The following is a 57,671-nucleotide window of genomic DNA, read 5'->3' on the forward strand; positions in this document are numbered from 1 at the left end:
ACGGATTTGGACGAATCGGAAGACTTGCGTTCAGAGCATTATTGAAAAAGGAAAATGTGGAAGTCGTTGCAATCAACGACCTGACTGATACTAAGACGTTAGCACACTTATTAAAGTATGATTCTACTCAGGGTAAATTCGACGGAACTGTTGAGGCTGCTGAAGACGGAATCATTGTAAACGGAACTAAAATCGGGATCACTGCTGAAAGAGTTCCTTCTGACTTGCCTTGGGGCAAATTGGGTGTAGATGTAGTTTTAGAATCTACTGGTAGATTCGTAAACGAAGAAGGCGCTAGCCAACACTTGACTGCCGGAGCGAAGAAAGTTGTGATTTCTGCTCCTGCCAAAGGAAACATCCCTACTGTAGTATTGGGTGTAAATGAAGAAATTTTGACTGGTGAAGAAAAAATCATGTCGAACGCTTCTTGTACGACTAACTGTCTAGCACCTATCGCTAAGGTATTGCACGACAACTTCGGACTAGAGCAAGGATATATCACTACGATCCACGCTTATACTGCTGATCAGAACTTGCAAGACGGACCTCACGGTGACTTGAGAAGATCTAGAGCTGCTGCTGTGAATATGGTACCTACTTCTACTGGAGCTGCAAAGGCTGTTGGATTGGTATTGCCTGCATTAAATGGCAAATTGGACGGTAACTCAATGAGAGTTCCTACGCCTACTGGTTCGATCACTGACTTGGTCGCTACTTTGTCTAAAGAAGTAACTGTAGAAGAAGTAAACGCTGCGATGAAAGCTGCTGCTGAAGGACCAATGAAAGGTATCTTGAAATACACTGAAGATCCTATCGTTTCTTCTGATATCGTTGGTGATCCTCACTCTTCTATCTTCGATGCTGGTATCACTTCTACCAACGGTAAAATGGTGAAAGTAGCGTCTTGGTACGACAACGAAGCTGGATACTCTAACAGAGCGGCTGACTTGATTGCTAAGATTGGATAAGTTGATTTGTTGGTGATAACACCAACAAGGAAATTAATGAAATTGAAACCTCGGTCTCGATAACAATCGGGATCGAGGTTTTTTTATTACTTTACAATCTTCATATTTTTATGATCGATTTATTATGATTAACAAGCCAATTTTTCTACTCTGTTCTCTATGTTTCATTTTGTTCTTTTGTTCTTGCGAAAGCGGCAGAGACTGTCCGGATGGCATGGAGGAATGTGAGTTGCAGGATGGCACTGTCATTTGTGCTCCCAAAGGATCTTGTTGATACCACACATAGGGCAGTACTTAGACCGCTAAACCTTGTTTATCAATTTTTCCATAAAGACAAAATCGAATTGGATTTTCTTAGCAATCGCATTATGTCTTTCTTCAGCATTGTTTTTTTGGGCTAATCAATGCGAGCTTGGATTTACCTTCGACTCATTTCTATATATCAATATTACAGATGAGATAAATGTCAAAGGTTTCTGGAAAACTGAGGGGTTTAACTTTAGACCACCTGCTTTTCCGCTTCTAATTAGGCTACTGGGAGCCGAAAACATGATCTGGGCAAATCTAGCTTGTCTGTGGGTTTCGCTGATTTTGATTTTTCATTTGGGTAAAGAAATATCCACCCTAAGGCTGAGGTATTTTTTCTATGCACTAATAGTACTAGCCACTCCCTTATATCTCACTCATTCCTTTTTCTGGACGGAGCCATTTTTCACTGCGGTATTGCTTGTTGCTTTTTTTGCCCTACAGCAGTTTTTAAAGACTAATCAAATCCTTTGGTTGGCATCGTCTCTTCTGGCATTTCTACTGCTTCCCACTATTCGACTGGCAGGTACTTTTATTTCGTTTCCCATTTTTTTCTGGCTGCTTATATTTCCTTCGGGAAAGGGTAGATGGATGGCGGCAGCATCCTGCATATTACTAGTGGGACTTTTCCTTCTATGGATATTCAATTTTAGTGCAATACTTAGTCAAGGAAGTTCACTACTTTGCATAGATCAATTTCTAGGTCAATTGGTTCAGAACCTAGCCAGCTTCCTCGAAGGATTTAGCATTTGGTTTATTCCACATCCGATGCCCCTGCTATTCCGATTGGTTGCAGGAGCTCTTGTTATAGGCTTTCTAGGTTTCACCGCTATGTTGAGCTTACGAGAGAACCCATTAGATATCTATGGCATTATAGCGACTTCATTCATTCTATATTACTTCGCCTTGCACCCATATTTTCAAGTTACTTTTTACACTGCAGAGAGGTATTTAGCGCCTATGTTTGCTTTAGTGTTTTTGACGCTCTTTAAATGGATAGATGATCACCATGCAGGTCTTAATCCCTGGGCAAAGAAGATCCTTCTTATCGTACTAATCCTGCAATCTATATATAGTGGCTTAAGAGTCTCCAACAACCTTTCACTTTGGAGTGAAGTACGTTGTGCAGAAAATTACTCTCAACTGATTGAATCAGAAAAGGTCAGCTTTGAAAAGAAGTATGGGAAAATTAAAAAGGAGACTTTAGACATTCCATATTAACCCAACAACTCTTCCTGACCTTCCCCCACTTCCAGATTATGCCAAACCTGCTGCACATCATCGTTGTCTTCCAAGGTGTCGACGAGTTTCATGATTTTTTTAAAACCTTCATCATCAACGGCCTTTGTATTATTTGGAATGCGCTGCAGTTCAGCATTTTCAGGTTCTAGGCTTAGCTCCTCAAATTTTTTATTGAGGTTGCCGAAATCTTCCAACGCACACATCACAGTTAAGTAATCATCTTCAATTATAAAGTCATCCGCTCCACCATCGATCAACTCTAACTCCAATTCTTCGATATTCATTTCTTCTGTAACGGGAAGGGCAAATACTCCCTTCCGATCAAAAATGAACTCCAAGGAGCCATTGGTTCCTAAGCTGCCATCATTCTTGGTGAAGGCCGCTCGAACTTCCTGCACGGTTCGGTTTTGGTTGTCCGTAAGGCAGTCCACAAATACCGCTACGCCAAACGGAGCATACCCTTCAAAAGTCTGCTCTATATATGAACTCGCGTCGCCCCCGAGCCCTTTTTTGATAGCTCTCTCAATGTTGTCCTTGGGCATATTGGCACCCTTGGCATTTTGGATAGCCATTCTTAATCTGGGATTACCTTCGGGATCACCTCCTCCCCCTTCTTTTACAGCTACAGTTATCTCCTTACTCAGCCGAGTAAATATTTTCCCTCTCTTGGCATCGGCAGCACCTTTCTTGCGCTTGATAGTAGACCACTTACTATGTCCAGACATATGAAATTTTAGATGTTAGAGTCAAGATTTAAGAATCAAGACTGTCTCATTTTCAAAATTACTAATTCAGAGAAAAGGATCAAGCTTTCTTGTATCTGAGGTTGAGAATAATTCCAACTATAACTAACAACATACCCAGATAACTCAATAATTCGTAGGTTTCACCAAAGATGATGAAGCCAAACGCCAAGGAATAAATGATACCCATATAGTTGATTATCGAGACTTTCGAGAGTTCCTCTGATTGGTAAGACCTAGTCATAAAGTACTGTGCGATTTGAGTAAACACCCCAACTAGAATTAAATACAACCAATCCCACCCCACAGGGTTTACCCAGTTGAACAGTGAAATGAGTCCTGCCAAGGGTAAGGAAACCAATGGGAAATAGAAGATAATGACCAAAGGGTGCTCTGAAGTTTTGAGGATACGAATGCAATTGTATGCGAGGCCGGTAAAAACCGCTCCACCAACCCCGATCACCAAATGGATCAATGATATTCTAGCATCAAATCCTTGAATGACTAGAATCCCCAAAAAGGAAAGAAAGAAAAACAGATACTGCTTTGCGCTCACTTTTTCCTTCACGATAAAAACACCAAGAATAGCGGTGAATATAGGTGCCATGTATTGCATACTGGCAGCTGCGGCTAATGGTATCTGCTGGAGTATATAAAAATATGAGGCTAGAGCGATGGAACCAACTACTCCTCTGAGGATCAAAATCTTCCTGTTAGAACCCCAAGGCTTAATTTTATCCTTCCAAAAGAAAAAAGAACACAAAACAATGGAGATTATAGAGCGAAAGAAAATGATCTCAATAGCTGGAATGTGTGAGATCATTTTCACACATACTTTCATCAAAGCAAAGGTGAAGGTAGAGATGATCATAAACTGCACCCCCTTTGATAAATTCATAGTTGAAAAGTTTAACTTGAGATTCGTCCGTCTTGAATGATGATCTTGCGATCAGTCATTTCGGCTAAGTCTTGATTGTGTGTGACGATGATAAAAGTTTGGTTGAGTTCTTTCTGCAGCTGAAAAAACAAGTGGTGCAGTTCTTCAGCATTTACCGAATCTAGGTTTCCACTAGGCTCATCTGCAAAAATCAATGATGGCTTATTGATCAGGGCACGGGCTACCGCCCCTCTTTGCAATTCTCCTCCAGACAACTCAGAAGGCTTGTGATCTCGGCGGTGCTCAATGTGCAGCAGCTCCATCAACTGACCAGCATAATCTGCTAGTCCTTTGCCATTTTTACCATTAATGTAGGCAGGAATACAGATATTTTCGAAAAGGGTAAACTCAGGAAGTAGATTATGAAACTGAAAAACAAAACCGATCTCCTGATTACGAAAGGAAGCCAACGATTTTGAGTTGAGTTTAAAAACATTTTGGCCATTGATTTCTACAGATCCTCCGTCCGGCTGATCTAACGTTCCTAAGATTTGCAACAAGGTACTCTTGCCTGCTCCAGAAGCACCAACCACTGAAACTACTTCACCCGTCTCTACTCTCAGGTCAATGCCCTTAAGTACTTGCAACTCCCCATAAGATTTAACAATATTTTTTGCCTGCAGCATGAGTCATCTGTTGTGCAGCAAATATAAGAATCTAGTCATGAGAACCAAGAGCCAAGAATCAAGATTAAATTGTATATGAAGTGGAATAGTAAAATTTGGGCATAAAAAAAGGCTGCTACTAGAGCAACCCTTTTAATCCACCTGTATTATCCCATTATCTTTAAGTCATTAAGCTGACTGTTTTTCTTCTCCAAGAACTTTGATCTCTGGTATCTCCATGAAGTTGAATTCCATATCGAAGAAACTGCACAAATCCTCTCCTGCTTCTTTCATATCTTCGTCTCCATCTTCGAAGTACCAATTAACTATTACCTTTTTTCCCATTTCATCAATCTTGGACAATTTCTTCATAAAAATGTAAAGACATTTAGAAGAACTTGTATTGAAATATTCAAATGCCAAGTTGGCTGTCATGGAAGCCGTGCCACTTTCGGCATAGCTGTCTAAGCTTTCGAGCACATAATTATAAAATGCCAGCGGGTTTTCTGGACTCGACTTCCCTCTCATGTCAAATATCCCTTTGCCAGGGTTGAAGTAAATGGAGGGTGTCACACGTGACGATCTTATAAAATATCCTTTCATAGCTTTATCGTTTAGATTGAAAACTGGTCAAATAAACGGTAGCTAAAAGCCTTAACGATTAACTACAATTCAAAAGTAGATGAGATCCTATTCAGAAAAAATAGAGGTTTTTCTTAATTAGATTTTTAGGAGTATTAAACATTTAAAAACGCATTAGAGGCTGTTTTTCAATTTTACAATTGAACTATTTCAAGATTGCGTTGAAAAATAATCGACCAAATATTTTTAACCCGAAGCGCCCCAAAGTAAAAATCCCCTAGTGGGGATTTAAGTATTTTTTGTATCAATAGGAAGATTACCTATTCTCTCTAAGAGTTTTTCTCAGCTTTAGTCCAATTCGATGATCTTTTCTCGGATGGCGTACTTCACTAATTGTGCCGTACTCTTCAATCCTAACTTCTGCATGATGTGATTTCTATGTGCATCCACCGTACGAATACTGATAAATAGTTTGTCAGCAATTTCTCTATTGGAAAGGCCTGAAGCAATTTGCCTTAACACTTCTACTTCACGCTTACTAAGATCCTTGTTTTCATTGGCCACACGCTCACCTTTACTCTGGTTGTAGAACCCCTTGAATATGACCTGAGAAATTTTCTGTCCAAAATATTGCTCTCCCTGCATTACTTTTCGGATGGCCTCCGCCAAAATATCCTTTTTAGTATCCTTTGCCAGATAACCTGCAACACCGGCTTTGATAGCTTCTGAAATGTGATCTTGTGTCACTTCCATGGAAAGAATAATGATTTTTACGCCTTCGTGATCCGATCCGATTTTTTTAGCCGTCTCAATACCATTCATTCCTGGCATGTTGATATCCAACAATACAACATCTGGTGCCTGCTCAGATATTTTCTGGAGTGCTTCGTCTCCGCTTTCTGCTTCACCTATGATTGTGAAATCATCATAAATAGAAAGCATGGTAATAACGCCTTCTCTAACTAGAGAGTGATCATCGACTACAAGTATTGATATTTTTGACATGGCGGTTTAATTATTTATTGGGAACCAAGATTTTACTACCGTTCCTTTTTTGGGAACAGAAGTTATCTCAAAATGCCCGTTTTGCAAAGATGTTCTTTCTTTCATATTTTTTATACCATTCCATTTAATTTCTGTATCGAAGCCTATTCCATCGTCCTTTATTTCGAGTACAATGTTTTTATCTACCGCTTCGATGCGAACAGAAACTTGTTCGGCTTTGGCATATTTTACAATATTGTTTATTGCCTCCTGGGCAATTCTATAAATAGTGTTAGATAATTCCATATCATAGCCATCCGGAATATCTATCACATAATCTACCTCAAACTCACCCATGTTTTCGATCTCCTCCATTAGATAGTGCATAGTCTTGCTCAAACCGAATTCCTCGAGATGACGGTTAGATAAATTTCTTGATACCCTACGAACTTCCTCAATAGTAGTTGCCAACAAATCCTCTACATCATCTTTTTTCCGAGTAAGCTCCTCCTCAGAGTTTGCCTCTAGTGAAGATAACTTAAATTTTGCAGCTACCAGCATTTGGCCTATGCCGTCATGAATATCACGTGCCATACGGCTCCGTTCGAATTGTTGAGCGTTATAAATGGATTTACTGATCTCGCGCTGCTCAGTGATATCCTGAACCACTCCTAGTACAGAGGTGATTTTGCCATCACTACCAACAGAGATATTTCCGGTATTTCTCACGATTTTTGTCAAGTCTTCGCCCAAAACAATTCGATGCTCAATATCGAAGAAGTTTTTTCTTCCGGCCAGCATTTCTTTAAAATAGGGTTTATCCTGTTCGTGCATCGTTTCTCTAATCAGCCTAAAAACAGATAGTTCCTCATCATCCGTGAGTTCGAAGATGCGACGAAACTCTGCAGAAACCACAAATGAATTGCCTTTAGCATTCCATTCATAACTACCAACATGAGCTACAGACTCTGCATTTTCTAGAATAGATTGATTTTTCCGAAGTTGCTCTTCGTATACTTTTTTCTCGGTAATATCCAGCAAAGTTCCTGATGCCCGTAGAGGTTCTCCTTTCAGAGATCGACGGATTATTTTTCCTCTGGCTAATACCCACTTGACTGCACCAGTTTTATTTCTCACGTAAAATTCCTGATCAAAGAATGGAGCCTTGCCAGCAATATGTTCATTCATTGCATCAACCACATATTGCTGCTCGTCTGTATCATACTTCTGAAAATATTTAAAATCCTGAATGGCATCCTCGGCATCAAATCCTAAAATTTCTAGGCTCTTATTATTATATACAATGGCATTGGACATAAAATCAAGATCCCAAATTCCTAGATCTGTTCCTTCTAGTGCCAGTTCTAATCGCTCCTTATTCAAAATCAGCTCATGCTCCGCAGATTTTTTTTCACGCGTTACTTTTTGCTCGTTGAGTGCACGCTCTACTACAATGGGCAATCGCGACAAACTATCCTTGGAAACCAAATCAGTAACTCCAAGCTTCAGAGCCTCGACAGCATTCTCTTCACCTATTATTCCAGAGACAATTATGAATGGTAAATTGATTTCCTTGACAAGGTCAAAAGCATCAATGGCGCTGCATGATGGAAGATTGTAGTCTGAAAGAACCACATGGGGCAGAAAGTCAAACAACTTGAATTTGAAATCTTTTAGATTATCCACCCGATGATATTCAAATTGAAAACCTGCACGTTTGAGTTCGTAAAGAGCCAATTCGGCATCTTCAGCTACATCCTCGAGTATGAGTATATTTAATTTAGTGTCTTTCAAGTTTATAATTAACTATTAGGTGTGGTATTTGTAATAAGCCAATAGAAACCAACCTCGGCAATAGCCTTAGCAAAGTTTTCGAACTCTACAGGCTTTACGATATAGCTGTTGACTCCCAAATCATAGGTTTTCATCACATCTTGTTCTTCCTTAGAGGAGGTTAATACGACTACAGGTATTTTTTTTGTGATCTCATTTTTTCGGATTTCTTCCAACACTTCTGTACCATCTACTTTTGGAAGTTTCAAGTCTAAAAAAATGACCCGTGGGAGATTGTTGACGTTTCTGTCGGCGTATTGATTTCGGCCAAACAAATAGTCTAATGCCTCAACGCCATCCTTCAACCATAACAATTTGTTAGCCAAATGATGCTTCTTTAGTGAGCGTATAGTGATTTCAGCGTCGTTAGGGTTATCCTCGACTAAAACAATGTCGGCTTCCATTTGATCAGGCATTTGGTTTTTGCTTTCGATAAGATCATGAATATAAACAACCCACTATTAATCTACAATTTTTGAATTCTATTTGGGTAGGCTGAAATAGAATGTAGTTCCCACACCTTCTTCACTTTCTGCCCAAACCTTTCCGTTATGTTTCATCATTACCTTTTGAACGATGGCCAGACCAACACCGGTTCCCTTAAACTCTTCATCCGTATGTAGTCGCTGAAACACACCGAACACCTTGTCATAGTAGGCCATGTTGAAACCTACCCCATTATCTTTTACAAAAAATTCGAAGAATTGACCTTTCTCTTCTACCCCAATTTCAATTATGGGATGAGATTCATTACTACTGAATTTAACAGCATTCCCAATTAGATTTGAAAACACCTGCTTCATTAATGTAGGTTCCCCCTTTGCTTGTGGTAACCGACTAATTTCAAACATAGAACTATCTAAAGCCTGTTCTTCAATAATACCTTTTACAAGTTCATCAAAGTCAATAGGCTTAAACTCTGTAACCTTTCGGGAAATTCTAGAAAATGCAAGCAAATCGTCTATGAGCATAGCCATTTTTCCACTATTCTTTATGATCACATTAAGAAGCCTTTTGCTTTCCTCGCTAAACTCATCCTCGTGGTCTTCGAGAATTATTTTGGAAAAACCATCAATAGCTCGCAACGGTGCTCGTAAATCATGGGACACAGAATAGCTAAAGGCCTCTAATTCCTTATTGGTTATCTCCATTTTATCAACTTGCACTTCTAATTGCTGGTTAAGGCTTTGAATTTTATTTTCATTCAATTTCCTGCTGGTGACATCGTCAACAATCATCACAGTAAATCTAACTTTATCCTCCTCGTCACGGACTGTAGATACGGTCTTGTTAATAAATATCTCCCGACCGCTTTTTGTTGTATTCTTTTTTTCTATTGTATAGTGATCAATTTGTCCAAGAATGATTTGCTCATATTGCTTAATATCCATATCCATTTCCGTCAAATCATCTGTTCCAGAAATAGAATAAAAAGTCTCCCCCAATAATTCTGCTTCAGAATACTCCAGTAAATCCTGAAGTGCCTGATTGGCCATAAGTACCATACCTTTTCTATCGCATACACAGATGCCGACGTTGGCATAATCATAGATCGTCTTGAATCTCTTTTCACTAAGGTGAAGCTCTAAGTCTGTCTTTTTCTGATGCTCACTCCAAGCCTGCATATCCAATAAATGACTAATATTGATAGCCATCAATTCCATAATTTCAATATCATATTCCTCAAAACGTTTTTGCTTAGCCTCTTGTGCGGAGAAAAGTAATACTCCGTACTTTTCATTATTTACAAGAATCGGAGAGGCTATAAAATAGTTAGAAGAAGTTCCTGTAGGTTTTGCTAGGTTCGAGTTGTTTTTAGCTCCGTATATGGTTTTTTCTTTTTCAAAAACCTCCAAGAGAATCCCCTCGTTAAGAGACAGTAACTCGACTGAAAACCGCGCAGAGTCGGGTGATTCATTTATGCTTCTAATTGTCAGTGTACCATTATTAACTTCTACAATCATTCCTGCTTGCATTCCTAATAGATCTGTACCTGAATTGAGGTAATCAGTTAATATTTCATCCAAGTTCGAATCATGTCTTAGATTTAACCTATGCAATTCCCTAAGGCCTTGACTAAACAACTCTATTTTCTCTTCTTTTTGGTCATGATTGTATTTGAGCATCCACACCAATGTCAAATTAACCAATACTCCCATGGCATACATGGCGGTAACATTTGGGCTCTCCCCCCAAATAGGTAAATCTTGCAAATAAATATCCGCCCAGATCAAGAGAGATTGTATGACCAGGACCACACCAAGCATTAATTTGCTATACTTTTTGGGAGAAACAATTGTGGCTATTAGGATAAATGTGAAAAATATCAATCCGCTACCACTCGTCCCTCCATCTTTGAACCAAAAAAAAGCGCCAAAAACCAATGATAGAAGCAGGGAAGGCATTACAATAAAATTGAGATGCTTTCCTTTTTTTAACAACCTATAGACATAACCTCCTATTCCCATACCCAGCACATAGACTATAAGTACCAAGTATTCTTCATTATATAGACGGTAAAGTGAGAATATGAATAGGGTACCTATGAAGTACAAAATGGACGCACTAAATATTCTATATGAGAGGGAATTTTGTTTCAATCTATGATTGCTTGAAATGAGTGTCACCCCAAATTAAAGATTTTATTGAATAAATATGATACTAAGACGCACCGACCTTGGATTCGACTTGAAAATGCCATGGTATTGCTGTAGCTTCGCGCCAAAGGCATCCCGACGGGACACAAAAACATTTAGGATATGAACATTCACGAATATCAAGCGAAGGAAATACTCAAAGGATACGGAGTAACAATACAAGAAGGTATTGTAGCTGAAACTCCTGAAGAAGCACAAGCTGCTGCAAAGAAATTGAATGCGGAGACTGGCACAGAATGGTATGTGGTAAAGGCACAAATCCATGCCGGAGGAAGAGGAAAAGGAAAAGTTAACGAAACCGGATCTAACGGTGTAGTGTTAGCGAAAAGCCTTGACGAGGTTCCGCAAAAAGCTGGAGATATTTTAAAGGGCACATTGGTAACGCACCAAACTGGACCAGAAGGTAAAGTAGTGAACAAAGTTTTAATTGCTCAGGATGTTTATTATCCAGGAGAGTCTGAGCCAAGTGAATTCTATTTAGGAATATTACTTGACAGAGCCAAAGGCTGCAATGTGATCATGGCTTCTACCGAAGGCGGAATGGACATTGAAACTGTGGCGGAAGAAACTCCAGAGAAAATCATCAAAGAATGGATCGACCCTACGGTTGGCTTACAGGCTTTTCAAGCTAGAAAAGTAGCTTTCGCGCTTGGGCTTGAAGGTGATGCTTTCAAAGGCATGGTGAAATTCATCTTCTCGCTATACAAAGCTTACGAAGCGACGGATTCATCTATGTTTGAGATCAACCCTGTGTTGAAAACTTCTGACAATAAAATATTGGCGGTAGATGCTAAAGTTGATATCGACGACAATGCCTTGTACAGACATAAGGACATCGCTGCACTAAGAGACTATACAGAAGAAGATCCTGCGGAAGTAGAAGCTGCTAAGTCTGGCTTAAACTACGTGAAGCTTGAAGGTAATGTAGGCTGTATGGTAAATGGTGCCGGATTGGCCATGGCGACTATGGACATCATCAAATTGTCTGGTGGAGAGCCTGCTAACTTCCTAGATGTTGGCGGGTCTGCTAATGCACAAACGGTAGAAGCTGGATTCAGAATCATCATGCAAGACCCGAATGTGAAGGCTATCTTAATTAACATCTTCGGTGGTATTGTAAGATGTGACAGAGTAGCTAGCGGTGTGGTAGAAGCTTACAAAAACATTGGAGAGATCAATATTCCAATAATCGTAAGACTTCAAGGTACTAATGCTGAAGAAGGTGCTAAGATCATCGAAGAATCAGGATTGAAAGTTTACTCAGCAATTGTATTGAAAGATGCAGCTGCTAAAGTGAAGGAATTGATATAATAAGTAGTGAGATACTAGTATTTAGTATTGAGACTTTGTTCTTTCTACTAAATACTAGCTACTCAATACTATTTGCACACGTAGTTCAACTGGATAGAATATCGGATTTCGGCTCCGAGGGTTGAGGGTTCGAATCCTTCCGTGTGCACAAAAAGGCTGCTAGAAATGGCGGTCTTTTTTGTTAATAGCTATCCGCACACCCTCAAGAGGATTCGCCGTATGACGGACCGATCCTTCAGAGTGCACACAAAGCCTGCTAGTCCCGATAGTTATCGAGAAGCGATCTCTTTGGTTTTCCCCAGCGTCAATTTACACTCACATATCTCATTCATCAATTGAAACTGGGCATCCATCAATTGACCACTTCTTATTAATCAAAATCCATTGATCATTGTTCAGAACTAACAAATAAGACAATGAAGACAAATAATTTTTGGATTTCTATTTTGGCACTTACAATAGTATTTGGATGCAACGACGAAGAGGATACTGATATTAATCCAACTTCGGACCCAAATGTGTCACACTACAAAGGGACTCAAGCACCTGGAGATATTTGGGATTGGGTATTAGACTATAACCACATGACCTTTTCAACCACATGGGACCATGGCACTTTCGACGATACTTCAGATGATATCGCCGTAGAAGGAACTTTTATCACGTTGCCGTCTGGCTATCTAAAGTGTACAATCAACAAATCAACGCCTTCAAACGGAGACATTCCAGAAGATGGTTCGGCATATTTCTTTGCCATGAACCTGCCTAATATGACGATGATCATTAAACCTGAAGGAAGCATCAAAGGCGATTTGATTGCTGCCGTTGCAACAGGTGAATGTAATGATGTACCTGGAGATTACAACTACATCATGGTAGCCCCAGGCAATATGGAAGCATATGATCCTGTAACCGAAGAGGCTTATGGTGTAGCTAGCTTTGTTGACAATGGCAATGGGTTTGCCATTAGCGGTGAGGGCTACTCTCTAGATTGCGCCAACGAAGGTGTCTGTACATCAACTTCTACTATTCAAGGGCTGCCTGTGGCAGAATGCCAGGACAACGGCGCAATTAAGATCATGAGCGACGGAGCCACTGCTATAGAGGGTCAATTTACTGGAGCAGGTGTGATGATGATAGACAGAGGAGAAGGCAATGGCGGGGTCCTAGCCGTACAACAGTCTGGAGCTTATGAATTTAATGACTTGGTGGATGCCGACATGGTAGGGTTTGCTTATATGCCCGCCAACGAAGAGGAAACCATCGTACCAGTTCATTTGGTGTTCAAGGATGAGGGCAATGTCATCTTAGGTAAAGCGAGCAAAATTAACGATATCGTTACGGGTGAATTAGAAGCAAAGGAACCAGTTTCTATTAGAGTAGACGCTATCAACAACGGCCTACTCGATGGCGACATCACACATTCCGATGGCCTAGGCACCAATTTTGTAGCGGCCATGCTAGAAAGTGAAGGCGAGAAAATGCTGATCTTGAGCTCCACTTCAACCAATGGAGACCCCTTCATCCTAATTACAGTCACCAAAAGAGATTAAACAGTGTGTGAAAAGAGCCATTTGTCCATATGATAAATGGCTCTTTGATTTAATAGTTACCCAATGAGCAGCGTAAGAAAACTTCAAGAAGTTTATAGTAAGGATCAGATTCAGGACATCTTTATCAACTTCTCTCTTTTACTACTAAACAAACGAACAGAAGAAGAGGTCATTTGGAGTTTGACTAAAAACTGCATATCCTATCTAGGCTTTGAAGATTGTGTGGTGTACCTCCTCGACACCGGCAATCAATTGCTCGTACAAAAAGCAGCCCACGGGCCCAAATGCAACGACGAAGATCAAATAAACACTCCACTCAATATTCCAGTGGGAAATGGCATCACAGGACATGTGGCAAAATTCGGTAAGCCTCTTCTCGTTAAGGATACAAGCCAGGACGATAGATACATCATAGATGATAAGCAGAGATTATCTGAAATATGTGTTCCTATCAAATTGAATGACCGAGTGATAGGCGTGATTGATTGCGAGCATTCAGAAAAAAACTACTTCAATTTTCAGCACCAGGAAGTACTCTCAGCTGTCGCAAGCATATGTGCCATCAAGATCAGTCAGCTTCGAGCCGATAAAATTCTCCTCGAAAAAGAAAAGGAAGCATTGAGAATAAGCGAACAAATGGCTCAGTTAAAGCTGCAAGCACTGCAAGCACAGCTAAACCCTCATTTCATTTTTAATGCCCTAAATGCCATTCAATATTTTCTATCTATAGAAAATCACAGAGCAGCGTTGGATTACCTAAGCTTATTTGGCAAGGTATTGAGATACATTACCAATCAAATCAACAAAAATGAAGTGGTACTTGATCATGAGATACATGCTCTGACAAACTATTTAAACCTTCAAAAACTTAGGTATGATGATCGGTTCGAATATGTAATAGCCCCCAAAGACTGTATTGATAGCAAGAAGACCTCTGTTCCTTCCTTTCTACTTTTAAATTTGATAGAAGAGATAATTGAATCTCATATCGGGGGTGAACAACATAGAATGAAAATACAACTTCATTTTGAATTCAAAAAAAACCATTTGATCTTTTCAACCCAAATCAGCTACCATTCATCCTCTGGTACATCATCTGGATACCGTACCAACTATGCATCCTGGGAAAAACTTGTGAAACAATGCAATGAATACCATGACAGCAACATTGAATACGCCTACGAGAAGCCCTCAAAACTTACGAAAGGGCAAGTAAATTCATGCATCAAGGTTGAAATTCCATTAAATTAGAATTTATGAAGTTTCTTATCCGCTGGCTTTTCATTACTCTACTACTCTCAACTTTGACTTGTGTCAACCTCCCGGGCCAAAACGTGACAATAGACAGTTTGAAACTATCCATTGCCAACGCCCCGAATGATTCGGTAAAGGTGGAGACACTGCGAGAACTCTCCAGAATATTCAGGTCGTATAATAAGGATTCTTCCATATTATATGCGAACCAAGGCATCACATTAGCCGAAAAATCTGGGTTTAGACAAGGTGAGATAAAAGGCCTATATAACCTAGGGCTTACTTATGGTATGGCTGGGGATTATCTAGAGGCTATCCAAGTACTCAATCGCTGCAAGAGCAAGGCCGTAGAATTGGAAGATTATAATAGAGTACGCCATGTGTACAACGCCATGGGAATCATCCACAAACGGATAGGTGATTACCCCACATCGCTCAGCTATTATCAAAAATGCCTAATACTGGTGGACTCACTCGATCTCAAAGGTGGACCGTCTTCTACTTACAGCAACCTGGGCGTTCTCTATGACCTGATGGGTGATCAGAACAAAGCTGTAGAAAGTTATAATAATGCATTGAACACTTATCAAGGAGACGATAAAACCTCAGTAGAGCAAACGGTCCTTGCTAACCTCGCAGTGATTGATTTCAACAAAAAAGATTATCAAGCCGCACTGAACAAATTCCTAAAATCACTTAGTCTACAAGACAAAGACGAAAAGATTGAACTTTGCAACACTTATTCCAATGTTGGCAACTGCTACGTCTTACTGGGTAAATATGACGATGGAGAAGAATACCTACAGAAAGCCCTGACACTAGCTACAAACTTATCGCTGCAGCGTGACGAGGCTATTGTCTACCACAATTTGGCCAAATTGGAACAAAAGAGAGGTAACCTTAATCAGGCCATCCGTTACTCTAAAAAAAATATAGCCACCCTGAAAAACAGCCGCAACCTCAAGCAGGTTAAAGAAGCACATTTGCAGGCCTTCGAAGTTTATAAAGGTGCAGGAATGTTAAGAGATGCCATGAATCACTTGATTGCAGCCATGTCTTATAAAGACAGCATATTGAATGAAACCAAGGTACGAGAATTACAAAACCTTCAAATCAAACATGAGGTGTATGTGAAGGATCAAGAAATATCTACCCAGGAGCTGGAACTGAAATTACTCAATGCCAACTTACGTTTAGGAGAGAAGCGACAACTGTACTTGCTAGCCATCGCTTTGATGCTCTTGTTTAGTGCCAGCACACTTTACTTTAGATATTCAACAAAAAGAAAGTCGAATCAGCTACTTGCAGAAAAAAACGAATTGATTTCAAAACAGAACGAAGAAATTGAAATCATGAATAGTGAGTTAGAGAAACGAATGCTTAGGGCTCAAATGAATCCTCATTTTATTTTCAATTCGCTCAATTCCATTCAACATTTTATTACCAACAAAGACGAGCAGTCAGCACTCACTTACCTATCAAAATTTTCTAAACTATTACGTCAGGTACTGGAAAGTTCAATCAATGCCAATTTGATACTCCATGAAGAAATAGAATTGTTGAAAATATATGTAGAATTAGAATCACTCAGGTTTGACGACAGCTTCGAATATCAATTTGAAATTGACAGTTCGCTCGACCTCTATCAACACGAGGTTCCCATGTTATTGGTGCAACCGTATATAGAAAATGCCATCCTTCATGGCCTGATGCCCAAATCAGGTAAAAAGCAGTTGGCAATCAGATTTGATGACCTTGAAGAATACGTCAGGATCACTATTGAGGACAATGGTGTCGGGTATTCTACACCCAAAGAAGAGTCCAGGCCAAGCAGGGGCAGCGCAGTTACCGCGCAGCGGATTGACGCTCTAAAACGGTTTACTGATCAAAAACTGCTTACCATAGACTCGTCAGGTAGCGGAACCCTCGTGACAATTTTAATCCACAAAGAAGAATGACAAAGCTTAGAACCATCATCATAGAAGACGAGAAGCATAGCAGAGAGGCATTAAAAAATTTGATTCAAAACTACTGCACGGACGTAGAGATCATTGGTGAAGCAGCGAGCGTCAACGAAAGTGTAAAGCTCATCCGGAGCACAAAACCTGACGTTGTATTCTCTGACATAGAATTACAACCCGGAACTGGTTTTGAAGTATTAGATCAAGTAAAGGATCTGGACTTCGATGTGGTTTTCACCACGGCCTTTGACCAATATGCCATCAAAGCCATAAAACTCAGTTCGATCGATTACTTGCTCAAGCCTATTGGCATTGAAGAATTGCAAGCAGCAGTAGGAAAATGCAGGCAAAAAAAAGGCGAATTAATCAGACAGCAACAAAAAGACATTTTACTAGATCACGTACAAAACCAAGGGCACGCTCGCAAAATTTGCTTGGCAACAAACGACGGATTGGAGTTTATCCAAGAGGAAAATATCGTTTCCTGTGATGCCAATGGCTCCTATACCAAGTTCAATTTTAAGGATGGTACTTCTATACTGGTTAGTAAACATCTCAAGGAATATGAAGAACTCCTCGCATCTGAACAATTTATGAGAGTACATAATAGTCATTTGATTAATCTGAAAGAAGTGAAAAAGTACGTTAAATCGGAAGGAGGGTATATACTTATGACTGATGAAAGTATGATCAACTTGTCGCCCAAAAGAAAAGATGAATTTTTAAAGAGGATGACTACATAAATAATTTAGCACTGAGGCTCAAACAAAAAACTTGGCAGGATATTAAATAAAGTTGACAAGATTCAAAATGCAGTCTTTGCTAACCTTGTTATATAAATTATTTAATAGCTATGGTAATTTCTATTCTTATTCTCTCGTTTCTTATGAGCCTTTATCTGGGTGTAATGAAGTATCAATTTGAGCATGGTTCTCAAAGAGATCTTGAAGACACTACACGATACAGGTAATTTGTATTAAGACCAACTAGCGTCTAAGTATTAATTATTGTCATTATCCCCAATGGCTTTGTTTTTAGTAAGCCGTAATCTCTGAATTCTTTTTTTGAGAATTATTTTTTATCTTCCATAACCAGTCTATCCTCGAATCACTCAATTAGCTAGCAGTTTCTGATTTCAGGTCGTTGATCACAACGCACTTGGAAAGAGTAATTTTCAATATGAGCAAAATTCTAAAGGCTGGTTTATTATTTCTTATCCAAATTGGGTGTTTAGATCTGAGCTATTCACAGCAGATTCGTATAGATAGCTTGAAGAACATTATACAAACCTCCACATCTTTAGAAAAAAAAGCCGATGCATATAACCTAATGGGCTTGAAGTATTATAGGTCTGATCCAGATAGTGCCACCTATTTTACGGAACAGGCTCTCGTAATTAGCCAGGATATTAAACATGTTGCTGGTCAGGCAGAATATTTTCGGATTGATGGACTGATCAAACACAATAAAGGACTTTATACAGAATCTCTAAGACAGTTTGGAAGTTCTTTAGAATTGTTTCGAGCCTTGTCAGACTCAAGCAAAGTGGGGATGGTGTACAAAAACATCGGCTGGGTATATCTGGAGTTAGGAGATTTTCCTGAAGCCCTGAATTATTTCGCTAAAGCTAACCGCATAGCTGACGACCAAGAAGATTTGCTTCTGAAAGGACAAGTACTCAATAATCTGGGAGTTTTTATGGCACTGATTGGAGAATATGATAGTGCTATGGTTCATCTATTAAAATCTATCGAGCTAACAAAACAAAATGGTGACCCGCTTATTGGACTCACTCATACCAACATTGGCTTGGTAAAATCTAACTTGAAGGATTACGAATCTGCTGAATCGTATTTTCTAAAGGGGCTAGAGTTGGATCTCTTGAATGAGCAACAATGGGGAGTAGCTAATGCATTTGAAAATATTGGAGAACTCAAATTGACGCTCGGCCTGATGAATGAAGCACAAGAGCATTTTCAAAAGGCGAGAGATCAATTTGTCAAGCTAAAAGATATTAAAGGTGTAGCCGTGAATGACAATTTTCTTGGAGTCATTCTTTACAAAAAAGGGCAATACAAACCTGCTCTTGCCAAACTGGACAATGCCTATAAACTTTATATGGAAATTGATTATCAACGTGGTATGGCCAAGGTACTGCGAGATATGGCTAACTGTAATATTCTGATGGGCCATTCTGAAATTGCCATAAGACTTGCTAACAAATCACTTGAAATTGCTACAGAGATTGGTCAAATTCCAGAGGCGGTCCAGACAGCCGAAACCCTTCATAAAATCTATGCTGACGCAGGTGACACTAAAAATGCATACAAGCAAGCTGTCACCTACATGGCATATAAGGACAGTTTGTATAATCGTCAAAAAATCGAGTATGTGACTCAACTAGAAGCGAAACACAGACTCACTCAAATTGAGCAGGAAAATCAGTTACTCCTAAAAGAAAACCAACTTAGAGCCAACGAACTGCAAGCCTCTAACCTTAAGATTGCGCGACAAAATGCCATTCAATTTGCACTGGTTGTTTGTTTGATCTTTGCCTTATTGACTGCCTTTTTCTGGTATCGATTTAACCTTAAGAAGCAGAAAACAATCAAGTTGCTTAGAAAAATGAACGACGAGATTACCAGTCAAAAAGAACAAATTGCCAGACAGGCCAAAGAACTAGAGCAGGTAAATGGGGAAATGAAAAACATGAACGAATCCCTTGAAGTGTTAGTTAGAGAACGCACAAAAAAAATAGAATCCCAGAACAAAAAGCTCAGAGATTACGCTTTTTCTAATTCGCATGAGGTACGTGCTCCCTTATCTAATCTATTGGGCCTAATTAATGTCTCCAAAATCCAGGGAATGACTCCAGAAGAACAAGAGGAGATTATAGAAAAAATCTACATTTCCGCCCTTGACTTGGACAGCGTGATTACTAAGGTTAACAAAATTTTAGAGGATGAAGAATTATAATCACCAACAAACTAATTGCATGACCATTGACATTTTTTTTATATCAAGGTCTGATATTTTAGCCTCTTGTTTAGTTTGAGTTGTGTTGCTTTTTTCAGCCTTTTGTTCTGAATTTATTTTTTGTTTTTGATTCATCTTGATAGTATTTACCATACTAAGAGAATCAACTCTTTCATCTCTACAAACCTCTAGCCGACGAACCCGGAAATTCAAGGAGTGAAACAGGAAATAAGTAGGTGAAATTTATTTATTCAACCAGGTCTTGAAAGCAGAAGCTCGTTCTATACTCACAATTGCATCCTTTTTAGCAGGCGGGTTTAGGTTAATTTTAAGTCTTCCTTTGGTATAGGTAGTCATCTCTTGGATGGCCTGAATATGGATAACAAACTGGCGATTGATTCTGAAAAAGAGCTTCGGGTCCAAACACGTTTTCAACTTATCTAACGTGTAGTCTACAAGAAATTCTTGTCCATTTTTATCCACTAAGTATACATACTTTCCCTCAGCAAAGAAATAAGCTATCGTATCCACTTCAATACTTTTTACCTTATCTCCTTTGTATACCAAAAACCTACTTTGATAAGATTCTACTGCTCTTGATCGAAGAGTTTGAATCAATGACTGATAATCAACTGACGGCTGTTGGAGCTTCCTTTGCTCATAAAACTTGGTTATTGCCTGTTTGAGGTCAGTCTTATTTACAGGTTTGAGCAAATAGTCTATACTGTTTACCTTGAATGCTTTGATTGCATACTGATCGTAGGCAGTGGTAAATATGACAGGAGCCGAAACTTGCATCTTTTCAAAAATGCTAAAGCTCAAATCATCCCCGAGATGAATGTCCAAAAAGATAAGGTCTACTGCACGTGAAGATAGGAATTCTACCGTTGTCGATACAGAACCCAGCGTAGCTAGAATTTCAATTTCTGTATCAATATTTTTGAGCTGCCTGCTGAGCTTCTGAGCTGCTAGGGGTTCGTCTTCGACTATGATTACCTGTGTCATACTATTCCTCTTTGATCAATGGGAGCTTTGCCACATACTCTTTTCCAGTCTCAAGAAAAACGGGCTTTAGACTTGCCAGCATTTCATACCTGGCGTTTAGGTTATTTAGCCCAATACCAGTGGATTTGAGACTTTCTGATCTGGGTTGCAAGGTATTTTTCACGACAATCATATCGTCTTCGTCTTTGATTATTATGCTCAACGGTTTTTCAGCAGTCACTTGATTGTGTTTAATAGCATTTTCAACTAACAGTTGCAATGAAAGGGTAGGTATCAAATGTTTTAGTTTGTATTCCTCCACTTCTATTGTCGATCGTAAGTTTTTTCCAAATCTGATCTCTTGAAGAGACAAAAATGAACGAACAAAAGTCAACTCATCCTTTAATAAATGAAGATTTTTGCCTTGATGTTCTAATAAAAAGCGATAGATTTTTGAAAACTCATCAATAAACTCTTCTGCCCGATTTGGATCTTCATGAATCAACGCCGAAGCTGTATTCAAACTATTAAACAGGAAATGTGGGTTGATCTGATTTTTGAGTGCCTCGTATCTAGCAGTCATATTCTCTTTCTCCAATTGCTCATTTCTAATTAGAGATTTTCTCCAAAGCGTAAAAAAGAAATACCCTTCATAAATTCCTACCAAAATCAAATCCACTACCAGAGCGGTCATCAACTCATTGGTGATGTGTTTTTTTAAATCGGGATATACATAATCCAAACCGATATAATAGGTCAAATAAGCCAAAGGTAGCATCGTAAGCATAGCTACCAGTGGCGTAATTATAACATCCGCACAAAATCTTGCTACGGCATTTTTTCTCCATGGAAAAACACGATTGATTTTAATCAAAGTATGCATGACTACAACCGACACAAGCACTGTGAGAACGTAAGCAGACAAAGCATTGAGTAAAAAATTACCACAGATAGTGAAGAAGTCAAAAGCAAAATCAGACTCAATCATTCGAAGAAGTGTGAGCACAACAGAAGCCACAACACCTGCAAAACCAAAGTACAATATGAGTCGCCAACGGAATTTCATCAACTGTAAAGATGTTTGATTTTAGAATATATCTGTCATAAAAGAGAATGAACCTGAAAATAACAAGATTGAGCCTGTGCTTTAGCAGATAGTAAGCACCCAAATCAGTCCTCTACAGACCGATAGATAGTATATAAAGAAACATCTCTCAATTGCCTTCCGGTGCAGGCTATCACAATGTTTCTATTAACTACTATACACTCCAGAAAATCGAGAAAGAGTGAATTTTAAAAAGGAGCGAGTAATCAAAAAAGTCATCTATTGGACAGATTTTTCGATTAATAGTATCTGATCTCTACACGTCTGTTTTTTGCATCTGCTTCTGCAGAATTGGTTTTGTCTATAAGTTTGGTCTCTCCGTAACCTACTACTTTCGCGCGATTGGCGTCGTATCCATGATCAAACATATAATCAGCTACTACCTTGGCTCTTCGCTCTGATAATTTCTGATTGTAAGCCATCGGCCCTTTAGGGTCTGTGTGTCCACTGACTTCTATCTTATATCGTCCCGTCTTGAGTAGGTCTTTATATAATTCATCCAATACTTCTTTGACCGACGAACTGAGTTCTGAACTGTTAAATTCTAAGTAGACAGTTACAGTGCCTGGGCCTGGAGGTGCATGCTCTATTCTTACTTTTTCATAATGATTTTTCAAACTATCCGACCAGTCTGAAATTTGATCCTTAGCCACAGACTTGATATATGGTTTTTTCTCAAAATCATTCTTCATTTCTACATGAATAAGTTGAGGCCCGGCAGCTGCTGATGCTACCGCTCCATCACTTGGAATTTCCAGATCGAATCCTAAATTGTCTTCCTCTCTAAAAAATACATCTAGGAAATATTCGCCTTGAGACAATTGTCTATCACCATCAACAACAGTGATTTTCATATTCTTATTTACTGGTGCATAAATTTCATATTTACCATTTTCATCAGTGTATGTCCTGAAATACAACGAATCATAAGCGATTTCGACAGCTGCATTTGGCACCGGTTCTTTGGTCTTTTCATCTGTGATAGTTCCGCCGATCAGTATTTCGTTGAATAACAATATTCTATACAAATCCAGAGACCCATAGCCTCCGTTTCTAGTTGAGCTAATGAAGCCCACTTTCCCATAGGTTGAAAAATAAATATCTTCCGCTACGGTGTTTATTGGGTAATCCAAATTGATCGGTTTAGACCATTTTTTTGCCTTTTTATCGTAAGTGGTCTTGAAAACATCGTATCCTCCCAAAGAACCATGTCCTCTCGAGCTAAAATACAAGGTACTGTCGTCTGCCAAGAAAGGAGAGTCTTCGTCAAAGTCAGTATTCAGTTCGGCAATTGGCTCTGGTTCACTCCAGCTGCCATCTTCTAGTTTATAAGCCGTAAACAAGTCAAGGTTGTGCCCGTAGGTATGAAAATCTGAAGCGAATATAATGCTGCTTTCATCATCTGCTATGTGGCAGTGAGTATCAGTAGCTACTTCATCTGCATGTAACTCTAACGCACCATCTTCCTCCCAAACATTACCAACCCTATGAGATTTGAACAATTGACCATCGTGAAAAGTGATCAGTTTGTTATGATTTTGGTAAACTTGAACGGTAGCATCATGTCTTTGCTCATGATTGGTATGAAATTCGAATGGATCGGCTACGTGCCATTTATTCAAACTATCAATTCTAGTATCGTGAATCGCTTCGAAAGCTAGTCCATCGTGTGCAGTATACTCACTCGAATCATTACGGCTAGTAAAAAGCAACTCACTAAACCCATCGTACATAACGGGTGCATATTCTCTAAATTTAGTATTCACCTCTGGTCCAAAATTCTGCACCACATAACCCTGAGCGTCATGATAGTGATGCATCACATCTTCTATCCTATCATGCATTTCTTTCACATGGTAAGTAGCCGTGTCAGTTACAAATGAAAGTTCTACAAATGCTTCTTCAAATTCTTCCAAATAGTAATGCGAAATAGCCAATAAGTAATCAAGGTCTTGAGTTCTATCCTCGGCCAACAAAAGCACATCTTTGGCAGCGTGTGGTTCATGCAACTCAAGATGTACCTGCGCTTGATAAGCAATCAAATCATGGTCGCGATAGCCAGAGTCCAATAAAATCTGAAACTGTTCTTCAGCCTTGACATAATTTCCATTTTTGAAAAGACGAGCACCTTTTTTAAAAGCCTTATGATCGGTTGCAGGATCCTCTGGATTCTGAGCACTAATACCAAAGGTTGGTGTCAAAAAAAATAGAAGAAGTATAAGGTGAGCGAGCTGTTTCATTACAGTGATGAGGGATAGATGTAAAGATTAATCCGCTAATTTAACTTCATTCAGTGAATCCTAAAACTCTTACGCGGTAAATCGGTTAAATAAATTGATTTATTTTAAGAAATAATTGCATGATAATGCGAAATTCTTTTTTGAGAATACGGGAGATAGGTTGAGTGACCTTATTATAGCAGAGAGAGGGTTCCCGAGTTTCTGAATTGAATTGAAAGTAACATTCAATTAATCACCTTAGAATATAAAGTGGCAGTTTCGTGTTAATTTTGCCCTACGAAAAATTTTATTTGACATGAGACTAGTCACACTTGCCATTCTTCTAAGTTTAACTTTTACCCAGACCTATGCACAGGACGGAGATAAGATATATTCTCTAGCCGATGAACAGCCAACCTACCCGGGTGGTATGTCCGCTTTTTTCAAATACATCCAATCTGAGATGCAATATCCCGATGCGGCAAAAGCAGCCGGCGTAGAAGGCCGAGTGTTTGTTGAATATGTGATTGAAAAAGATGGCAGTATTTCAAGCGCAAAAATACTTAAGAGTTTGAACGGAGATTGCGACAAGGAAGCTCTTCGATTAATTGCCAACTCTACAAAGTGGAACCCTGGTAAAATAGATGGCAAAGCAGTCAGGGTTAAAATGGCCTTGCCCCTGAATTTCAGACTTCCAAGATAAAATTAGCCCTTTCCCTTCAAGATTGTTTTAATCTCATTCAGCTTGAGTAATGCTTCTACCGGTGAGATTGTGTTGACATCCAGTTTGTTCAAAAGTCCTAGCACCTCTTCAAAATGCGGGTCACTTTCGAACATGCTTAACTGAAAATTGTTTTTCGGTAAAGACTCGATCTTCTCCTCATGCTGCTCCTTAATTTTGTCCTTCTCCAAATGTTGAAGGATTTCATTAGAGCGAATAACTACCTCGTTAGGCATACCAGCCATTTGAGCTACATGAATACCAAAACTATGCTCGCTACCTCCTTCTTTTAGCTTACGCATAAAAATGACCCTATTGTCCAGCTCTTTCACAGAAACATTAAAGTTTTTGACCCTAGGAAAGTCCTCTGCAATCTGATTCAACTCATGATAGTGTGTAGCAAACATCGTCTTGGCATGGCACTTAGGATGATTATGCAAATGCTCCACAATCGACCAGGCAATAGACACCCCATCATAAGTACTTGTACCTCGCCCAATTTCGTCCATGAGCACCAGACTATTTTCGCTCAGGTTGTTGAGAATACTCGCCGTTTCGGTCATTTCGACCATGAAGGTCGATTCACCTTTTGATAAATTATCTGAAGCGCCAACTCTTGTGAAAACTTTATCAATAATTCCGATTTTGGCATAGGCTGCAGGCACATAAGCTCCCATCTGAGCCATCAACACAATCAAGGCTGTCTGACGAAGTAAAGCCGATTTACCCGCCATATTTGGGCCAGTGATGATCATGATCTGCTGAGATATATCATCCAAAAAAACAGAATTGGAAATGTATTCTTCTCCAGCTGGTAATTGCGTTTCAATGACTGGGTGACGACCTTCTTTGATATCAATAGCCCTTTCATCGTTCACCGATGGCCGACAATAATTTTGTTTGATTGCTACTTTCGCAAAAGATACCAAGCAATCGATCTGCGCTATATTACGAGCATTGTTTTGAATCTCCGAAACGTAGTCAGATGTATAAGCCACCAATTCGTTGAATAGCCGAAGTTCTATGCTACTCAATTTTTCTTCTGCATTAAGAATTTTCTCCTCGTAAGTTTTGAGCTCTTCAGTGATGTATCTTTCAGCATTGACTAAGGTCTGTTTTCTAATCCACTCTTCAGGCACCTTGTCCTTGTGTGCATTGGAAACTTCCAGGTAATAGCCAAACACCTTATTATAAGCAATTTTCAATGACGAAATGCCTGTGCGTTCCTTTTCTCTTTCTTGAATCTGGAGTAAAAAGTCTTTACCAGAAAAGGCAATCTTTCGTAATTCGTCCAACTCCGGGTCAATTCCATCCTGGATAATATTGCCTTGCGTAGCATTGAGTGGCAATTCTTCCTTCAGATTCAGGTCAATTTTTTCAATCAATTGAGCACACGGATTTAGCTTGTCGCCAAATTTCTTGAGATGTTCATCTGAGGTGCTTTCAAGAATTTCCTTAATTGGTGCAATATTTTTCAGAGCCTTCTTTAGATGAAGCAATTCTCGTGGATTGATACGCAAGGCCGCCACTTTGGACACCAATCTCTCCACATCTCCTATTTGCTGCAAATGACTCAGCACCTCATCTGTAGTTTCCGAATCGGTAATCAACGCCTCCACCACATTAAGCCGGGCTTCTATCTCTGCTTTTTCTTTTAGTGGTAGCACCATCCAGTTCTTGAGTAGCCGTGCACCCATTGGGGTATGGGTATCATCGAGCACATGGAGTAGAGGCACGCCATCAGCCTGCTGAGCATACACCAATTCAAGATTTCTAATCGTGAATTTATCCAGCCACACATACTTATCGGTATCTATTCTGGATACTGATGAAATGTGACTGATTTCCTTATGTTCAGTTTCTTCTAAATAAAACAGAATGGCACCTGCAGCACAGATACCTTCCTTAGAATCTTCTATACCAAATCCTTTTAAGTTTTTAGTACTAAAATGTGAATTCAACTTTTCGTAACCAAAGTCAAATCCATAGATCCACTCCTCCAAACAAAACGTATTGAAGTCTTCTCCAAACTGCGCGGCAAACTGCTCTTTGTTCTTTTTGCAGTAAATAACCTCTGAAGGATTGAATCCCTGAATGACCTTATCTATGTAAGACAAATCACCAGCCGACACCATAAATTCTCCAGTACTTAGGTCAAGAAAAGCTATGCCGTGTGTATCCTTACCAAAAGCAATAGACGCCAGGTAGTTGTTTTTCTTTTGATCAAGTACATTGTCATTGAGCGTTAAACCTGGTGTTACCAATTCGGTAACCCCTCTTTTCACAATGCCTTTGACAGATTTTGGGTCTTCTAGCTGATCGCAGATCGCTACCCGATTACCTGCTCTTACCAACTTAGGCAAATAAGTGTCCAGCGAATGATGCGGGAATCCAGCCAACTCAATATGAGATGCGGATCCATTCGCTCGTTTGGTGAGCACAATATCCAAGATTTTGCTGGCCTTCACCGCATCCTCTCCAAAGGTCTCATAGAAATCTCCTACTCGAAATAACAATAGCGCATCAGGGTGTTTCGCCTTGATAGCATTGTACTGTTTCATTAAAGGAGTTTCTTTCTTTGCGGTAGCCATTTTACTTTCAGATCAAACCACGAATTTAATAAGTCGTGGAAAGTATTGGCAGTTCACCAAGCAGAAATTCTACGAATCATTTTTATTTGCAACCAGAAGAACAAAATGCTCTTAGTTCCATGCGAAAATTAAAGAATGAAGAATTAAATCGTCACTCCATTGAGGAATACAAAGACATAAAGAAAAATGATGTCATTCTAATCCTCGATAATATTCGCAGTTTGAATAATGTGGGCTCGGCATTCCGGACTTCTGATGCTTTTAATATCAAAAAAATATACCTATGTGGCATTACAGGACAACCTCCACATCGAGATATTAATAAAACGGCACTAGGAGCCACAGAAACGGTAGAATGGGAGCATGTGGGAAATACCCTCGAAGCTATCCAAGAACTAAAAGGTGAAAACTGGGAAATATTAGCAGTAGAACAAGCAGAAGGAAGTTTGATGCTCAATGAATTTCATCCAAGCAAAGAAGGCAAGTATGCATTTATTTTCGGAAATGAAGTTTTTGGCGTCGAACAAGAAGTAGTATCAGCTTCGGATAAATGCCTTGAAATTCCTCAGTTTGGTACTAAGCATTCATTAAATATATCGGTCACTATCGGCGTAGTACTTTGGCACTACATTTCCAAAATTACTAACTAAAGAAACCTATTAAAGACTCACAAAGCGTACTATCTTTGTTTGAGCATTGCAAATCATATATTATGGAATATAGAATCGAAAAAGATACCATGGGGGAAGTAAAAGTCCCTGCTGAAAAATACTGGGGTGCACAAACCCAACGTTCACTGATGAACTTTAAGATTGGTGGCGAACACATGAAAATGCCAATGGAAATTATCCGAGCATTTGCCATCTTAAAAAAATCTGCCGCCGAGACCAACACAGCGTTGGGAGTGATGGATAAAAGTAAGTCTGACTTGATTGGTCAGGTTTGTGATGAAATTTTAGCTGGTAAACTCGACGACCAATTTCCTTTGGTGGTTTGGCAAACTGGCTCAGGCACTCAGTCCAACATGAATTCTAATGAAGTCATTGCCAACCGAGCACATGTAATCAATGGAGGAACTTTAACTGACGACAAAAAAGCCATTCACCCCAACGATGACGTGAACAAATCGCAATCATCGAACGATACCTTCCCAACTGCCATGCACATTGCAGGCTATAAAATGTTGGTAGAAACAACTATTCCTAAAGTAGAGAAGCTAAGAGATACTTTGGCTAAAAAAGTAGAAGCCTTCAAGGATGTTGTAAAAATTGGAAGAACCCACTTCATGGATGCTACGCCATTGACTTTGGGTCATGAATTTTCGGGCTACGTAGCCCAGTTAAACTTTGGATTAAAAGCGTTGAAAAACACACTGCCTCATTTGTCTGAATTAGCGCTTGGAGGTACGGCGGTAGGAACGGGATTGAATACACCAGAAGGGTATTCAGAATTGGTGGCCGAGAAAATAGCTGGTCATGCTGGATTGCCACTAGTTACTGCTGAAAACAAATTTGAAGCACTGGCTGCTCATGATGCCATTGTAGAATCAAGTGGGGCATTGAAACAGCTGGCAGTAAGCTTAATGAAAATAGGAAATGACATCAGAATGCTTTCCTCAGGACCAAGAAGTGGCATTGGTGAAATCACCATTCCAGAAAACGAACCAGGCTCTTCTATCATGCCAGGAAAAGTAAACCCTACACAATGTGAGGCTTTAACTATGGTTTGTGCCCAAGTGATTGGAAACGACGTAGCAATCTCGGCTGGTGGAATGACTGGTCACTTTGAATTGAATGTCTTCAAGCCAATGATGATCTATAATTTGCTCAATTCAGCCAGACTAATAGGAGATGCTTGTGAATCTTTCAACGACAACTGTGCAGTTGGTATTGAACCAAATCACCCTGTGATTGAAGAAAAGCTTGAAAAGTCACTAATGCTTGTAACTGCCTTGAATACACATATTGGGTATGAAAATGCGGCTAAAATTGCTAAAAAAGCACATAAAGAAGGAAAAACACTCCGTGAAGCAGCACTTGAATTAGAGCTATTGACCAATGAACAGTTTGATGAATGGGTCGTTCCTGCAGATATGGTAGGTAGTTTGAAAAAATAATCAACCATTTCAAAAACTTGAAAAAGTACAATTATTGACTAAATTGGCATATATTTAGATTAATTTTTTTGTACATTAGTCATTATAAGTAGGATTAAATCATAAAACCATGAAGAATATACTAGCAATTTTTTCCCTTTTGATGTTCGTGGGATTCGCCCAGACGGCGAATGCACAAATGTCGAAACAAGAAAAGAAAGAGTGGAAAAAAAGAATTAAAGCACTTAGCCCAGAGCAATACAAAGCACTTTTGGAGGAAAACAAGTCTCTAAAAGGACAGCTGAGCAGCTTGAAAAAAGAAGTGGCTGGCGTAGATGATCGCATCAAAGAAAAAGACGATCAAATCGCCGACTATCAAGATCAAGTATCTAGTTTGAGAAGAGAATTGGCCGACGCAAAAAAGAAAGCTAAGGCTGCTCCTAGTAGCGACGATGCTTCTTCTGTAGGAGCTCAAACAGCCGTGAGTACTAAAGGCGTTCTATTTAAAGTTCAAATTGGAGCGTTTAAAAAGAAGGATTTGTCCAAGTTCTCACAAAGCAACCCGTCTTTCCAATTGGATGAAAAAGATGGTGTAATGAAGTACACTATTGGTATGTTCAAGGACTACTGGGAAGCAGATACTTTCAAAAAGTATTTAAGAGAAATGGGAGTGAAAGACGCATGGATTGTAGCTTTCAAGGATGGCAAGAGAGTACCAATCAAGCAAGTGCTTGAGGGTGTGATCTAAGAAACCTACTCCAAAAAGACAATGAAACCCGTCTCGACATAATCGAGACGGGTTTTTTATTTTATTCCTATACTTTTGCACTCCATTATTTAGAGATCCACATGATAAAATATAAGACCAGAGAAGAAATAGAGCTTATTAGACAAAGTGCACTGATTGTATCCAAAACACTCGGATTAATGGCATCCAAGATTCAGCCAGGTGTTACTCCATTACAACTAGATGCTTTGGCAGAAGAGTTTATTCGGGATCAGGGAGCAGAACCTGGTTTTTTAGGTCTATATGATTATCCAAATACTATTATCACCTCTGTAAATGAGCAGGTCGTGCATGGTATTCCTACAGACAGACCGCTTGAAGACGGTGACGTAGTAGGTGTAGATATAGGGGCGAAGATGAATGGATTCTATGGGGATCATGCCTATACATTTGAAGTAGGAGAAGTAGATCCTAAAACTAAAAAGCTACTGGAGGTTACAAAAGAATGTCTTGATCTAGGAATTGCACAGGTCAAAAAAGGCAATCGTATGGGTGACTTGAGTTATGCCATACAGCAGCATGCCGAAAAAAACGGTTATGGTGTAGTTCGTGAGCTCGTTGGGCATGGTTTAGGACGAGAAATGCATGAATCCCCAGAAGTGCCCAATTTTGGAAAGAGAGGGCGAGGGCCTTTATTTAGAGATGGATTGGTCATAGCTATAGAGCCAATGATTAATATGGGCACCAAGAATGTTAAGCAGCTGTCAGATGGTTGGACCATTATTACAGCAGATAAGCAGCCATCTGCTCATTTTGAGCACGATGTGGCTTTTATCGATGGCAAGGCAGAGGTATTATCAACGTTTAACTATATAGAAGAGGCCTTGGCGAAGGTCAACGCATAAGAGCCTTCATATTTTTTAATAGTTGAGTCCAAGTCCTATTTTTTTTCTTATCTTTAAAATGTGAATATTTATACTTTTAAAAGAATATTATGAATCAACCCGATGCGTCTTTAGTAGAGATGTTGCACTATGCTCAATATCTCGCTGAATTTATAGCAATTATTCTCGTTAGCGGATCACTAATTGGTTATCTATTTTACTACGGTGTAATACAGGTAATTTCTGGACGATCTACCAAATATCGTTTCAGAGCCAAGAATGAGATCAATGTACTTTGGACTGCAGCTTTAGGTCTTGTAGCAGCTGGTGCCATTTTTATCTCAGCTATTCTCATTAAGGATCGAGATTTGACAAACTCAATAGCCTTAGGAATGAAGCTCATTTTGCCACTTGGCTTTGCCTTTTTGGTAGGTTCTGCAATCAATAGTTACCTGAGAATTTATTACCCGTCTATTCTTGAAGATAAGTTGGCAAAAATCCGATTTAAAGAGAGAAAAGCTCCTAGTGGAAAACCTATGAGACTACTCAATGAAGAAGAAGAAGATGCATATTTGACCAAGGAAATGATTCATGAAGAAGAGCTGAATCACTTTGATTATGACGTATGGTTGGATGAGGATACCAAAGTCACCGTCATTGAAAAATACGTGGGTAACCCTAACAAACTTTGCCCTAGCTGTAAATTCAGAACGCTAAGACTGGAAAGTGAAGAAGATGAAGGCAAATACACAACTCAAAAGTACAAGTGTACTTATTGTGGTAACAAAGAAACTGAGACAGTAGAAAACGATTAGTTTCTAGGAAATTGAAAAAAGGGATGTGAATTATACTCACATCCCTTTTTTTTTGCTATTGTCTGGATGTTCAATTTAATCAAGAAATTAGTCTTGTCAAGATTCCACCCAAACAGTTGAACCAAAAAAGGCCTGCGGAATCCACAGGCCATATCTCTGCCATGAGATACTAATAGCGTTGTTGTGACTTATTAGATTTTGACAAATTTCTTTACTATCGCCTTTCCGCCTATGTGCATTCTTAAGATGTAAGTCCCTGGTTCTATAGATGTCGTATTAATTTTTAGTTGTTGTTCAGTGAATTGCTGTTCCAAGATTATCCTACCTCCTATCTCAATTATTTGTACGTTTATTAGGTTTGCACGTCCTGCTTCTAGAGCTATGTTGAGGTCGTTAACTACTGGATTTGGATATAGAACTATTTCGTTAGCCACTTCTCCAGCTACTGAAGTAATAGCATTTACGGTTATATCAATTTCCTCTGTGTCACTGACTTCCCCATCCGAAACAGATACGACGACCTTATGAGTTCCTGTGTGTTTTGCGTCTGGAGTCCATTTGAAAACACCACTGGTTCCCTCTATAGTCATTCCCAAATCTATGGAGGCTGCAGCCAAACTATAACTTAATGTATTGGCTGGTAGATCGGCATCTGCAGCTGAAGCAGTAAAGCTCAGTTCTTCTCCCACATTTATGCTTTTGTTGCCAATTGTGGTTAGAGTAGGCGCTTGATTCACTTCTGTCACCATCAGTGTGATTTCTTCTTCGTCTGTCAAATTTCCGTCGCTGACAACCACCGTTACCTTATGTAATCCACTCTGAACTTCTGATGGGGTCCAACTAAACACACCTGTTAAATCGTCAATCGCCATCCCAGCGGCCAATGAGGTAGCATCCAAACTATAGGTTAGTGTATTGGCTGGAAGGTCGCTATCGGTAGATGAAACAGTGAAGGTCAATGCAGTCTCTTCATCTACAGTTTTGCTGCCTGTGATTGCTAGCACCGGAGCTACATTTACTTCAGAGACCGAGATGGTTATTATCTCTTCATCAGAAAGACTTCCATCACTCACAAATATAGTGACGGTATGGTCTCCATCCTGAGCTTCGGATGGGGTCCAACTAAACTCACCCGTTGAACCATCAATCGTCATCCCAGTGACCGATGAGGTAGCATCCAAACTATAGGTTAATGTATTGGCTGGAAGGTCTACATCCGTTGTGATGACTGTAAAATTCAACTCCTCTTGCTCACCTATGATTTTATTCCCTACAGCAGAGAGTACTGGTGCGTCATTAATGGCGTTCACCGTAAAAGAATAAACTTCCGTATCGGTTAGCCCCCCTCCGTTTGCATCATCATCAATAGTAATTGTAATATTTTCCGTACCTGAAAAATCTGGGTCGGGCGTATATATCATGTTACTCAAAGCATTTTGAAGTGCTCCTGTCACGCCACTAACAATTTTTGATTTTTCAAAAATGTAGGAACCTTCAACAAAAACCACCCCTCCCGAAGAGGTAAAATGTATCTTCCCGGATTCAGCCGAAATATTCATGCGCAATGATGAACTTTCAACATCGGAAATCGTTATTCCTGACAGATCATTATCAGAAGAGTCTTCGTCCACATCGGTGGTAGCAGGTAATGTAATCACAGGCGCGTCGTTCACTGCGTTTACCATAATACTTATCACCTCAGAGTCTGTAAGTCCTCCTCCACTTTCATTGTCGTCTATGGTAACGGTGATACTAGCTGTTCCATAAAAATCCGAGTCTGGCGTAAACACGACACTGGTCAGATTCGTACTGACGGAAGCCAGCGCACCAGTATATACTATGGTTGCATCGTTAAAACCATCGCCGGTGATAAAACTGAGTCCTCCATTTGCGCCTGTAGAAATAACACCGTCGTTCGCCGTCATAGTTACTCTCAAGTTGCTGGCTCCAATGTCCGGATCACTTACTGAAATAGTGGGAATCAGGCCATTGGTTTGATCCTCGTCCATTGAAGCTGATCCCGAATAAGTAATAACCGGGGCATCGTTGACCTCATTCACAGTAATAGAATAGACTTCAGTATCAGTAAGCCCTCCTCCCGACTCATTGTCATCGATGGTAATCGTGATGTTGGCCGTTCCGCTGAAGTTGGCAGCGGGCGTATATAGCAAGTTGGCCAGTGCATTGTTGATTGCTCCTCTGACCCCATCGAATTGCTTCTGTGAATCATAGCCCGATCCTCCAATAGCAAAGGATAGCCCTCCAGCAGAACCAAATGCCAGTTGGCCATTATCCACAGATATATCAACTAAATATCTTGCCGTATTCATTCCGTCATCGTCAGCATCTGAGAAAGAGGTTGCCGGAAGCGAATAACCGCTTCCATCCTCATCTACGCTAGTAGTGGTACCCAGTGCAATTACAGGTGGGTTTGTAGCCAGCGCCAAGCTGGTGTGAAAAATAAAACAGGTCAGTATTAAGAATAGCTCCTTTTGGCCAATAATTGAGACCCTTTCATTGGTTTGTGTTTTGTGTTTCATGGCAGTATTTTTTTAAAATTCCACCATAAAACTGTGGTTAACAGACATAGACCTTTGCCCCAACCTACACAAACTCATTAAAATCATTCGTGAATGGTCAAACTTGCTTCATAAATTTAATTCCCAAGCAGATCAAAACTGATATTTACTGTGTTTAACAGCAAACTAGCTCGCGTCTGTCAAAGTCGCTTCTTTTTTGCAGATAGGCAACGTAAAAGTTACCACAGTGCCTCCTTTGGTTGGAGATTGGATGGTAAGCCTTCCTCCATTTTTCCTCGCAAAGTCATTGCAAAGCACGAGACCAAGTCCTGTTCCTTTTTCACCTTCAGTACCGGCAGTACTCTCGCCGTACTTGCTCTCCCGTATTTCTTCAAGCTTACTTTCAGCAATACCCACTCCATTGTCAATAACGTTGATCGAGGCATGATCACCATTCTCAATGGCTTGGCAACAGATGGCACCTCCTTTGCGAGTAAACTTAATCGCATTGCCTACAATGTTTCTTAATACCGTACTAACCATATTTTGATCTGCAAATACTAAGAAGGATTCTGCGACTTCATAGGTCAATTGAATATTCTTAGCCTCGTAGCTGGGACGGTAAATCGAAACAATATCTTCGATCAGTGGCTTCAGATTCAATGGTTCAGGATGAAAAGAAAGGTCATTTGTTTGAGACATCGACCATTTTAGTAAATTGTCCAAGAGCAAATTCACACCATTAGCTGATTCATCTACTGCTTGAATTAGTTTTTCTACTTCGTCATGTTTCCCTTTCTTCATTACGTATTGAATCATTGCTCCAATACCTTGAAAAGAAGTAATCGGCCCGCGCAGGTCATGAGCTATCAATGCAAAAAACTTATCCTTCATCTCGTTGGACTCCAGTAAAGCATCCTGAGACTGACTCAGTTTTTTATTAATCCCTGTGATTAACTCGTTTCGTTTTTCAATTTCGTTTTTCTGCTTTCTCGCCTGGAGAAAAAACAGCCCGATTGAGATAATAATGGCCAAAAAAAGAACGGCTATAATAATGAACATTGTTTTTTGACTTTTTTCTTTGTCCAGTTCCAATGCAACCAATTGGTTGTCTCTTTGTAAGTTGACTATTTCGACCTCCTTTTTTTCGGTCTCATACTTTTCTCGTATTTCAGCCACTTGGCTATTTTTTTCTATGCTTTGCAGGCTATCGTACAGCTCATGATATAGCCACGCATTGTCATAAGCCATTTTATATTCTCCTAAATCGTGATAGACTTCGGCACTATATTTATACACGTCCATCAACTTTTCAGCGGCATTCAATTCCAGAGAAAGTGATAAGGACTTATCCATATGATACCGTACCTTTTGCTTGCTTTCCAATTGGCCATAGCATAAGGCCAGCACACCGTGCGAATCTATCATGGCTAATTTATCATTCATCTCTTGCTCTATTTTTAATCCACGAGATTGATATTCAATACCCTTCTCAGGCTGACCCAGTGACATATAAACATAAGCCAAATTACCCTCGGCATAGGCTTCCAGCCTTTTATAACCAACGGCAATGGCTTTTAAGCGGGCTTTTTCAAGGTAGTGAATTACCTTTTCCATATCTCCCAATTCCAAATATGGAGTTGCGATATTTAGCAAACCCGTAGCAATCAAGGATTGGTCGTCAATACTTTCTGCTATCGATAGGCTTTCTTCGTGATACTCTATAGCTCTCGTAAATTCTCCTAGGTCATCGTAAATAGAAGCTACACCGTTCAAAGTCTTTGCGTACATGTGTGGATTTGATGTTTCATCCGTCAGCTCAAGGTTCTTGTGCATAAAAAGGAGGGCATCCTGGTAATTGCCAAGGTCTCTTGCCGATGATCCCATAGAAAAATAGGCTTCAGCCATCTGAAAAGTATCATTGTTCATTGTAGCCAAGCCCAAAAGTCTTTCACTTATTAGAAAGCTAGTTTTGGGAGACATATTGGAGATTTTTGATGCGAATTCGGCAAATGTTTCAAAGAGAGAATCTTGCCTGGTCAGATTCAAATTCAGGTATTTGAAAATTACAGGTAATTCAGGGGTACGCGTATTCAAATAGGCAATTTTGCCATCCAAAGGCTCATTACTTTTTATTTGGCTCCAGACCTCAACACTCAAAGCCTGTACCTCCTCCTTTGACTGACTTCGTAACTCGTGGTGGCTCAATGAAACAGAGAGTACAATAGCAGTAGCAACAAAAAAGCGAGTCAAGATTGGTAAAGATGGTAACTTTACAATATGGATACTGTACGAACTAAAAAACATCATTACAGCATTTTTAACCTTTTCAATAAACCCGACTTATAAGTGCTACCAAGCGGTAGAGATTTAGCTCCTACCTCCACTGTGAAGTCAACTTCATCAATACTATCTACCTTATCCGCATTAACGATGTATTTTCTGTGTATTCTCACAAATCTGGCCGAATCCAGTTTGCTGCTTAAACTATTCATTGATGTTCGGATATGATATCCTCTTTTAATAGTTACAACCTGGCAATATCTTTCTTCTGCTAACTCCACCCAAAGCACCTCGCTACTCACCACTTTTTCGAGTTTTCCAGCCGCCTTAACAAAAAAACTGTCACGAACCAAAAGATCCTCCGACCATCCAGTGAAGGGCTCTTGGCTTGCTCCTTTTTCTTGATCTTTACCAAATTTGTAGATGGCCAGCTCTATAGCAGCTTGCAGCCCAGATGACTCGATGGGCTTTATCAAATAAGCGTATGGTTCTGTTTGAGTGGCTCTATCCATCGTAACTTTGTCATCTCTAGCTGTAGTGAAAATTACAGGAGTTGGATGTACATGGTTGATTTTCTCAGCCACATCAATACCACTTTCATTACTATCTAACTCAATATCAAGCAATACCAAATCTGGCTTTGTGGCATGAAAGACTCTTAGCAACTCTTCGGCGTTAGAATAAGTCCCCAAATGGTGATAACCTCTCTCTTCCAAAATCATTTCCAATCGAGCGGCGTGAACATAATTGTCCTCTGCCACCAATACTCTCAACTTTGCCATACTTTCTAATAGTGAAAGACTAAAATAGTAAGTATCATTCAATTCAAAAAACCACTTGGCCAGCCAGTAATCAGCTAAAAAGCAGGTTTGGCGTTTGGTCAATTAGGCTTAAGACAAGTCGATAAATGATAGATTGAGAGCAGAAAATATGCGAACTACAGGTTCAACCTGCAGGTATTAGGCCTCACCAGTTGATCGTTGTGTTAGAGGCTGCCTCAAAAAAAGTTCGTCATTGGATCCGATAGGTACTTTGGACGGATGAGGCAGGGTACATGTGTTTGATGCAATATTCATCCAAAACCCTCTCTCCGTCACTCCAGATCCCTTTCTTCGGGTCGTGCACCAACAAAAGGGCGTTAGCGGCTTCCAATAAGGAGTTGCCTACGACTTTTCCTTCGCACCCTACTTCCAAAGCCTCTGAATGACAGGTTTTGGTAGTTTCAGTTTTCTTAAGACAGCCTCTTCTGACTAAATTTAATTGATTACTTCTCCTTTAATGTGCAAGGTCATTGGCCCATTACCCGTATTGGCATTCACGGTTACGGTTTTGTTGAATGCTCCTACTTTGGCTGCATTATATGTGGCAGATACTTCTCCATACTCACCAGGTAAGATTTCTCCTTTGGTGTACTCAGCCACAGTACATCCACAAGAGCCCTGAGCTGATATGATTACCAGCGGGGTAGCTCCGGAATTTTGAAACCTAAAATCTGCAGTTACAGGCTTGTTCATTTCAATCTGACCAAAATCATACTCAGTTAAACTCCAGGACATCACAGCCCCTACTCGATCACTTTCAATTGTAGTGAAATTAAAAGAAGCGATTGCCACCGCTAACGTCAAAAATGCAAGATACTTTTTCATAGTATTATTGTTTAAGTTTAAAAAAATTACCCTCCAAAGGTGAAGTATGGATGTAAAAAGCATTGTTAATAGATTCCTATCAATTGTTAATGTAATGTTAAAGCCAACAGAATCAAGATATTTTTAAGTTAGAATGAAGTCCTTTGGCTAGGTAAATCGTCATGAATAGAAAAACATTTAGACTTGTGGTATTTCTTGCTGCCATTTCTATTGGCGGCATACTTTTCATTCAGATCTTCTGGGTGGGTAAGGCATTTGATTTGAGCAACAAACAGTTTGAGCACAATGTAAATCTGGCATTGCTCAACGTCACCAGCACACTCTGTGAGATCAATCAAAACGAAATATTGCCAGACCCCATTGAACAGCTTTCTTCTAATTATTTCATTGTCAACCTCAACAACAAAATCGCACCTGAACTTTTAGAAGCAATATTGAAAAGTGAGTTTCAAAAAAGAGAGATCGCTGAAAGTTTTGAGTATGGTGTATTCGACTGCACGAATCGCGAAATGGTCTACGGCAGGTATATCAATTTGAAAGAAAATACTCAATCGGCTCCCGCTTCTTCTACTTTTCCCTTGCTTAACAAAGACGCCTATTACTTCGGTGTCTACTTCCCTAACAAAACCTCTACACTAGCTGGAGAAATGTGGATTTGGGGGTTTTCATCTATCGTTCTACTCGTCGTGGTTGTGTTTTTCGGATATACCCTAATGGCCATATTCAGGCAAAAAAAACTATCTGAAATACAAAAGGATTTTATCAATAACATGACACACGAATTTAAAACGCCTATTTCTACGATTGCACTTTCGTCCGATGTACTCCAATCCGACGAAATTGCCAGTCAACCAGAAAGACTATCTCAGTATGCACAAATCATAAAAAAAGAAGCCACAAGACTACAAAACCAGGTAGATAGAGTTTTGCAAATGGCTACAGTGGAGAAAGAAACAATCAGTTTGACCAAGCAAGAGTTCAATCTGAATGAATTGATAGAGCAGTCCATCCAAAGTGCCCAATTAAACTTAACTAATGGAGGGCAAATTACTTTTTCCGAAAGGGCTAGCGACACAACAATTTCAGCGGACAAAGTTCATCTTACCAACATCATTTATAACCTATTGGACAATGCCATTAAATACAACGAAAACGCTCCTCAAATAAATATCTCAACCGTTTCCAAAGAAGATACTTTGACCATAACTATTCAGGATAATGGCAAAGGCATTGACCCAAAAGAGCAAGAGTTGATATTCAAAAAATTCTACCGGGTACCCACAGGCAACGTCCACAATGTCAAGGGTTTTGGCTTAGGCCTGTATTACGTGAAAATGATTGTTGAGGCGCATGGAGGAAGGATTACATTGGAAAGCTTAACCTCCGGCTCCACATTCACTTTAGACCTTCCCCGAATATGAAAAGAAACATACTTTTAGTAGAGGACGACGAAAGTTTGGGTTTTGTCATTAAAGACAATTTGGAAAACAAGGGCTATGCGGTCCAATTGAGTAAAGATGGTGAAGCTGGCTTAAATGACTTCGACAGCAGGACATTTGACCTTTGTATTTTAGACGTCATGTTGCCAAAAATGGATGGTTTCACTTTAGCTGGAAAAATCAGACAACGCAGCAAAGTAACTCCTATCATTTTCTTAACTGCGAAAGGCATGCAGGAAGACAAGCTGGAAGGTTTTAAACTTGGAGGAGATGACTATATGACAAAACCTTTCTCCATGGAAGAACTCACGTATAGAATTGAGGTCTTTTTGAGAAGAATGGGGTCTGCAACTGATGAATCTGCTGTACGATCACTTGGAAGCTATTCGTTTGACTTAAATAGTTTCGCTCTTTCGATTGGAGATCAGACACAAAAACTCACTCGACGCGAAGCTGAAATCTTACAATTTCTTTCAGACCGTATAGATACTCTGGTCAAGCGAGAAGAGTTGTTGATTGCACTATGGGGCGATGATGATTATTTCAAAGGAAGAAGCTTGGATGTATTCATTTCAAAGCTGAGGAAATATCTCAAGTTTGATGAAAATGTAGATATCGAAAACTATCATGGCGTTGGTTTCAAGTTGGTTGTTAAAAGTTAAAAGTAGAAAGTTAAAAGTGTCAAGACTTTCTACTTTTAACTTTCTACCATTTATTCTTCACTTACTTTATTCTGTATCTCAAACCGGCATAAGTGTTTCGGCCAAAAATCGGACCCCATACCAATGAGCTATCGAAATAATCACCAAATGGATCTTCACTTGCTAATATAGGATTCTCTTGCCTGTAATTGAGCAAATTTTCTACACCCACATAAACTTCGAAACGTTCACTCCAACTTTTAGTCACTTGAACATTCATCAGATAAAAATCCGGGGATTTTTGCTGTAGCTGGTAATCCGACGGATTACTACCAGTATACGGGATTCGTTTCTCTCCCTGCCAGTTGAATGTATAATCAAACTTCCAATCTGAGCGAGTTTCATAGCCAAGGTTCAAGAAAGCCCGATGAGCCGAAACCAGTGGCTTCTGCAGTGTGACATCCCCATAAGTCGTATTCACATCAAACCAACGATAGCCGATTCTCATGTCAACAAACTTCAGGATTTCATAGTCCACCTGTGTCTGAAAGCTATTGGAATATGACTCGCCGTTCAGATTATAAAAAGCTACTTGCTGCGGACTCTGATCCAAATCCACTACGATCTGATTTTCGAAATTGGTACGATAGTATTCTACACTGAAGCTACCATCTCGATAATCTAACCTAAACTCTTGGGTCAAATTAATACCAAAATTCCACGCCACTTCGGCATCCAAACCATAGGGCTTATCACTTCCATCACCTTGCACCAAAATCTGTCTCGACGAGGCAAAAACACCAATATTCTCCGCCAAAACACTAGCCGTTCGCTGGCCTCTACCCACAGAAGCGCGCAGCACCGTCTGGTCTGTCAAAGCGTATCTCAAATGCACTCTGGGTGTCATAAAAGTACCATACAAATTGTGATGATCTACTCTAAAACCAGCCATGGCATTGAATTTATCAAGAAAAGAATAGCTGTACTCAAAATATGCTCCCGGCACCACTTCTGTTCTGCCGTAGTCATTGGTATTCAGTACTTCATCATATCGGTCATACTGAATACTTGCACCAGTTTTAAACTGATGATCTGTATTGCCAATCATACTCTGATAAATGAAATTTCCATAGAAACTCTGTTGATCAGCATCATATTCATTCAACCCAAAATAGGAGTCCTGATCGTGATAAACACCAGAAATTTGTAGCCCTACAGACTTCCAGGGTTGTTCGATATACACTTCCCCAATCTTGGTCCACGCTTCGTAGCGTTTTGTCAAAAGGTTCATCCCCCAATAGTTCGTGGTACCTCTATCCCGGTCTGGGTCAAAATCAACTTGCCCGCCAAGATTATCAATATAGGTGCCCTTCACGCCAAATTGCATCATGAGTCCATTCTCGCCAATATACTTCCAGCGATTAAGTCCAATGAAATGCTGACTTAAAGGATTATCCAAAAAACCATCTTTGTTTCTATCTCGCTCAATGGCATTAGCCTTTGTATGCAGCAAAACAGCCGTAGACCAATTTTCGCCAACCATTTGACTCCAATTCAGATTTGCTTCGAACCGACCACCTTCATTAGCATACAGATTCGCATATAGCTTATCGCTCTTTTCGGGTTTTCGTAGTTCCACATTGATTTGACCTGCCACGCTTTCATAACCGTTTACCACAGAGCCAGCCCCTTTATTGAGCTGAATACTTTCGATCCAAGTACCTGGAATATACACCATACCATAGATAGCAGATAGACCGCGCACATCAGGCATGTTCTCTCTGGTTATTTGAGTGTATGGCCCAGCCAATCCCAACATTTGAATTTGACGAGTTCCAGTCACTGCATCGGTAAAAGATACATCCACACTCGGATTCGTTTCAAAGCTTTCACTAAGGTTACAACAAGCCGCTTTCAGCAGTTCCTTTTCACTAATGAGCTCAGACTTCAAAGGGTTCAGATAATCTATCTGCACCGTTTTTTGTCTGTACTCTACCTCCACTTCATCCAGCGTCACATCGGGAAGCAGTTGAATCGAAAGCTCCTGATTATCAGATGCTCTCAAAGTATCATTCTGATAACCAATATAACTTGCCACTAACTGATCAGTACCAGAAACACGGTCCAAATTAAACTTCCCATCGGCGTCAGTAGGAGCACCCTTTGTTGTACCTAACCAATAAATATTGGCACCAACGAGTGGAATTTCATCTCCATTTTCACCCAATTCAAACACTTTTCCCTTAACAGGCGGTCGACTGGATTGAGCAAATGCCACATGCATTGACTCTAAAGTCAATGCTACCAAAAAAATATATCGCAGCATGACTGTTAGTGTTTGTTTACACCGTCATTGTACTGGCAGCAATCGGGTAGTTTGCCATAAGCCTCATCAGTGGCAGTAACCTGATCCGTGGTATGACCTACAGCAGCAATTGCTTCATGAATTTCCATTTCAGAGATTTTATCCTTTCGGTAAACGGCCTTGAAAACTCCTGTAGTTTTATCCCATTCGGTCATTTTCACACCTTTGATCAAAGCAGCTTCTTCGATTCGCTCCTTGCACATTTTGCAAACACCCTGAACGGTAAATTCACAGGTAGCAATTGATTTATCTTTCTTTTGGGCATTAGCCAAAACAGGCAACACCATCAAAATAAGTATTGAAATAATATTTTTATAACTATTCATAATTGTTAATTCTTTGATTGTAATAATTAATCTGAACGATATCAGTACAGATAGCAATGGTAGAGTACTCTGGACAATCCCTGAATACCCGTTAGAATCAAAAAAATTAACCGTAGAAAGTAAAAGAGCAGTACTTGACGTATGCCGGAATGTGGGATGGGGGATCTACATCAGTAAATCCATAAACTAGCTGATCTGGATTGTGTTTTTCCAAAACCAGTAAAGAAGGCACTTCAATCAGCCGAAAAACGTCATTTTCAAAAGAAAAAGAATAATTACTTACCACCTTCTCCTCTTGATCCTGTGGCAAATCAACTGTTTCGTTTTCGCAACAGCTATCGATATTCATGTCGCCACAACAACAAACTTCAGCGGTCTGAACCAAGTCTATGGATTCGATTGAACCCATACATTTGTGTATAGCCACAGAGGCATCCGCTGCTATGAGCAGATAAAAAAGTGATAATATAATCGCCGTGGTTTTACGCATGTCTTGCTATTGCTTACGCAAAACTAAAAAGAAGGATTTATTCTGCTGTAGAATATTTCAATTTTAAGTTTTTAATCATATCAGCCGTCATCGACTTCAGATCATAAGCTGGCTTCCATCCCCAATCAGCTCTAGCTCTTGAATCATCAATACTCTGGGGCCAGCTAGCAGCGATCTGCTGCCTAAAATCCGGGTCATAAGTGATTTCAAAGTCTGGATAAATCTCTCTAATAGCCACAGCAATTTCTTTAGGAGAAAAACTCATACCAGCCAGGTTATAAGACGTTCTGGTTTTTATGCTTTCTTTTGGTGCCTGCATCAATTCGATAGTAGCGCGAATAGCATCGTCCATATAAATCATGGGCAGTGTAGTATCTTCCTCCAGGAAGCATGAAAACTTCTCCTCTTCAATAGCCTTGTGATAAATGTCAACCGCATAATCTGTAGTACCTCCTCCCGGCAAGGATTGATAACCTATGACTCCAGGATACCTTAAGGACCTGACATCCAATCCATATCTCTGATAATAATATTGCGCCCAATTCTCTCCTGCAGCCTTGCTAATACCATAAACGGTCGAAGGATTTAAAAAAGATGCTTGAGGTGTATTCTGCTGATCTACTTCGCTGCCAAATACGGCAATGGAACTTGGGTAAAATACCTTCTTCACTCCGTTTAGTCTTGAAACTTCCAAAACATTGAACAAAGTCTTCATATTGATATCCCAGGTCCCTAGTGGATCCCTTTCACCATTGGCAGACAAGATGGCGGCTAGGTGATAGATCTCCTCAATCTCGTATTGTTGCACGACCTCGGCTATACGATCTGCATCAGTAGCATCTATTACTTCAAATGGACCAGTTATATTGTCCAGTTCTCGCATATCAGATCGAACCACCTGATCATTGCCATATATATCTCGAAGGGCTTGGGTAAGCACAGTGCCAAGCTGCCCGCCTGCACCAATGATTAAGGAACGTGCCATGATTGTTAAATTTTTGGGTTAATGTTCAACACTCATATCTGAAACAATTTTAGCACATATCATCATTAATTGTAATATGTACCATAATATTAGCTGTAATACCATTTAATTACCATAATTTTTACTTTTACAGTATCTATAGAGCACAACGAAGAGCAAAAATTACGGAGCAATGGATGAAATAGACAAGACCATATTGAGAATACTGCAAAAGGATGCCAAGATCACTGCAAAGGAAATTGCCACCCAACTAAACCTTACCATTTCACCGGTATATGAAAGAATACGTCGATTAGAAAAGGAAGGGTACATCAAACGCTATGCAGCTATTCTAGACAAAGAACTAATAGGCAGGTCAGTGACCGGTCTCTGCCAAGTTTCTATGCAGTACCATAATGCTGCCTTCATCGATAATTTTGAAAAGCAGATTCAGGATCTTGAGGAGGTACAGGAGTGCTACCACATGGCTGGGCAGGTTGATTTTATACTCAAGATCAATGTAAAAAGCCTCGAAGACTACCATGAGTTTGTTAGATACAAACTATCCAAGATCGAGAACATAGGTGTACTCAATACCACATTTGTGCTAAAGGAGATCAAACACACCTCTGAGTTTTACATCTAATTTTATAGATTAGTACTTCTATCTAAACAACATCCCCTAATGATACTTCCCGAAAATAATCGACGCGAGTTTATCAAAAAATCAGCGTTAGCAGGGCTTTCGCTCTCACTATTGAATCCCATTGAACTGTTTGCTGAAAAAAAGGACAAAATCAAACTTGCCTTCATTGGAGTGGGTGCGCGTGGAACAAATCATGTGCAATTAGCACTGGAAAGAAAGGACATAGAGATCACAGCACTGTGTGATATTGATGAATCAGTGCTCAACAGAGCTGCTGACATGGTGGTGAAAGCAGGTGGGAAAACGCCTACTCTCTTTAACAAAGGAGACTATGCTTATCGTGACCTTTTGAAGCTAAAAAATGTTGATGCAGTTATTGTATCTACACCATGGCTCTGGCATACGCCCATGGCGGTTGATGCTATGAACGCCGGTGTAGCTGTAGGGCTCGAGGTGGCCGGAGCTACAGATATCCAAGAATGTTGGGATCTGGTAGAAACGCAAGAGAAAACGGGCACTCCATTTATGATACTCGAAAACGTGATCTACCGCCGGGATGTGATGGCGATTTTCAACATGGTAAAAAAAGGCATGTTTGGTGAAATGATTCACTTGGAAGGTGGCTATCAGCATGATCTCAGAGCTGTGAAATTCAATGATGGTAAGCAGTTGTATGGTGGCGGAGTAGAATTTGGAGAAAAAGGAATGAGCGAGGCCCGTTGGAGAACTCAGCATTCAATCAACAGAAATGGAGAGCTCTACCCTACTCATGGATTAGGTCCGATCCATATGATGACCGACATCAATAGAGGCAACAGATATTCTTACTTAACAAGCACAGCTTCAAAAGCCCGTGGTTTGCATGATTATATTGTTAATCACCCAAAGGGAGGCGAAGATCACCAAAATGCTGATGTAGAATTCAAACTTGGAGATGTAGTTACCACCGTGATTAAAACGGTAAACGGTGAAACCATTACGCTCAATCATGATACCAACCTACCCAGACCCTATTCTCTTGGATTTAGAGTGCAGGGCACCAAAGGAATCTGGATGGACTTGAATAATTCTCTGCACATAGAAGGAGTGAGTCCAGCGCACAAATGGGAAAGCGATGAAAAGTACATGAAAGAATACGACCATAAGCTTTGGAAAAAATATGAAAATCAAGCAGCCGGTGCCGGTCATGGTGGCATGGATTTCTTTGTGATCAATGCCTTTATTGAAGCACTAAAAAGAGAGGCTCCGATGCCTCTAGATGTATATGATTGTGCAACCTGGTCCGCAGTAACCTGTCTATCCGAAGAATCTATAGCTCAAGGAAGTACACCTGTTCCATTTCCAGACTTTACCAAAGGGAAATGGATCAAAAGGAAGCCTGACTTCGGAATGAATGATATATACTAAACTGCTTTAATAATGGCTGACATGTCAGAAAGTCGATCCAACATTTGCTTGGTAAACCTAAGCTGACATCTGGCACGATCCAGGTTATGCGTCTCATGCTTGATTTTGTAATACACGTCACCGGCCAGATAATCGGTCAGAAAGCGTACGCCCATAATGTATGCCAACAATGGAGCAGACAATGCCAGATGTTCTATTTCCAGTGGATGAAGAACATCCTTTGAAGTTTCAATAAAACCCTGAGCAAAGCCTTTGAATTTCTCCATATCAATATCTACCATACTTAGATCTTTTTCATCCTCCTCAGCTGTGCCTGCCGAAGTGCGAACACCATCTCCAAAATCATAATGCACTATACCCGGCATCACAGTATCAAGGTCAATCACACAGTGACTTGAAAAATCCTCTTTAAGTAGCACATTATTGAACTTGGTGTCGTTGTGGGTCACTCTATCTTTGATTTTGCCTGACCTTCTCAAATGTTCAATCACACTCATTTGCTCTGCCAAATCATTCACATATCGAATCTCTTTTTTGCACGCCTTCACCCGATCAGATTTTTCAACCGAGGAAACGACCTCATTGAATGTATCTAATCGCTTGATTATATCATGAAAACTTGGAATGGTTTCTTTGAGATTTTGCACTGGGAAATTGTCCAATAGCAACATAAATTGTCCAAATGCTTTGGCACCCTGATAGGCCTGGTCCGGTGTTTCTACATAATCATAAGACTGATAGCCTTTCAAAAATTTAACTACGCGCCAGAAGTTTCCATTTTCATCTTGAAAAAAACTAGTTCCGTTCTTTGTTGGTATGATTTGCAGGGTTTCACAAGTGCCTTGAAGTTTTGATGAAGAAATTTTCTCATTCAAAAATTCAGTAACCAGCTCCATATTGTGCATCAGACCAGTCACATCTTTGAATATTTCGTGGTTGATCCGTTGAAGGAGGAAGCCATCCCCTCCTTCTTCTTTATTTCGAACCCTAAAAGTATCGTTGATCAGGCCTCCCCCGAAAGGTTCTATAGACTTAACTTGGATGGGGGCATCAAAAGCTCCAAAAACATGTTCCATATTCTAATCTACTGCTTTGGCGTAAAACTATGCTGATATGTTTCGATTGGCAATAAAAATTATTGGCCCTGTTGATCAACCCCAGAATAGTGTCGTTGACCGGAAATCATTATCAAATACTTATTCTACTTGATATATTTGAAGAATGACATCCCAAAAGAAACCATTTATAAGTGCACGCGAAGCGATATTCCAATTGATATTGAATGCCGTGGTTTTTGTATTTTATGGGTACAGTCGACACAACCCTCAATTTGAAGAATACGAATATGTATTCTTTTTAAACTATGCTGTAGGTGCCCTCATTATTAATTATTGGCTTCTTCCATCCTACATTTACACCAAAAAGCACCTGCTATTCAGTGTATATTTTATAGTCATCGTGGTGGCCATGATGCTCATGGAGGAGTTCGTACTTGAAAAAATTTATTTCCCTGATACTAGAGGTCAGCATTTTTTCGCCTTGGGAAACTTGCTGAATATGCTTCCTATCATTGCCATTCTTTCTGGGTTTAAATTTGCCTGGGATGCGCTAGGCAAGCAAAAAGAAGTAGAAGAATTGAAAGACACGGTCAAAGAGAGTGAGCTTCAGTTTCTGAAATCTCAAATCAACCCTCACTTTCTTTTCAATAACCTAAACAACCTCTATGCTCACGCCATAGAAAACTCTCCTCAAACTCCTACGATCATATTAGAATTGTCAGCAGTGATGAGGTATATGCTTTATGACTGTCAAGCCAATTACGTCTCTTTATCCAAAGAAATAGAGCATCTCAGCAACTTCATCAATCTTAACAATTTACAAATAGAAGGACGGGGTGTAGTAAATTTTGAAATGCCAAAACTTACACAAGATCATCGGATAGCTCCTTTGATATTGATAGTATTTGTGGAAAATGCATTCAAACATAGTTCGTCTAGTCAGACAGAAGACATAGAAATATCGATAGCATTAGAAGTATCACCGCAAGGTGAGTTGCGATTTACCTGTATCAATTCCTATATGGATCAAACCAATACGCAGGACATCAATAGTGGGATAGGTTTAGAAAATGTAAGGAAGAGGCTACAATTGCTTTACCCAAACGCTCATACATTAGATATCGTAAAATCTAAAAATCAGTATGAAGTAAAGTTAAAAATGGATCTGAATCATTAGAAAATGAATTGCATCATCATCGAAGATCAGCTTCCTGCCCAACGTATTCTGAAAAGGTACATTGAAGACATAGGTACGCTGAATTTAGTAGGCACCTATTCTAATGCCTTGCAGGCTTTGGATACCATCAACTCTCAAAAAGTAGACCTACTGTTTTTGGATATTCATTTGCCCAAATTATCGGGAATAGACTTCTTGAAAACACTTTCTAATTCTCCACATGTGATACTGACCACCGCATTTTCAGACTACGCTTTGGAAAGTTATGAATTCAATGTGGTGGATTATTTACTCAAACCCTTTTCATTTGAGCGATTTGTAAAGGCCGTATCCAAAGTATCTGCATTAAAGAATACTATTCAAACCAAAGAAGCACCTGTCCAGGACATTTTCATTAAATCTGGATATGAACACATACGCATTAATTTGACCGACATCTATTTTATCAAATCAGATGCAGACTACACCGAAATTCATCTTACTCAGAAGAAACATCTATCGTCGGAAACACTAAAAAATTGGGAAGAAAAACTAGCCCAACATAAATTTCTTAGAGTACACAAATCCTACTTGGTCAATACCAGTAAAATCACAAAGCTCATGGGCAATCAGATCTACCTGGACGACCAAAAGATCATCCCCATAGGAAGGGCCTACAAAGAAGGATTAATCAGTCAGTATTCCAATTAATTTTTTGAAGACTGCAACTTTTTAAGGTCGAATAGCATCTTCATATTATCAATACTACAAAATAGTCTTTGCTTATAGATAAATCTGATTTAGCTTAGCAATACTACAAAGTAGTAATTGAATGAAATAGTTATGAAAGAATATCAATTAGGCGAATTTGAAGAAATCGTAATGCTCACCGTTGGTGTACTATATGATGAAGCATACGGAGTGGCTCTCAAAAACGAAATCGAAGAAAGAGGTCAACGAAGTGTAAGCATCGGCGCACTGCAATCGACGCTTCGTCGACTAGAGAAAAAAGGATTTTTGGATAGTAGACTTGGGGAGCCAGATAAAGAAAGAGGGGGGAAACCCAAACGCTTTTTTAGAATTACCGCTTACGGCAAAAAGGCACTTACACATTCAAAAGAAATTCGTTCAGGGCTTTGGGACTCAATCCCCAAAATTGCTCTTGATCTAAAAATAAGATGATAAAAAAACTAGCATCAAAGTTTTTCAAATTCTATTGTCACCCGGATTACTGGGTGGACATATCTGGTGATCTGGATGAGATCTACGGATACAATGTAAAAACGCGAAAAAAGTATCCCCAACTCAGATACTTTATTCAGGTGCTACAGCTTTTCAGGCCTTCTCTAATGAGACCAATTACAGAAAACTCAATAATACACTCAAATCACACAATCATGTTAAAAAACTACTTCAATGTGGCTTTTAGAAGCCTCCTCAAAAATCGGCTTTACTCATTTATCAACATATTTGGTTTGGCCATAGGACTTGCTGCCTTCTTGATGATCAATCACTTTGTCGCATTCGAAAAAAGCTATGAAAACCATGTAGCCGACAAAGAAAACATCTATCGTGTGCAACTGGATGTTTACCAAAATGGAGAATTGGTTTATAAAAGTTCGGAAAACTATCCTGGTGCTGGGCCTGCTATGTTGGAAGATTTTCCAGAAGTCATCAGCTCGGCCAAGCTCTACAATATGGGCTCCAAAAACAATGTAATCATCACTTCTGAAAATGGAGAACAGAACCCTCAGGTATTGAAACATAGAAGGTTCCTGTATGCTGAAGCAGCCTTCTTGCCCATGTTCTCCGTACCCATGATCCAAGGAGATGCCGCAACAGCCCTCGAAAAACCACATACTATTGTCATCTCAGAATCCATGGCCAAAAAGTATTTTGGAAATGAAAACCCCATGGGCAAATTGCTCCGCTTGGAGGATGATGACTTCAACAATGAACTATGCACCGTGACTGGTGTATTCCAGGACGTGCCTGAAAGTACGCACCTCAAATTTGATGTACTAATTTCATTCAACACACTATATACCAGAGACACCGACGGCAGCGGTTGGGCAAAAAGACGATATGGCAATGGCTGGAGAAGAAAAGACTTTTATACCTATGTCCAATTAAAGCCTACAGCGGACCCCAAAAAATTAGAATCCCAGTTTCCCGCTCTTGTGGATAAATACAATCCGGAAAATAAAGAGAGAAACAGAAAAGACGTATTGTCCCTACAGCCACTCAAAGACATTCATCTTTACTCTCAACTCACCGATGAGGCAGAAGTAAATGGCAATGGAGACGGTGTGTTTTATATTTCCATCATTGCCTACTTCATCTTGATTATTGCCTGGGTCAACTACATCAATCTAAGTACAGCCAGATCATTTGATAGAGGCAGAGAAGTAGGTCTGCGAAAAGTAATGGGTTCCTATCGGTCTTCGCTGATTGCTCAGTTTTTGGTAGAGTCACTGGTCATCAATGGATTGGCCATGCTGTTGGCTTTTGCCATCATTTTTATAACTGGAAACCTCTTTCACAATCTAAGTGGCACACCGTTGAGCTATGTCATCTGGACGCAATCTTGGTTTTGGATTATGGTGGCTGGCGTTGTATTGATGGGATCACTTTTGTCAGGAATCTATCCCGCATTTGTGATTTCTTCATTCAAACCTGCTCAAGTTCTTCATGGTAAACTTAAAACTTCTTCTGGTGGTGTAGCTTTGAGAAAGGCTCTAGTAATTTTTCAGTTTGCAATGTCAGTAGCCCTTATTGTTGGCACAGCCACCGTGTTTGACCAAATGGAGTACATGCAATCCAAAGATTTAGGATTCGACATGGAACAAACCATTGTAGTGGAACGTCCGCCCAAACAAGATACCTCCCGAGAAGTAAGGTCAAACCGAGTCAAATCTTTCAAAACGGGTTTGAAACAAAGATCTGAAATAATATCAGTAGCAGGCTCTACTTTGCTACCAGGTAAAAAACTCCGTTTCAAAACACCCATCCGCACTAACCTTCAAAGCCAAGACGAAGCTCTCCCCTTGAGTATTGCAGGGATTGACTTCGATTTCGCAGAGTCTATGAACATGGAAGTCATTGCTGGCCGAGCCTTTTCTGAAGAGATGCGTGATGATTTGGATAGTTTGGTCATCCTAACCGAAAACTCATCTCGTGCTTTAGGTTTTGAAAAGCCAGAAGATGCCATAGGCAAAAGAATAGAAATAGAACGGTTTAGGTGGAGTCCATCGGTAGTCGGTGTAATCGCTGATTATCATCAGGAAAGCCTGAAGGAGGAAAAGCCCAAAACTTTAATATACCTCAGTGGGTCTAATTCAGAGTACTTTATGATCAAAGTAAATATGGATCAATCCACTCAGGCCATTGCCTCCATTGAGGAACAATGGCACAGGAGCTTCCCCGGCAATCCATTTCACTATTTCTTCTTAGACGAATATTTCAATAGCTACTACGAATCGGAGCGGCAATTCAAAGACCTATTCGCCACCTTCTCCATTCTCGCCATCATCGTAGGCTGTCTAGGATTATTCGGATTGTCCTCATTCACCGCCATCCAGCGTGCTCGTGAGATTGCCATCAGAAAAGTGCTAGGTAGTTCGATACTCAACATTATCCAGTTGCTCTCCAAAGAGTTTCTCATTTTGGTAGGTAGTGCGACCCTGATCGTGTGGCCGGTAAGTTACTACCTCATGGATCAGTGGCTCGACAACTACCCCTACCGTATAGACATCGGGTGGACTTCATTCATTTATTCAGGTCTGGTGGTATTAACTGTGACGGCCATCACCATCAGTTATCAGACACTCAAATCGGCAACAGCCAATCCAGTGGATGCATTGAATCATGAATAGAAATCATTAAAAACTCTCATCTGTGAAAAGAGGTTGTCTAAATAGACAACCTCTTTTATAGTTTGCAGATGGTTCAATTCTTGCTTAATACTTCTTTTGATCATTGGATTTCAAGGCCATTTCACCTAATTTCAAATAGATGAATAAAGAGACAAGAACTATATCATATATTGATCACAACGAAGATTTACTAGACTCAGAAATAGCCCTAGCTCTAGAAAAATCTATGAGTCAAAATCTAACTGATTATTGTAAACTTGTTCGAATGCTGCATGCCATGTTCAGTATTGATACCTTAAACCATAAGCCAGATAAGAGTATCTACTATATTGAAGATGAGTATTAAGAATCATATATTTCCTGGTCATTTTAGAGAATTCATCATTGAGCTGAATAACCATCATGTAGAATATATGCTCATTGGTGGTTTTGCAATGGGAGCATACGGTCATATGCGAGGAACCAATGATTTGGATATCTACATTAATGCGACTGAAGAGAATGCCGATAGAATAATCAAAGCCTCTATTGATTATGGCATACCTCCTAATGACCTCCAAAAAGAAATGTTTTTAGTTCCTAAAATGATTGGTATTGGCAAACCACCACTGCGTATTGAAATACTTAAAAAACTAGATGTTGTTGATTTTGAATATGCCTATCAAAGAATTAAAAAAATAGAACTCGATGGAATTAAAATCAATATCATAGGTCTAGAAGACCTAAGTTTACTAAAACAAGCAGCTGTCCGAGGGAGAAATCAAGCAAGAGATAAAGAAGACCTCAATTTTATTGAAAAACTCCTTTCCAAGCTTAAAAAAAAATAAGATCTCTACCTATTAGCAATAAAAGTTAGCATCCATTAAAGGCAACTTTCTAAACAACTCATACTTCTGCCATTGATAAGCCCTTCGCAAAACTATCAATTCATAAGCGTCAAAAGTTTTCTCGTATTCCTTAATACAATATTCAGGATAGTAGGCCCTTTCGAGTACTTGAGGCTTTAATTGTTTAGCAATTGTAAGGTGTGGTGTAAAAGTAATTTCTCTTAGTTTTTTCAAATAGTGTATTTGTGAAGTTCGTCGAAGAGCCTCACTAACCATTTTAAAGTTTCCGATTTCTTCAAAACAAGCATAGATAGTACAAGAGCTCCTAAACTTTTCAAAGCCCTTGATTTTGAATTCAAAACATTCAATTTCTCTTAATTGAGCAGCCAAGTGTACAAAAAACCATCCTTCTTTACCCGAAGGAATAAGTATGTTTCCTACAGTAATATGACCAATAGAGTGACTACTCTCAAAATAACCATACCTTCTCTCAAATTGTCTTTTGAACTCAGCAACGTCAAGCCTCACTCCTATAGAAGGCGAAAAAAGAATCAAATATTCTAGCAAACGTCCCATTTTTAACGATTTGAAAGAATTCTAAATTTACTAATTATTTTAGTTATTACTATTTTATTTAGTATTTTTGTCGAAAACTTCAAAAGAATATGAGCTACCAAAAATCCATTGTACACATGGATCTGGACACCTTTTTTGTCTCTTGTGAGCGGCTGATCGAGCCTAAGCTCATAGGCAAACCTGTGTTGATTGGTGGCACTTCGGATCGAGGCGTGGTAGCTTCCTGCAGCTACGAAGCTCGCGCTTTTGGCATCCACTCAGCCATGCCCATGAAAATGGCCTTGCAGCTTTGCCCGGAAGCCATCGTCGTTCGAGGCAATTCGATGCTTTATACCGAAAAGTCTAAAGCCGTTACCCAAATTATCCAGGACAATGTGCCGCTTTTCGAAAAATCGTCTATCGATGAGTTCTATATTGATCTAACCGGCATGGATCATTTTTTTGGCTGTATGCAATGGGCCTCCGAACTCAAAAAAAAGATAGTAAAGGAAACCCACCTCCCCATCTCTTTTGGGCTATCGCAAAATAAAACAGTCTCAAAAGTAGCCACCAACGAAATCAAACCGGACAACCAACTGCAGATCATGCCTGGACAAGAGAAATCATTTCTCGCTCCATTACTGGTAAAAAAGATTCCTATGGTAGGAGAGAAAACCTATCACGCCCTTCGCCAGCTAGGTATTCGATACATTCGAACGCTTCAGGAAATGCCCGTAGAACTGATGGAAAGAACCTTCGGCTTGTCTGGTATAAAAATGTGGCAAAAAGCCCAAGGCATAGACAACTCACCCGTTATTCCACATCAGGAGCGAAAATCCATCTCTACAGAAAGAACCTTCGACAGAGACACTACCGATGTAACCAAACTCAAAGCCATCATGCTGGACATGGCAGAAAACCTGGCTTTTCAGCTCAGAAGAGGCCAAAAACTGACAGCCTGTATTACCGTAAAGGTTCGATATTCAGATTTCAACACTTACACGCTGCAAAACAAAATTCCACACACCTCTGCCGACCACTTGCTGATACCAAAAGTGCTGGAAATGTTCGATCGGCTCTACAACAAGCGTCTACTCGTCAGACTCATCGGCGTGAGATTCAGCCATTTGGCTGAGGGACACTATCAAATCAATCTATTCGAAGATAGTGAGGAAGTCATTCGCCTCTACCAAGCCATGGACAAAATACGAGACAAACATGGTGACCGCAAGGTGATGCGCGCTTCAGGTATAGAAGCACGAACGATCAGTCGATTCAACCCATTTACTGGAGAACCACCACCACTGCTGGCGAATAGAAGAAGATAAATATATGGACTCTAATTAACACAAATCGGTCATTAAAATATTTGGGAAGATCATGTGAACCACTATAAAAATGACATGATCCCGTGGGGAGGGAGAAAATTTGGCGCGGTGGAGAGAGCCTGTGCGTAAAGGTTTTAAAATTTTCTTGAACTCTTTGCTTACTTTCTGTTTCAAGACAGAAAGTAAGAGCCTGTCCGGCTTGAGGACATAAAACAAAGTGTTTTTTAAAATCATCAGACAAACATTGATACAATGTACCTCAATACGCATTCTTATTTCAGTTTCAAATACGGTGTAATGTCCACCGATGAGTTACTGGAAGAGGCTAGAAAAAATGGCATGGACTCTTTTGCGCTCACCGACATCAACAGCACGGCAGGCTGTATGCGCTTTATCAGGGACGCTCCAAAATATGACATTCAACCCATCGTAGGCGTAGATTTTCGCGAGGGCACTACCCAGCGTTTTGTGGCTATTGCCAAAAACAATGACGGTTTTCAGGAGATCAATATTTTCTTATCAAAATACCTTCAACATAAAACCGAAATCTCTGGCCAAGCTCCTAACTTCAAAAATGTTTATGTGATCTATCCCTTCAGCTCTCACCCTACACATCGGCTGACCCCTCATGAGTACATTGGTGTTGCGTCACACGAAAGGCTGAAAGTCCCCTTTTCCAAATGGAAAAATCAACTAGACAAGTTGGTCATGCTTCCTACAGCTACTTTTAGACATCAGCGCGATTTTAACATACATCGTTTGCTGCGAGCGATTGACAAGAACACCTTGCTCAGTAAGTTGTCCAAAGAGGAGGAAGGTGTGCCCTCAGACTCATTGTATTCAAAATCTGAGCTATTAGATATTTACAAAGACATACCTGAACTCATTCAAAATACAGAACAGATCATTCATAATTGTTCTATCCACTTTGAGTTTGGTGACCAATACCCTCACAAAAACATTCAAACCTACATGGGGTCAGGCGAAGAAGATTATCAACTCATTAGGAGCAAGTGCTTAGAGGGTTTGTCTTATCGGTACCCTAATCCTGACTATAGAATATATCGAAGGTTGGCTTCTGAACTTCAGCTCATCAAACAAAAAGGTTTCGTCTCCTACTTTCTGGTGAATTGGGACATTATCAATTATGCACTAAAGAAAGAATATTTCTATGTGGGCAGAGGCAGTGGTGCCAACAGTATCGTAGCCTATCTGCTACGTATCACCGATGTAGATCCCATCGAATTGGACTTATACTTTGAGCGGTTCATCAATCTATATCGAAAAAACCCTCCGGACTTCGATATAGATTTTTCATGGCGCGACCGGGATGATATTACCAGATACATTTTCGAAAGATTTGGCTATGACCATGTATGTCTACTGGCTACCTACAACACTTTCAAATTCAAGGCTGCCGTACGTGAGCTGGGCAAGGTATGTGGGCTGCCTCCTCACGAAATTAGCAGGTTATCTTCCATAGATCGTGACAATTTGAACGTTGCTATTAAAAATTATGACGGCCTCGCTCGCTCAGTTTTGAAATACGCTTTCTTAATGGACAGCATTCCCAGCCACTTGAGTGTGCATGCCAGTGGTATTATCATTTCAGAAAAGCCTATTTACCACTTCACCGCTACCAGTATGCCCCCAAAGGGATTTCCTATCACTCATTTCGACATGGTAGAAGCGGAAGATGCCGGACTGTTCAAATTCGACATTTTGAGTCAGCGTGGCTTGGGTAAAATCAAGGATGCCTTGACCATCATCAAGGACAACAACCCCAACGATCCTGAGGTAGACATTCATGATACCAAACGATTTTTTGAAGACGAAAAAGTAAAAGACCTACTTCGTAATGGAAAAGCCATTGGCTGTTTTTATGTAGAATCTCCCGCCATGCGTATGCTCCTCAAAAAGCTACGAGCTGATCACTATTTGGGACTGGTGGCAGCCAGTTCGGTCATCCGGCCGGGAGTGGCCAAATCGGGCATGATGAGAGAATACATCTTGCGTTTTCGAATTCCCGAAAGGAGAAAGGACGCACACCCTATATTGGCTGAACTCATGCCCGAAACCTTTGGTGTGATGGT

At 39.9% G+C, this 57,671-nt stretch carries 48 protein-coding genes and 1 tRNA gene (2 of these 49 cut by a window edge); 26 read left to right on the forward strand and 23 right to left on the reverse strand.

Annotated elements, in window-relative coordinates; genetic code table 11:
* Both gap and ACO6S2_RS00270 read left to right on the forward strand, forming a co-directional pair.
* Positions 1-968: the 3' portion of a type I glyceraldehyde-3-phosphate dehydrogenase gene (gene gap, locus ACO6S2_RS00265; protein ID WP_422360513.1), read on the forward strand. The gene continues 19 nt to the left of window position 1, outside the view; 968 of the gene's 987 nt are visible here — the last part of the coding sequence; the start codon falls outside the window, past its left edge; the stop codon is at positions 966-968.
* Between the two features lie 549 nt (positions 969-1,517).
* Entirely contained in the window at positions 1,518-2,495 is a 978-nt protein-coding gene (locus ACO6S2_RS00270; protein WP_422360514.1) for a hypothetical protein, read from the forward strand.
* Here the strand turns inward: ACO6S2_RS00270 and ACO6S2_RS00275 are convergent.
* From ACO6S2_RS00275 to ACO6S2_RS00310, 8 genes are all read right to left on the reverse strand, one after another.
* Positions 2,492-3,241: a YebC/PmpR family DNA-binding transcriptional regulator gene (locus ACO6S2_RS00275; RefSeq protein WP_422360515.1), complete on the reverse strand. Its 750-nt coding sequence runs from the start codon at positions 3,239-3,241 to the stop codon at positions 2,492-2,494. The genes ACO6S2_RS00270 and ACO6S2_RS00275 overlap by 4 nt on opposite strands.
* 79 nt (positions 3,242-3,320) lie before the next feature.
* Positions 3,321-4,157, reverse strand: coding sequence for a DMT family transporter (locus ACO6S2_RS00280; protein ID WP_422360516.1), 837 nt, complete (start codon positions 4,155-4,157; stop codon positions 3,321-3,323).
* Positions 4,158-4,168: 11 nt separating this feature from the next.
* Positions 4,169-4,822, reverse strand: coding sequence for an ABC transporter ATP-binding protein (locus ACO6S2_RS00285; RefSeq protein ID WP_422360517.1), 654 nt, complete (start codon positions 4,820-4,822; stop codon positions 4,169-4,171).
* A gap of 168 nt (positions 4,823-4,990) precedes the next feature.
* Positions 4,991-5,404 carry a DUF1987 domain-containing protein gene (locus ACO6S2_RS00290; RefSeq protein ID WP_422360518.1) on the reverse strand — a complete coding sequence of 138 codons (414 nt, stop codon included), beginning with the start codon at positions 5,402-5,404 and terminating at the stop codon, positions 4,991-4,993.
* Positions 5,405-5,731: 327 nt separating this feature from the next.
* Positions 5,732-6,388, reverse strand: a complete 657-nt coding sequence (locus ACO6S2_RS00295) for a response regulator (RefSeq protein ID WP_422360519.1) — start codon at positions 6,386-6,388, stop codon at positions 5,732-5,734.
* 6 nt (positions 6,389-6,394) lie between these two features.
* Positions 6,395-8,161 (reverse strand): PAS domain-containing protein, encoded by a 1,767-nt coding sequence (locus ACO6S2_RS00300; protein WP_422360520.1) that lies wholly within the window; start codon positions 8,159-8,161, stop codon positions 6,395-6,397.
* A gap of 8 nt (positions 8,162-8,169) precedes the next feature.
* Positions 8,170-8,604, reverse strand: coding sequence for a response regulator (locus tag ACO6S2_RS00305; protein ID WP_422360521.1), 435 nt, complete (start codon positions 8,602-8,604; stop codon positions 8,170-8,172).
* A 78-nt stretch (positions 8,605-8,682) separates the two neighbouring features.
* Positions 8,683-10,800: an ATP-binding protein gene (locus tag ACO6S2_RS00310; RefSeq protein ID WP_422360522.1), complete on the reverse strand. Its 2,118-nt coding sequence runs from the start codon at positions 10,798-10,800 to the stop codon at positions 8,683-8,685.
* A gap of 159 nt (positions 10,801-10,959) precedes the next feature.
* On the opposite strand from ACO6S2_RS00310, the gene sucC reads away from it, so the two are divergent.
* From sucC to ACO6S2_RS00345, 7 genes are all read left to right on the forward strand, one after another.
* Positions 10,960-12,168 carry an ADP-forming succinate--CoA ligase subunit beta gene (gene sucC, locus ACO6S2_RS00315; RefSeq protein ID WP_422360523.1) on the forward strand — a complete coding sequence of 403 codons (1,209 nt, stop codon included), beginning with the start codon at positions 10,960-10,962 and terminating at the stop codon, positions 12,166-12,168.
* A 74-nt stretch (positions 12,169-12,242) separates the two neighbouring features.
* Positions 12,243-12,316: transfer RNA gene (locus tag ACO6S2_RS00320), tRNA-Arg, on the forward strand.
* A 268-nt stretch (positions 12,317-12,584) separates the two neighbouring features.
* A complete protein-coding gene (locus ACO6S2_RS00325) occupies positions 12,585-13,721 on the forward strand; it encodes a hypothetical protein (RefSeq protein ID WP_422360524.1) in 1,137 nt (378 codons plus the stop codon).
* 63 nt (positions 13,722-13,784) lie between these two features.
* A complete protein-coding gene (locus ACO6S2_RS00330; RefSeq protein WP_422360525.1) occupies positions 13,785-14,972 on the forward strand; it encodes a histidine kinase in 1,188 nt (395 codons plus the stop codon).
* Between the two features lie 5 nt (positions 14,973-14,977).
* Positions 14,978-16,933 carry a tetratricopeptide repeat-containing sensor histidine kinase gene (locus tag ACO6S2_RS00335; protein WP_422360526.1) on the forward strand — a complete coding sequence of 652 codons (1,956 nt, stop codon included), beginning with the start codon at positions 14,978-14,980 and terminating at the stop codon, positions 16,931-16,933.
* Complete coding sequence (locus ACO6S2_RS00340; RefSeq protein WP_422360527.1) at positions 16,930-17,679, forward strand: LytR/AlgR family response regulator transcription factor; 750 nt, start codon at positions 16,930-16,932, stop codon at positions 17,677-17,679. Before ACO6S2_RS00335 ends, ACO6S2_RS00340 begins: the two co-directional genes overlap by 4 nt.
* Positions 17,680-18,115: 436 nt before the next feature.
* A complete protein-coding gene (locus tag ACO6S2_RS00345) occupies positions 18,116-19,912 on the forward strand; it encodes a tetratricopeptide repeat protein (protein WP_422360528.1) in 1,797 nt (598 codons plus the stop codon).
* On the opposite strand, the gene ACO6S2_RS00350 is transcribed toward ACO6S2_RS00345, so the two are convergent.
* From ACO6S2_RS00350 to ACO6S2_RS00365, 4 genes are all read right to left on the reverse strand, one after another.
* Entirely contained in the window at positions 19,913-20,047 is a 135-nt protein-coding gene (locus ACO6S2_RS00350) for a hypothetical protein (protein ID WP_422360529.1), read from the reverse strand.
* Positions 20,048-20,155: 108 nt separating this feature from the next.
* Positions 20,156-20,917, reverse strand: a complete 762-nt coding sequence (locus ACO6S2_RS00355; RefSeq protein WP_422360530.1) for a LytR/AlgR family response regulator transcription factor — start codon at positions 20,915-20,917, stop codon at positions 20,156-20,158.
* 1 nt (position 20,918) lies between these two features.
* Positions 20,919-21,962 (reverse strand): sensor histidine kinase, encoded by a 1,044-nt coding sequence (locus ACO6S2_RS00360; protein WP_422360531.1) that lies wholly within the window; start codon positions 21,960-21,962, stop codon positions 20,919-20,921.
* 278 nt (positions 21,963-22,240) lie between these two features.
* On the reverse strand, positions 22,241-24,202 hold the full coding sequence (locus ACO6S2_RS00365) for an OmpA family protein (protein ID WP_422360532.1): 1,962 nt from the start codon (positions 24,200-24,202) through the stop codon (positions 22,241-22,243).
* A 334-nt stretch (positions 24,203-24,536) separates the two neighbouring features.
* Here ACO6S2_RS00365 and ACO6S2_RS00370 point away from each other — a divergent pair, with 334 nt between their 5' ends.
* Positions 24,537-24,923 (forward strand): energy transducer TonB, encoded by a 387-nt coding sequence (locus ACO6S2_RS00370; protein ID WP_422360533.1) that lies wholly within the window; start codon positions 24,537-24,539, stop codon positions 24,921-24,923.
* A gap of 2 nt (positions 24,924-24,925) precedes the next feature.
* On the opposite strand, the gene mutS is transcribed toward ACO6S2_RS00370, so the two are convergent.
* Positions 24,926-27,532 carry a DNA mismatch repair protein MutS gene (mutS, locus tag ACO6S2_RS00375; protein ID WP_422360534.1) on the reverse strand — a complete coding sequence of 869 codons (2,607 nt, stop codon included), beginning with the start codon at positions 27,530-27,532 and terminating at the stop codon, positions 24,926-24,928.
* Between the two features lie 119 nt (positions 27,533-27,651).
* Here mutS and ACO6S2_RS00380 point away from each other — a divergent pair, with 119 nt between their 5' ends.
* The 5 genes from ACO6S2_RS00380 to ACO6S2_RS00400 all read left to right on the forward strand — a co-directional run bounded on the left by ACO6S2_RS00380 (position 27,652) and on the right by ACO6S2_RS00400 (position 32,053).
* A complete protein-coding gene (locus ACO6S2_RS00380) occupies positions 27,652-28,182 on the forward strand; it encodes an RNA methyltransferase (protein WP_422360535.1) in 531 nt (176 codons plus the stop codon).
* Positions 28,183-28,244: 62 nt separating this feature from the next.
* Positions 28,245-29,648, forward strand: coding sequence for a class II fumarate hydratase (gene fumC / locus ACO6S2_RS00385; protein WP_422360536.1), 1,404 nt, complete (start codon positions 28,245-28,247; stop codon positions 29,646-29,648).
* A gap of 109 nt (positions 29,649-29,757) precedes the next feature.
* Entirely contained in the window at positions 29,758-30,375 is a 618-nt protein-coding gene (locus tag ACO6S2_RS00390; protein ID WP_422360537.1) for an Ezrin/radixin/moesin family protein, read from the forward strand.
* Between the two features lie 101 nt (positions 30,376-30,476).
* The gene (gene map, locus ACO6S2_RS00395; RefSeq protein ID WP_422360538.1) at positions 30,477-31,259 is read left to right on the forward strand and encodes a type I methionyl aminopeptidase; all 783 of its coding nucleotides are present in this window, start codon (positions 30,477-30,479) and stop codon (positions 31,257-31,259) included.
* 89 nt (positions 31,260-31,348) lie between these two features.
* Complete coding sequence (locus tag ACO6S2_RS00400) at positions 31,349-32,053, forward strand: hypothetical protein (protein ID WP_422360539.1); 705 nt, start codon at positions 31,349-31,351, stop codon at positions 32,051-32,053.
* Positions 32,054-32,244: 191 nt separating this feature from the next.
* Here the strand turns inward: ACO6S2_RS00400 and ACO6S2_RS00405 are convergent, their stop codons facing one another.
* The 4 genes from ACO6S2_RS00405 to ACO6S2_RS00420 all read right to left on the reverse strand — a co-directional run bounded on the left by ACO6S2_RS00405 (position 32,245) and on the right by ACO6S2_RS00420 (position 38,501).
* Positions 32,245-34,593 (reverse strand): tandem-95 repeat protein, encoded by a 2,349-nt coding sequence (locus ACO6S2_RS00405; RefSeq protein ID WP_422360540.1) that lies wholly within the window; start codon positions 34,591-34,593, stop codon positions 32,245-32,247.
* 165 nt (positions 34,594-34,758) lie between these two features.
* Positions 34,759-36,882, reverse strand: coding sequence for a tetratricopeptide repeat-containing sensor histidine kinase (locus tag ACO6S2_RS00410; RefSeq protein WP_422360541.1), 2,124 nt, complete (start codon positions 36,880-36,882; stop codon positions 34,759-34,761).
* Entirely contained in the window at positions 36,882-37,637 is a 756-nt protein-coding gene (locus ACO6S2_RS00415) for a LytR/AlgR family response regulator transcription factor (protein ID WP_422360542.1), read from the reverse strand. Before ACO6S2_RS00415 ends, ACO6S2_RS00410 begins: the two co-directional genes overlap by 1 nt.
* Before the next feature lie 474 nt (positions 37,638-38,111).
* The gene (locus ACO6S2_RS00420) at positions 38,112-38,501 is read right to left on the reverse strand and encodes a DUF1573 domain-containing protein (RefSeq protein ID WP_422360543.1); all 390 of its coding nucleotides are present in this window, start codon (positions 38,499-38,501) and stop codon (positions 38,112-38,114) included.
* Between the two features lie 161 nt (positions 38,502-38,662).
* Here ACO6S2_RS00420 and ACO6S2_RS00425 point away from each other — a divergent pair, with 161 nt between their 5' ends.
* Both ACO6S2_RS00425 and ACO6S2_RS00430 read left to right on the forward strand, forming a co-directional pair.
* Entirely contained in the window at positions 38,663-39,922 is a 1,260-nt protein-coding gene (locus ACO6S2_RS00425) for a sensor histidine kinase (RefSeq protein ID WP_422360544.1), read from the forward strand.
* A complete protein-coding gene (locus ACO6S2_RS00430) occupies positions 39,919-40,602 on the forward strand; it encodes a response regulator transcription factor (RefSeq protein WP_422360545.1) in 684 nt (227 codons plus the stop codon). Before ACO6S2_RS00425 ends, ACO6S2_RS00430 begins: the two co-directional genes overlap by 4 nt.
* A 61-nt stretch (positions 40,603-40,663) precedes the next feature.
* Here ACO6S2_RS00430 and ACO6S2_RS00435 read toward each other — a convergent pair whose 3' ends face one another.
* The 4 genes from ACO6S2_RS00435 to ACO6S2_RS00450 form a co-directional block, all read right to left on the reverse strand.
* Entirely contained in the window at positions 40,664-42,907 is a 2,244-nt protein-coding gene (locus tag ACO6S2_RS00435; protein WP_422360546.1) for a TonB-dependent receptor, read from the reverse strand.
* 5 nt (positions 42,908-42,912) lie between these two features.
* On the reverse strand, positions 42,913-43,272 hold the full coding sequence (locus ACO6S2_RS00440) for a heavy-metal-associated domain-containing protein (protein ID WP_422360547.1): 360 nt from the start codon (positions 43,270-43,272) through the stop codon (positions 42,913-42,915).
* A 106-nt stretch (positions 43,273-43,378) separates the two neighbouring features.
* On the reverse strand, positions 43,379-43,762 hold the full coding sequence (locus ACO6S2_RS00445) for an HYC_CC_PP family protein (RefSeq protein ID WP_422360548.1): 384 nt from the start codon (positions 43,760-43,762) through the stop codon (positions 43,379-43,381).
* Positions 43,763-43,799: 37 nt separating this feature from the next.
* Positions 43,800-44,747 carry an NAD-dependent epimerase/dehydratase family protein gene (locus ACO6S2_RS00450; protein WP_422360549.1) on the reverse strand — a complete coding sequence of 316 codons (948 nt, stop codon included), beginning with the start codon at positions 44,745-44,747 and terminating at the stop codon, positions 43,800-43,802.
* A 172-nt stretch (positions 44,748-44,919) separates the two neighbouring features.
* Between ACO6S2_RS00450 and ACO6S2_RS00455 the strand changes: the two genes are divergently transcribed.
* Complete coding sequence (locus ACO6S2_RS00455) at positions 44,920-45,372, forward strand: Lrp/AsnC family transcriptional regulator (protein WP_084373236.1); 453 nt, start codon at positions 44,920-44,922, stop codon at positions 45,370-45,372.
* 39 nt (positions 45,373-45,411) lie between these two features.
* A complete protein-coding gene (locus tag ACO6S2_RS00460; protein ID WP_422360550.1) occupies positions 45,412-46,779 on the forward strand; it encodes a Gfo/Idh/MocA family protein in 1,368 nt (455 codons plus the stop codon).
* On the opposite strand, the gene ACO6S2_RS00465 is transcribed toward ACO6S2_RS00460, so the two are convergent.
* Positions 46,776-47,855 (reverse strand): phosphotransferase enzyme family protein, encoded by a 1,080-nt coding sequence (locus tag ACO6S2_RS00465; protein WP_422360551.1) that lies wholly within the window; start codon positions 47,853-47,855, stop codon positions 46,776-46,778. The genes ACO6S2_RS00460 and ACO6S2_RS00465 overlap by 4 nt on opposite strands.
* Positions 47,856-48,000: 145 nt before the next feature.
* On the opposite strand from ACO6S2_RS00465, the gene ACO6S2_RS00470 reads away from it, so the two are divergent.
* From ACO6S2_RS00470 to ACO6S2_RS00490, 5 genes are all read left to right on the forward strand, one after another.
* Positions 48,001-49,014 (forward strand): sensor histidine kinase, encoded by a 1,014-nt coding sequence (locus ACO6S2_RS00470; protein WP_422360552.1) that lies wholly within the window; start codon positions 48,001-48,003, stop codon positions 49,012-49,014.
* Between the two features lie 3 nt (positions 49,015-49,017).
* Entirely contained in the window at positions 49,018-49,704 is a 687-nt protein-coding gene (locus tag ACO6S2_RS00475) for a LytR/AlgR family response regulator transcription factor (protein WP_422360553.1), read from the forward strand.
* Positions 49,705-49,836: 132 nt separating this feature from the next.
* Positions 49,837-50,175, forward strand: coding sequence for a PadR family transcriptional regulator (locus ACO6S2_RS00480; protein ID WP_422360554.1), 339 nt, complete (start codon positions 49,837-49,839; stop codon positions 50,173-50,175).
* Entirely contained in the window at positions 50,172-52,868 is a 2,697-nt protein-coding gene (locus tag ACO6S2_RS00485; RefSeq protein WP_422360555.1) for an ABC transporter permease, read from the forward strand. The genes ACO6S2_RS00480 and ACO6S2_RS00485 overlap by 4 nt, the downstream gene beginning before the upstream one ends.
* A 335-nt stretch (positions 52,869-53,203) precedes the next feature.
* Positions 53,204-53,695 carry a nucleotidyltransferase gene (locus ACO6S2_RS00490; RefSeq protein WP_422360556.1) on the forward strand — a complete coding sequence of 164 codons (492 nt, stop codon included), beginning with the start codon at positions 53,204-53,206 and terminating at the stop codon, positions 53,693-53,695.
* A gap of 12 nt (positions 53,696-53,707) precedes the next feature.
* Here the strand turns inward: ACO6S2_RS00490 and ACO6S2_RS00495 are convergent, their stop codons facing one another.
* Positions 53,708-54,271, reverse strand: coding sequence for a 2'-5' RNA ligase family protein (locus tag ACO6S2_RS00495; RefSeq protein WP_422360557.1), 564 nt, complete (start codon positions 54,269-54,271; stop codon positions 53,708-53,710).
* An 89-nt stretch (positions 54,272-54,360) separates the two neighbouring features.
* Here ACO6S2_RS00495 and dinB point away from each other — a divergent pair, with 89 nt between their 5' ends.
* Both dinB and ACO6S2_RS00505 read left to right on the forward strand, forming a co-directional pair.
* A complete protein-coding gene (gene dinB, locus ACO6S2_RS00500; protein ID WP_422360558.1) occupies positions 54,361-55,578 on the forward strand; it encodes a DNA polymerase IV in 1,218 nt (405 codons plus the stop codon).
* Between the two features lie 252 nt (positions 55,579-55,830).
* Positions 55,831-57,671 carry the 5' portion of a DNA polymerase III subunit alpha gene (locus tag ACO6S2_RS00505; protein ID WP_422360559.1) on the forward strand. Its footprint extends 1,168 nt past the window's final position, so the window shows 1,841 of its 3,009 coding nt (coding positions 1-1,841); it begins with the start codon at positions 55,831-55,833; its stop codon lies off the right edge, out of view.

The sequence above is a fragment of the Reichenbachiella sp. genome (genome assembly GCF_965233835.1).
Taxonomy (GTDB): Bacteria; Bacteroidota; Bacteroidia; order Cytophagales; family Cyclobacteriaceae; genus Reichenbachiella.

Bases quoted from the DNA above. Each gene is read 5' to 3' on its own strand.
- ACO6S2_RS00270 (WP_422360514.1), top strand. From the start codon at position 1,518: ATGATCTGGGCAAATCTAGCTTGTCTGTGGGTTTCGCTGATTTTGATT.
- ACO6S2_RS00275 (WP_422360515.1), bottom strand. From the start codon at position 3,241: ATGTCTGGACATAGTAAGTGGTCTACTATCAAGCGCAAGAAAGGTGCT.
- ACO6S2_RS00280 (WP_422360516.1), bottom strand. From the start codon at position 4,157: ATGAATTTATCAAAGGGGGTGCAGTTTATGATCATCTCTACCTTCACC.
- ACO6S2_RS00285 (WP_422360517.1), bottom strand. From the start codon at position 4,822: ATGCTGCAGGCAAAAAATATTGTTAAATCTTATGGGGAGTTGCAAGTA.
- ACO6S2_RS00290 (WP_422360518.1), bottom strand. From the start codon at position 5,404: ATGAAAGGATATTTTATAAGATCGTCACGTGTGACACCCTCCATTTAC.
- ACO6S2_RS00295 (WP_422360519.1), bottom strand. From the start codon at position 6,388: ATGTCAAAAATATCAATACTTGTAGTCGATGATCACTCTCTAGTTAGA.
- ACO6S2_RS00305 (WP_422360521.1), bottom strand. From the start codon at position 8,604: ATGGAAGCCGACATTGTTTTAGTCGAGGATAACCCTAACGACGCTGAA.
- sucC (WP_422360523.1), top strand. From the start codon at position 10,960: ATGAACATTCACGAATATCAAGCGAAGGAAATACTCAAAGGATACGGA.
- ACO6S2_RS00325 (WP_422360524.1), top strand. From the start codon at position 12,585: ATGAAGACAAATAATTTTTGGATTTCTATTTTGGCACTTACAATAGTA.
- ACO6S2_RS00330 (WP_422360525.1), top strand. From the start codon at position 13,785: ATGAGCAGCGTAAGAAAACTTCAAGAAGTTTATAGTAAGGATCAGATT.
- ACO6S2_RS00335 (WP_422360526.1), top strand. From the start codon at position 14,978: ATGAAGTTTCTTATCCGCTGGCTTTTCATTACTCTACTACTCTCAACT.
- ACO6S2_RS00340 (WP_422360527.1), top strand. From the start codon at position 16,930: ATGACAAAGCTTAGAACCATCATCATAGAAGACGAGAAGCATAGCAGA.
- ACO6S2_RS00345 (WP_422360528.1), top strand. From the start codon at position 18,116: ATGAGCAAAATTCTAAAGGCTGGTTTATTATTTCTTATCCAAATTGGG.
- ACO6S2_RS00350 (WP_422360529.1), bottom strand. From the start codon at position 20,047: ATGAATCAAAAACAAAAAATAAATTCAGAACAAAAGGCTGAAAAAAGC.
- ACO6S2_RS00355 (WP_422360530.1), bottom strand. From the start codon at position 20,917: ATGACACAGGTAATCATAGTCGAAGACGAACCCCTAGCAGCTCAGAAG.
- ACO6S2_RS00360 (WP_422360531.1), bottom strand. From the start codon at position 21,962: ATGAAATTCCGTTGGCGACTCATATTGTACTTTGGTTTTGCAGGTGTT.
- ACO6S2_RS00370 (WP_422360533.1), top strand. From the start codon at position 24,537: ATGAGACTAGTCACACTTGCCATTCTTCTAAGTTTAACTTTTACCCAG.
- mutS (WP_422360534.1), bottom strand. From the start codon at position 27,532: ATGGCTACCGCAAAGAAAGAAACTCCTTTAATGAAACAGTACAATGCT.
- ACO6S2_RS00380 (WP_422360535.1), top strand. From the start codon at position 27,652: ATGCGAAAATTAAAGAATGAAGAATTAAATCGTCACTCCATTGAGGAA.
- fumC (WP_422360536.1), top strand. From the start codon at position 28,245: ATGGAATATAGAATCGAAAAAGATACCATGGGGGAAGTAAAAGTCCCT.
- ACO6S2_RS00390 (WP_422360537.1), top strand. From the start codon at position 29,758: ATGAAGAATATACTAGCAATTTTTTCCCTTTTGATGTTCGTGGGATTC.
- map (WP_422360538.1), top strand. From the start codon at position 30,477: ATGATAAAATATAAGACCAGAGAAGAAATAGAGCTTATTAGACAAAGT.
- ACO6S2_RS00400 (WP_422360539.1), top strand. From the start codon at position 31,349: ATGAATCAACCCGATGCGTCTTTAGTAGAGATGTTGCACTATGCTCAA.
- ACO6S2_RS00405 (WP_422360540.1), bottom strand. From the start codon at position 34,593: ATGAAACACAAAACACAAACCAATGAAAGGGTCTCAATTATTGGCCAA.
- ACO6S2_RS00410 (WP_422360541.1), bottom strand. From the start codon at position 36,882: ATGATGTTTTTTAGTTCGTACAGTATCCATATTGTAAAGTTACCATCT.
- ACO6S2_RS00415 (WP_422360542.1), bottom strand. From the start codon at position 37,637: ATGGCAAAGTTGAGAGTATTGGTGGCAGAGGACAATTATGTTCACGCC.
- ACO6S2_RS00420 (WP_422360543.1), bottom strand. From the start codon at position 38,501: ATGAAAAAGTATCTTGCATTTTTGACGTTAGCGGTGGCAATCGCTTCT.
- ACO6S2_RS00425 (WP_422360544.1), top strand. From the start codon at position 38,663: ATGAATAGAAAAACATTTAGACTTGTGGTATTTCTTGCTGCCATTTCT.
- ACO6S2_RS00430 (WP_422360545.1), top strand. From the start codon at position 39,919: ATGAAAAGAAACATACTTTTAGTAGAGGACGACGAAAGTTTGGGTTTT.
- ACO6S2_RS00435 (WP_422360546.1), bottom strand. From the start codon at position 42,907: ATGCTGCGATATATTTTTTTGGTAGCATTGACTTTAGAGTCAATGCAT.
- ACO6S2_RS00440 (WP_422360547.1), bottom strand. From the start codon at position 43,272: ATGAATAGTTATAAAAATATTATTTCAATACTTATTTTGATGGTGTTG.
- ACO6S2_RS00445 (WP_422360548.1), bottom strand. From the start codon at position 43,762: ATGCGTAAAACCACGGCGATTATATTATCACTTTTTTATCTGCTCATA.
- ACO6S2_RS00450 (WP_422360549.1), bottom strand. From the start codon at position 44,747: ATGGCACGTTCCTTAATCATTGGTGCAGGCGGGCAGCTTGGCACTGTG.
- ACO6S2_RS00455 (WP_084373236.1), top strand. From the start codon at position 44,920: ATGGATGAAATAGACAAGACCATATTGAGAATACTGCAAAAGGATGCC.
- ACO6S2_RS00460 (WP_422360550.1), top strand. From the start codon at position 45,412: ATGATACTTCCCGAAAATAATCGACGCGAGTTTATCAAAAAATCAGCG.
- ACO6S2_RS00465 (WP_422360551.1), bottom strand. From the start codon at position 47,855: ATGGAACATGTTTTTGGAGCTTTTGATGCCCCCATCCAAGTTAAGTCT.
- ACO6S2_RS00470 (WP_422360552.1), top strand. From the start codon at position 48,001: ATGACATCCCAAAAGAAACCATTTATAAGTGCACGCGAAGCGATATTC.
- ACO6S2_RS00475 (WP_422360553.1), top strand. From the start codon at position 49,018: ATGAATTGCATCATCATCGAAGATCAGCTTCCTGCCCAACGTATTCTG.
- ACO6S2_RS00480 (WP_422360554.1), top strand. From the start codon at position 49,837: ATGAAAGAATATCAATTAGGCGAATTTGAAGAAATCGTAATGCTCACC.
- ACO6S2_RS00485 (WP_422360555.1), top strand. From the start codon at position 50,172: ATGATAAAAAAACTAGCATCAAAGTTTTTCAAATTCTATTGTCACCCG.
- ACO6S2_RS00490 (WP_422360556.1), top strand. From the start codon at position 53,204: ATGAGTATTAAGAATCATATATTTCCTGGTCATTTTAGAGAATTCATC.
- ACO6S2_RS00495 (WP_422360557.1), bottom strand. From the start codon at position 54,271: ATGGGACGTTTGCTAGAATATTTGATTCTTTTTTCGCCTTCTATAGGA.
- dinB (WP_422360558.1), top strand. From the start codon at position 54,361: ATGAGCTACCAAAAATCCATTGTACACATGGATCTGGACACCTTTTTT.